The sequence below is a fragment of the Acinetobacter sp. AOR14_HL genome, from assembly GCF_027855175.1.
In the GTDB taxonomy this organism is placed as follows: domain Bacteria; phylum Pseudomonadota; class Gammaproteobacteria; order Pseudomonadales; family Moraxellaceae; genus Acinetobacter; species Acinetobacter calcoaceticus.
In genome coordinates, this window is record NZ_JAKTII010000013.1 from 1 (window position 1) to 57,061 (window position 57,061).

Sequence of the window (57,061 nt, forward strand, 5' to 3'; positions counted from 1 at the left end):
GAATAATGAGCTGGCGATGACTTACTCTCACATGGGAAACCCCACACTACCATCAGCGCTAAGAGGTTTCACTTCTGAGTTCGGGAAGGGATCAGGTGGTTCACTCTTGCTATGGTCGCCAGCACAACTGGTATGGATACTTACATTGGTCTTATTGGTTGCCGATGCGTTTTCCAAATCTTTACAGATGGGCTGATTGAGTCTTAATATTTTGTTCATTTTAGCTAAGCGTATAACTAAATCAAGTTGCTTTGCATATTAATGAATCGATTGATGCTTTATATACAACTGCTTGGGTGTTGTATAGTCAAGCCTCACGAGCAATTAGTATTGGTCAGCTTCACATATCACTATGCTTCCACATCCAACCTATCAACGTCCTAGTCTCGAACGGCTCTTTAGAGGACATAAAGTCCTAGGGAAATCTTATCTTGAGGTAGGCTTCCCGCTTAGATGCTTTCAGCGGTTATCCCTTCCGAACATAGCTACCCGGCGATGCGACTGGCGTCACAACCGGTACACCAGAGGTTCGTCCACTCTGGTCCTCTCGTACTAGGAGCAGATCCTCTCAAATTTCCAGCGCCCACGGTAGATAGGGACCGAACTGTCTCACGACGTTCTAAACCCAGCTCGCGTACCTCTTTAAATGGCGAACAGCCATACCCTTGGGACCTGCTTCAGCCCCAGGATGAGATGAGCCGACATCGAGGTGCCAAACACCGCCGTCGATATGAACTCTTGGGCGGTATCAGCCTGTTATCCCCAGAGTACCTTTTATCCGTTGAGCGATGGCCCTTCCATACAGAACCACCGGATCACTAAGACCTACTTTCGTACCTGCTCGACTTGTGGGTCTCGCAGTTAAGCGCGCTTTTGCCTTTATACTCTACGCGTGATTTCCGACCACGCTGAGCGCACCTTCGTACTCCTCCGTTACTCTTTAGGAGGAGACCGCCCCAGTCAAACTACCCACCAGACATGGTCCTCGCCCCGGATTACGGGGCAGAGTTAGAACCTCAACATTACCAGGGTGGTATTTCAAGGACGGCTCCATTGGAACTAGCGTTCCAACTTCAAAGCCTCCCACCTATCCTACACAAGTAAGGTCAAAGTTCAATGTCAAGCTGCAGTAAAGGTTCACGGGGTCTTTCCGTCTAGCCGCGGGTACACTGCATCTTCACAGCGATTTCGATTTCACTGAGCCTCTGCTGGAGACAGCGCCGCCATCATTATGCCATTCGTGCAGGTCGGAACTTACCCGACAAGGAATTTCGCTACCTTAGGACCGTTATAGTTACGGCCGCCGTTTACTGGGGCTTCGATCAAGAGCTTCGCTTACGCTAACCCCATCAATTAACCTTCCAGCACCGGGCAGGCATCACACCCTATACGTCCACTTTCGTGTTTGCAGAGTGCTATGTTTTTAATAAACAGTTGCAGCGGCCTGGTTTCTGTGGCTGTCATCAGCTCAGGAAGCAAGTTCCATCACCAACAACAGCGTACCTTCTCCCGAAGTTACGGTACCATTTTGCCTAGTTCCTTCAGCAGAGTTCTCTCAAGCGCCTTGGTCTACTCGACCTGACCACCTGTGTCGGTTTAGGGTACGATTCCTGTGTAACTGAAGCTTAGAGACTTTTCCTGGAAGCATGGTATCAGCCACTTCGCTGTACAAGTACAGCTTGCTATCAGATCTCAGCATAGAGCACCCCGGATTTGCCTAAGATGCATGCCTACTTCCTTTCACCTGGACAACCAACGCCAGGCTGACTTAACCTTCTCCGTCCTCTCATCGCATTACACAGAAGTATTGGAATATTAACCAATTTCCCATCGACTACGCCTTTCGGCCTCGCCTTAGGGGTCGACTCACCCAGCCCCGATTAACGTTGGACTGGAACCCTTGGTCTTTCGGCGAACGGGTTTTTCACCCGTTTTGTCGTTACTCACGTCAGCATTCGCACTTCTGATACCTCCAGCATACTTCTCAATACACCTTCATCGGCTTACAGAACGCTCCCCTACCACTTGACTTAAAAGTCAAATCCGCAGCTTCGGCACATAGTTTTAGCCCCGTTACATCTTCCGCGCAGGCCGACTCGACTAGTGAGCTATTACGCTTTCTTTAAAGGGTGGCTGCTTCTAAGCCAACCTCCTAGCTGTCTATGCCTTCCCACATCGTTTCCCACTTAACTATGATTTTGGGGCCTTAGCTGGCGGTCTGGATTGTTTTCCTCTTGACTACGGACGTTAGCACCCGCAGTCTGTCTCCCGGATAGTACTCATAGGTATTCGGAGTTTGCATCGGTTTGGTAAGTCGGGATGACCCCCTAGCCGAAACAGTGCTCTACCCCCTATGGTATTCGTCCGAGGCGCTACCTAAATAGCTTTCGGGGAGAACCAGCTATCACCAGGCTTGATTAGCCTTTCACCCCTATCCACAAGTCATCCCCTGGCTTTTCAACGACAGTGGGTTCGGTCCTCCAGTTAGTGTTACCCAACCTTCAACCTGCTCATGGATAGATCGCCTGGTTTCGGGTCTATACCCAGCAACTAAACGCCCTATTAAGACTCGATTTCTCTACGGCTCCCCTATACGGTTAACCTCGCTACTGAATATAAGTCGCTGACCCATTATACAAAAGGTACGCAGTCACCGAACAAGTCGGCTCCCACTGCTTGTATGCATGCGGTTTCAGGATCTATTTCACTCCCCTCACAGGGGTTCTTTTCGCCTTTCCCTCACGGTACTGGTTCACTATCGGTCAGTCAGGAGTATTTAGCCTTGGAGGATGGTCCCCCCATATTCAGACAAGGTTTCACGTGCCTCGCCCTACTCGTCATCATTATGTGTGCCCTTTCGTGTACGGGAATATCACCCTCTACGTTCGCACTTCCCAGAGCGTTCCACTAAAACACACATAACTTAATGGGCTGATCCCCGTTCGCTCGCCGCTACTAAGGGAATCTCAATTGATTTCTTTTCCTAAGGGTACTGAGATGTTTCACTTCCCCTCGTTCGCCTTGCAACACTATGTATTCATGTTGCAATACCTACCTTAAAGTAGGTGGGTTCCCCCATTCAGAAATCTCCGGATCAAAGGATATTTGCCGCCTCCCCGGAGCTTATCGCAGGCTATTACGTCTTTCATCGCCTCTGACTGCCAAGGCATCCACCACATGCACTTAATTACTTGACTATACAACCCCAAACAGTCGTTATTACCTACAAGGAGTAATAAGACATGATTAATGATTTCTCATCAATCTCTTACAGTTTGAAGTACTGTGTATTTAAACACTGTACAGCTTCAATCTAATTCATATACCAAAACGCTTGATTCAGTTAATTTGCTAGTTCTCAATTAATTCCAAGATCAGAATTACTTCTTCTCTTTTCATTATTGAGTGAACAATTTATTTCAGACTCAATTTTGCCAATCTGTTAATGAATAAACATGCCTTCGTCAGGTCATGCTTAATACCGTGATACTTAAATCACAGAAGTTAATAAACCAAGATCTTAATCTTTATTTACTAATTTCTGTAATCCGAACTTCTCTTAAGTTCTGGTGGAGACTAGGAGAGTCGAACTCCTGACCTCCTGCGTGCAAAGCAGGCGCTCTACCAACTAAGCTAAGTCCCCAGCTTACATCATCAGTTATGTATCTTCTTTTCTATAACTTCAACCAGTCAAAGTCATGGTGGGTCTGACAAGACTTGAACTTGTGACCCCACGCTTATCAAGCGTGTGCTCTAACCAACTGAGCTACAGACCCTCAGATACATCTATGAAGAACAACTTGTTGTGGATTCTTACCAATCGTCAATCTTTCGTTAAGGAGGTGATCCAGCCGCAGGTTCCCCTACGGCTACCTTGTTACGACTTCACCCCAGTCATCGGCCACACCGTGGTAAGCGTCCTCCTTGCGGTTAGACTACCTACTTCTGGTGCAACAAACTCCCATGGTGTGACGGGCGGTGTGTACAAGGCCCGGGAACGTATTCACCGCGGCATTCTGATCCGCGATTACTAGCGATTCCGACTTCATGGAGTCGAGTTGCAGACTCCAATCCGGACTACGATCGGCTTTTTGAGATTAGCATCCTATCGCTAGGTAGCAACCCTTTGTACCGACCATTGTAGCACGTGTGTAGCCCTGGCCGTAAGGGCCATGATGACTTGACGTCGTCCCCGCCTTCCTCCAGTTTGTCACTGGCAGTATCCTTAAAGTTCCCGACATTACTCGCTGGCAAATAAGGAAAAGGGTTGCGCTCGTTGCGGGACTTAACCCAACATCTCACGACACGAGCTGACGACAGCCATGCAGCACCTGTATATAAGTTCCCGAAGGCACCAATCCATCTCTGGAAAGTTCTTACTATGTCAAGGCCAGGTAAGGTTCTTCGCGTTGCATCGAATTAAACCACATGCTCCACCGCTTGTGCGGGCCCCCGTCAATTCATTTGAGTTTTAGTCTTGCGACCGTACTCCCCAGGCGGTCTACTTATCGCGTTAGCTGCGCCACTAAAGCCTCAAAGGCCCCAACGGCTAGTAGACATCGTTTACGGCATGGACTACCAGGGTATCTAATCCTGTTTGCTCCCCATGCTTTCGCACCTCAGCGTCAGTGTTAGGCCAGATGGCTGCCTTCGCCATCGGTATTCCTCCAGATCTCTACGCATTTCACCGCTACACCTGGAATTCTACCATCCTCTCCCACACTCTAGCTAACCAGTATCGAATGCAATTCCCAAGTTAAGCTCGGGGATTTCACATTTGACTTAATTAGCCGCCTACGCGCGCTTTACGCCCAGTAAATCCGATTAACGCTTGCACCCTCTGTATTACCGCGGCTGCTGGCACAGAGTTAGCCGGTGCTTATTCTGCGAGTAACGTCCACTATCTGAAGGTATTAACTTCAGTAGCCTCCTCCTCGCTTAAAGTGCTTTACAACCATAAGGCCTTCTTCACACACGCGGCATGGCTGGATCAGGCTTGCGCCCATTGTCCAATATTCCCCACTGCTGCCTCCCGTAGGAGTCTGGGCCGTGTCTCAGTCCCAGTGTGGCGGATCATCCTCTCAGACCCGCTACAGATCGTCGCCTTGGTAGGCCTTTACCCCACCAACTAGCTAATCCGACTTAGGCTCATCTATTAGCGCAAGGTCCGAAGATCCCCTGCTTTCTCCCGTAGGACGTATGCGGTATTAGCATTCCTTTCGAAATGTTGTCCCCCACTAATAGGCAGATTCCTAAGCATTACTCACCCGTCCGCCGCTAAGTGATAGTGCAAGCACCATCACTCCGCTCGACTTGCATGTGTTAAGCCTGCCGCCAGCGTTCAATCTGAGCCATGATCAAACTCTTCAGTTAAAAATCATTTTGCACCTTATTAAAGACAAGGTGCCAATTCTGGCTCATCAATTTTCTGACTTAAATTTCGCTCAAATAAACTTCGAGTAATTTAAACCAATCAATCAATGATAATATTTCGATCAATCAATCAGTAAAAATCCACACAAGTTGTTCTTCATAATCTCTTAATGATCTTTCTGCTCTTCGTCAGAGACAGAATTCAACGCAATACTAAGCTTTTCATCTTAACCCTGTAAGCTAAGATATTCTCATGTATCGCGTCGGGATGAGTGCATTATAGGGGAAAAAAAATGGTACGCAAGCACTTTTCTAAATATATGTGTTTGATCGATTCTTTTTCACCCAATCAAAGTTAAAAAAAACAAAAATATCAGTTTAAATAATTGATAATAAACAATAAATATTAAAATATTTTATTTCCATTCTTTTTTGATTTTCACTTCTATTATCTTAATAGGTTGTTTAGGAACGTTCTGATGCATTCCATCAGTGATTGTCGGTACTTTTACAATACGGTCAACCACATCCATTCCTTTAATCACTTTTCCGAAAACTGCATAACCAGCATTACCAGCAGAGCGATTTAGAAAACTATTATCTGCGACATTAATAAAGAACTGGCTAGTAGCAGAGTCAGGATTTGCGGTACGAGCCATGGCTAAGGTTCCGCGTGTGTTAGCAATCCCATTTCCAGCTTCATTTTTGATTGGTGCTCGAGTGGTCTTTTCCTGCATATTTGCAGTAAGCCCACCACCCTGTACCATGAAACCAGGAATTACGCGATGGAATATCGTATCTTTATAAAAGTTCGACTTTATATAGCTTTTAAAATTCTTGACGCTGATTGGGGCTTTCTCATCATAAAGTTGTATTTCTATGTTGCCTAAATTTGTTTGCATTTCAACTAAAGTGTCAGCCCAGACTGAATGACTACTTAAACCCAAGCAACATAGCATTAATAATTTTTTCATATCTTCCTACAGTAAAATGCAAAACTTAATAAAGGTTAAATTTAATCGTCTATATAAAAGAATTCTAGTGAGTATTTATTATCTTTTATTTAAAGCCTTATATTTTAGATTTGAGTATGAGTCCACGTTCCACGTGAAACATGGACCAAACTTTTATTTAGCTATTTTTATCCCAAAATTTTCTAAAGTTTTTACTGAACTCAATAGTGTAACGTTTGGCCTTTTTAGAAATAGGCGTCAGATTTATAAATCCATGCGTTTGATCTGAGTATTCTTCATAATGCATTTTGACGCCATTTTGGCGTAGCTTATAGCTATAGATTTTCCCTTCATCATGTAATACGTCATGCCCAGCAGTAATCACAAAAGCCGGTGGATTCTTCTTCAAGTTTCCATAGGTTGGAGAAATAATAGGATCATCTAATTCTACGTTATGCTGGGTTGCATAATATTGAGTGACATTATTGATATCTTTACCTGTCAAAACCAATCCTTCGTTATAGGCATAGAAGGATGGATGTCGGCTCTTGAAATCGACTGCAGGGTAAATAAGAAGTTGGGCCTGTGGAGCATACGGCTTATTTACTGATCGTTGAGCCACGACTGTACTAATGTTTCCACCTGCACTATCACCCGCTACCGCAATTCGACCTTTTAATATTTTTAATTGTCTACGATTTTGATATACCCAAGCCAAAGCATCTTCACAGGATTGGATTAAATGTTGAGGAGAAACCTCAGGCGCCAGAGGATAATCAATACTGAGTACTTGTACTTTTGCATATTTTGCCAATATACGACACGCCTCATCATGAGTATCTAATCCACCCACAACAAATCCCCCTCCATGATAGAAAACAAGAAGAGGTAATTTTTTATTAGGTGCTGGATGATAGTGTCTCGCGAAAACGGTTCCACTTTGAAGAGGTAAACGAATATCTTCTACGGAATCAATATCCGTTGATTTCTGGCGTATAGCCAGCATTTGCGTATCAAACTGCCTTCTGGATTCAATTGGATCTGGACCAATAAAACCAATACGCCCCTGCTTAATTTGTACAGCCATCAGACATTTAGTAAATGAGTCCAGATCTGGATATTGGTAAGAATACCCAAGAATTTTGGCAAGTGATTCTTGAGCTAATCGAGGTAACTTATCAAGAGCTCGAGCAGCGGGCCCTTGGCCCTTATCTAGCAATGTTTGAATTTTTTGATTAAATGCTGTCATGCCTATCTCCATGAATTCCTCTTATCCTTCATATTTTCTACAGAATTCTGTTGCTGTTTGACTATATTCGCATACAACTCATGTAATCAAGATACAAAGGTAAAAACTAAATTACGCTAATCTGATTTAAAGCAAATGTCATTAACAAATCTGTCGTTTCAAGCAGGAGTTTTTTGCCAATTATTGTTAACAGACAAAAAGAGGTAAGATTATGTCAACAAAACTAGTTGTTACTTTATTAGCAACCAGTCTCTTAACTGTAGGCTGTGTTGCTTATACGGATGACCCTTCTTATCGTGGTGGCTATGGTTACCATGATACTAATCGCTATGATCGTAATGATGGACGTCGATATAATGATTGGGAACGAAAACGCTGGGAAGAACGTCAAAGAATATATGAACAACAACGAAGAGTTGCTCGCGAACAAGATCGAAATCGTCATGAATGGGATAAAAGACGCCATGACGAGGATAAAAAACACCGTGATGACGATAAAAAACGCCACGAGTGGGATAAAAAACGAGTAGAAGATCGAGATCATAATCGTCGAGATTCTCGTCATGATGACTAAATTCATTACTATATAAAAAGCCCCAATAAGCTACGTCTTTTGGGGCTTTTTTGAGAATTCTAAACTCTCTTAATTATAGAGTAATGAGTAGCAGCTCACTTCATACATAAATCGGCATCTTAAATATATGACTCTATAATCTTTTAACTATTCTTATCACTAAGAATTACTGAGCTGTTGCAGAACCTGAAACAGAGCCTGATGCACCAGCATCAACTTGACCTGGTTGTGCTTGGCCAGAAACGCCAGCATCAACACCTACACCAGCTTGTACGCCAGATGGGCTAGCACTTGTTTGAGCAGAACCTGATGCGTTTAAACCAGCTTCAGATGCACAACCAACAGCTGTAAAAGCAACACCAGCAAGTACTACAGAGATAAGACCTAATTTTTTCATAATCGCTTTCCTTTCATTACGACAAACACTTAAATGCAAAGATCATCTTTGCGCTGCCTATAATTCACAATTTTTTTTTCTGGCGTGCGTATCATTGGTTGTCTTTTGTAGTAATCGAAGTACAAATTGTGCAATTTTTTATTAAATTCTCTTCCCTACTCTTAGCTCTATCTTTTATATAAAAGTAGCAACTTAAGCTTTTGTTTAATTTTATCAATTTCTAATTTTTATCTTAATCTTTTTCTCTGCTCAAAAAAATTCTCTTTATAGAAACACTATATAAGGTGCGTAGAATGTTACAGAGGTTTTTTTGATTAAAAATTCCTTTTCGCATTAAAAAAGCCGGGTATAGACCACGGCTTCTCTAAAAAATTATTATATTCCGATTTAAATTACGGCCATTGCATCTCGCCTTTTACAACTTTTGCACCTAGCTCTAAGCTATCCACACTTTTTAATGTTGGATATTGTTTTTGCATGAGCTGGCTCAATTCGCTAGCATTTTTACTTACTTTAGCCGCTTTCTCATAGCTCTTGAGATAGTCGATCGAAAAGTTAACCGCATCCAAACCTTGTGGAGCTCCCTCAACCATATGTGCTGGAACAACTGTTTGAGGCTGTAGTGCTTTAATGCTTTCTAAAGTTTGAATTACTTCATTGCGGTCTTTAACTTTTGGTGTATCTGCCATCCATAAATGAATACCTGAAGATACAGGGATACCACCTACTACTGCTTTTGAAGAAGGAATCCATAAATAAGTGAGTTCTTTCTTACCTTTAATTTCAATTGACTCATTCTCTAGTTTTAAAGTTTTAGCAGTGTAAGCTTGAGGCACAATAATTTGGCTAGGCGCATTTGCACCCATTTGTGGTCCCCAATACTTCACTTTAAGCGCTTGAGTATCTTGAATATGTTTAACAGTTTCCGGCGTTGCGATGATTTGTACATTTGGGAAGTACTGTTTAAATACATCTAAACCAAAGTAATAGTCCGGATCACCATAACTTACGAAAATTGTCTTTAGCGTTTTACCGCTATCGAGAATATCTGCAGCAATACGTAATGCTTCAGATTTTGAGAATTGCGCATTAACCAATAGAACTTCTTTATCGCCTTCAATTAAAGTAGAAGTCACCCCAAAATGTTCTGGTTTAGCCAGAAAACTTTGGATTTTTAGATCTTGTGCAAAAGTTGAGGAAGCCATCGTCAAAGCTGTAGCAGTTGCTAGGGCCGAAGCAGTTAATTTAAAAAATTTCATTATGTATTCTCCAATTTCATAAGGAATACTTTAAATTGCAATTTCTGTAAGGTAAATGCACTAAACTAAGATAAACTGTTGCATAAATTGTAATAATGATAAAGCATATGGACACATTAAAAGCCATACAAGTCTTTGTTTCTATTGCTCAGCATGGCAATTTAACCAAAGCCGCAGAACATCTTAATTATTCCCGTGCCATGGTTTCTCGCTATCTTGAACATCTAGAGCATACATTCTCAACTCGCCTATTTCAGCGGAATACTCGAAAAATATCTCTCACTCCAGCAGGTGAAAAAGCTCTACTCTACTGCGAAAATATTTTACAACAACAACAACTTTTACAAGAGCTAGCAGCACCCGAACAACATAACGGTACGATTCGTTTTACTTGTGGTTTATTTTTATTTCAATTAGGTGTTGGCGAATGTATTCGTCAATTTAAAAAGCAACATCCACATATTCAATTTGATGTATATCTTACTGAAAATACGATTGACTTGATTGATGCACAAGTCGATTTAGCTTTGCGTATAACGCAAAAAGTTGCAGATGGATTAATTGCGAGGCCAGTTTGTCAGATCGAATCGGTATTTTGTGCTCATCCAGACTATTTAAAACAGCACAGCCTCCTCTCTCACCCAAGACAACTTATTCAATATGAATGTTTAGCTCACCATAGCCAGCATCAATATTGGACTCTTTTTGATGAAGAGCAACAACCACAGAATTATCCTTTAAACGTTACCTTTAAAAGTAATGATGTAAATGCTGTTTATGATATGTGTCTACATGCTCAGGGTGTAGCTATGTTGCCTTCACTATTAGTTAAAAAAGATTTAAAAGAAAAACGACTCGTTCCTTTATTTAAAAACTTTTCAGCTCCGGAATTAAGTCTGTCAGTGGTATATGCATCTAGGCAGCATTTACCCAAAATAACTCAGGAATTTATTGCTTTTATGATCGAAAATTTAGATTTTTACTTAAAACCGCAAAATTAAAAGCTTTAAATTGTCGTGCACGCTTGAATTTTTAGGCAGTGCCCATACTTCATACCTATTAATGAATTACAGCATATGCATGGCAGTTCAGGTTTTACACAGTAAATACTGATGCCAAAAAGGACTGTACATGTTTAAAAACCCATTTAAACGGAGATCATCAATGGCTAATGAGCAAAATGAGCAAGCTCAAGACATTCAACACGAGCAAGCAGAGCAATCTAATGAGCAAACTCAGGCTGAAGGTGGAGAGCAAGCAAACGACGTTACCGTTGAATCTTTACAAGCGCAAATCACTAAATTAGAAGAAAGCCTTAAACTTGAAAAAGCACGTACAGCGAATGCTGTTTACGAAGCACAAAAAAGTGTAGAGCGTATTCAACGTGAGTCTGAGAAGCATAAGGAAACTGTGCTTGAAAAATTTGCAAAAGAATTGCTGGATTCTGTAGACAATCTAGAGCGTGCGATTCAAGCAGCGGGTGATGAAGAAACTCCTGTACTTGAGGGTATTAAGTTAACCTTGAAGTCACTATTAACTACACTGGAAAAATTTGGTGTTGTAGAAGCTGACACTCAAAATGGTTTCAACGCAGATTTACATCAAGCAGTGGGCATTGCCCCAGACGCTAAAGCGAATGAAATCGGTACCGTTTTACAAAAAGGCTATACCTTAAATGGTCGCTTATTGCGCCCTGCTATGGTTATGGTTGGTCAATAAATAAAAAATTGAGAGTTTTTAGATTTTTTTTCGCTAAAACGCTTGAAAAAAATAGATTCACTCTCATATCGGATAACAAGCAAAAACATTGCAAAAGAATTTTTGAGGAAAAAGTCACATGGCAAAAATTATTGGTATTGACTTAGGTACTACCAACTCATGCGTTGCTGTACTTGAAGGCGATAAAGTAAAAGTAATCGAAAACGCTGAAGGCACACGTACAACTCCATCGATCATTGCTTATAAAGATGGCGAGATCTTAGTGGGTCAAAGTGCTAAGCGTCAGGCAGTAACTAACCCGAAAAATACATTATTCGCTATTAAGCGTTTAATTGGTCGTCGTTATGAAGATCAAGCGGTACAAAAAGACATCGGCCTTGTACCTTATAAAATCATCAAAGCTGACAATGGTGATGCTTGGGTAGAAGTAAACGATAAAAAATTAGCGCCTCAACAGATCTCTGCTGAAATCTTGAAAAAGATGAAGAAAACTGCAGAAGACTATTTAGGTGAAACAGTTACAGAAGCAGTTATTACTGTTCCTGCTTACTTTAACGATGCTCAACGTCAAGCAACTAAAGATGCGGGTAAAATCGCTGGTTTAGACGTTAAACGTATCATTAACGAACCAACTGCTGCTGCACTTGCGTTCGGTATGGACAAAAAAGAAGGCGATCGTAAAATTGCTGTTTACGACTTAGGTGGTGGTACTTTTGACGTATCAATCATTGAAATCGCAGACCTTGATGGCGACCAACAAATCGAAGTGTTATCAACAAATGGTGATACTTTCCTTGGTGGTGAAGACTTTGATAACGCGTTAATTGAATTCTTGGTTGAAGAATTTAAGAAAGAACAAAGTGTGAACTTGAAAAATGACCCACTTGCGTTACAACGTTTGAAAGAAGCTGCTGAAAAAGCAAAAATCGAGCTTTCTTCATCAAATGCAACTGAAATCAACCTTCCATACATCACTGCTGATGCAACTGGTCCTAAACACTTAGTGATCAATGTAACACGTGCAAAACTTGAAGGTTTAGTTGCTGATTTAGTTGCTCGTACAATTGAGCCTTGCCGTATCGCGCTTAAAGATGCTGGTCTTTCGACTTCTGACATCTCTGACGTGATCTTGGTTGGTGGTCAGTCTCGTATGCCACTTGTACAACAAAAAGTACAAGAATTCTTTGGTAAAGAGCCACGTAAAGACGTGAACCCTGATGAAGCAGTTGCAATTGGTGCTGCGATTCAAGGTGCGGTATTGTCTGGTGACAAAACTGACGTTCTTTTATTAGACGTAACACCATTAACTTTAGGTATTGAAACAATGGGTGGTGTATTAACACCAATCATTGAGAAAAACACGACGATTCCTGCGAAGAAATCACAAGTGTTCTCTACTGCTGCTGACAACCAGCCTGCTGTAGACATTTCTGTTTACCAAGGTGAACGTAAGATGGCTCAACAAAACAAATTGTTGGGTAACTTCCAATTAGGCGACATTCCACCTGCTCCACGTGGTGTGCCACAAATTGAAGTATCTTTCGACATCAATGCTGATGGTATCTTGAAAGTATCTGCTAAAGATAAGAGCACTGGTAAAGAGCAATCAATCCAGATTAAAGCAAACTCAGGTTTGTCTGATGCTGAAATCGAAGCAATGATTAAAGATGCTGAAGCGAATGCTGAAGAAGATCGTAAGTTTGAAGAACTTGCAAAAGCTCGTAACGAAGCTGATGCATTAATTTCAAGCTCGAACAAAGCTGTAAAAGATCTTGGTGATAAAGTTACTGAAGATGAAAAAACAGCTGTAAGTACTGCGGTTTCTGAACTTGAAGCAGCAACAAAAGAAAATGATGTTGAAGATATCAAAGCTAAAACTGAGGCTTTACAAAACATCTTAATGCCTATCACTCAACGTGCTTATGAACAAGCACAGCAAGCTGGTGGTGCAGAAGGCTTTGATCCAAATGCATTCCAAGGTGGCGATGCAGGTCAACAAAAAGCAGATGATGGCGTTGTAGATGCTGAATTCACAGAAGTAAAAGATGACAAAAAATAATTTGTCGCTTTAAAAAAGACCGCGCGAAAGCGCGGTTTTTTTTAAGATAAATCCTGTTATTCTCAAGTATTGGATTTTTAAATTTTGCCTCAGATGATGAAATTGTACTCCATGCTGAATGAGATGCTTCAAGTAAGTATTTTCGGCGTGTAACTTCCTTCACATTTTATTTATCGGTAATCATTTTATTTCAGTATCTTAACTACTGCAGCTGTATACATTGTTGACAAGTAATTGCTAGGATTATGTACATTCAACTTTAGCCAATCAGACTACATCAATTTGATACAGATACAATATTATATATATAATCTAAAACATTAAAATATCACGCTATAAAAAATGAAAATCGAACCAATTATCACAAAAACCAAATTTAGATTAATGCTTATTTTTTCTCTACTCTTCGCCATTTTTAGTGCAACATTTGATGCCTATGATGAAACGTTTATCTCAATCAATGAGACGTTATCAATAGATCCCCAAAACTGGGAATTAGCCATTACTTGTCTTCTTTCAATTATTTTTTTGATCATATTCATTGGTTTGCTTCTATTCAAAGAATGGGCGAGGAAACTATATATTTATACTTTTTTCCCAATTTTACTCATTTATTTATTACCGAGTTACTATTGGACATTAATGTCTGGTCTAAGTGCTATTTTTTATGAGCTAGGCAATATTCTCTCTACACTAATTTGGGGCATTTTAGTTGTACCTAGCCTCTACCAACCTTTATTTAAAAAAGATGCTGAATTCACTGAAGTTAAAGATGACAAAAAATAATTTGTTTCTTTGATAAAAAAACCGCGCTTAGGCGCGGTTTTTTATTGGTTACAAAAAATAACAATAGCTTATTAAAGGAGATTTTTAATTATCTTAATGTCAAAAAGATCAATGATAAAAACTAATCTATTAATTATAAAAAAGATTTTATAAACTAAAAGACATTGTTACTTATTACATTAATTATTCCATTATTGCCAAGTCTAAAAACATCTTTTTAAATTTTTATAGCCAGATCACAAATTCTCCCACTCTCCTGCATTTTTTATCATTTTGACGAAATTAATTAAGTAGCTAACAATAAGATTTATTTATATTTTTTATTTTGCCATGAAAAAATTTCTATGGTGGGGACTTAGCTTGTGTTTATGCATAGGCTTACAAACGACGAGCTTTGCCCAAAATAATCTACCAATGGTTTCCTCTAATCAACCTTTAAAGTATCGAATTGCTTTTATTGATCCACGGTTTCAACTCACTAAAGAACAACTTATTGAAGTAAGCCAACAAGCTGCTGAAATCTGGCACAAAGAGACTGGAAAAACCTATTTTTCTTATAATTCAGAAGCACAGTTATCAATTAACTTAATTTATGATGATCATCAAATTATTAAAAGTGAACAACAAGAAAATTTAAATGCTCTTTTACAAAAGCAGGAACAATGGCGCATTAAAAATGAAGAGATTATTTTAAACAAACAAGAAATTGATCAGCTATCATCTGATTTGAACAAAAAAAAGATCAGTCTAAAAGCTGAATTTGAACACTATCAACGAGACGTAGCACACTTTAACCAAGGGGAACATCGATACTCTCTTGCCGACGAATTAAAAGAGCGGCAGAATCAAATCCAGCAAATATCTGGAAATTTGCAAAATGAATCAAATAATTTAAATTTTAGAATTCAACTGCTTAACAAAAAAATTAAAGAACTAAATCAAGAGCAAAGCGATTTAACAACTTTAATGACACAATTTAAGCTAGAACAAAAAGCCAGTATTCAGATCTTTCATAAAGGCTTATTCAGTCAAAACCAAATTCAAATTTACGGTTATGCTTCTTTAAATGATTTACGTTTGACCCTTGCTCATGAGTTTGGCCATGCTTTAGGACTAAAACATACTACTGATCCCAAATCTTTAATGTACCCCCGTTTAAAAGAGCAAGATATTCATAATTTCAAATTAACAGATTCAGATTTAGAGTTATTAGGCTCAATTTATAGTTCAATTAAGGAAAATCATTAAAGTTAAATAATTAAAAAAACTAAATAAAACCCAATACAATGAATTTAATCTAAATAAATAATTTTGCATTTGGTAAAAACTAATGAGACTAAAGTCGCATTTATTTATTTGAATTGTACATTTTTTGATTGATTTTTCATTTTATATTCTTATAATACGTTTTTTTTAAAATCTCCCCCTCTTCTATTATGCGTTTAACATCTTTGTTACTAGGCGTAGCCTTTGCTTTTTCTAATTTTCAGGCTAATGCTAATCTTGCCACTCCAGCTCATACTCAAATTCAGCAAAAAGCGGGTCAGCACCTGACTTATAAAGTTGCTGAAATTGATCCCCGTTTTGGTTTGAGCCAAGATCAATTGATTCAGATTAGCCAACAAGCTGCGGATATTTGGAAACAAGGTACTGGGCAGGATTATTTTACTTATGATCCAAATGCAAAGTTAGAAATTCGTCTAGTTTACGATAATGGTCAAAGTCGTTCTGAACAGCGTCAAAAAATTGCAGCTCAGTTCCAGCAAGAACAGCAACGTGTAATTGATGCCCAGCAACAAATTAAGCAATTGAAGCAAACCCTTGGTCAAACTCAATCTGACCTTGAAAATAAAAAGCAGATTTTGAATGGCAAATTGAAAAATCTTGACCAACTAATGATACAGCTTAACCAAGGTAAATTAGCACCTGAATATAGTGCTAAATCTTTGGCTAAAACCCAGAAAGATTTGCAAAAGCAAACTGTTGCTTTAAAGAAAGAAATTGCTGCATATAATGAGCAAGCTAAAGATTTAAATGTCAAAGTTACTCATTTTAATCAGATTAATAATGAGTTTAATAATTCATTAAACGAATTTAAGCAAAATGCTCAAGCTGATGTCTTTAAAAAAGGTATCTACAACGGCAAACAAATCGTGATTTATGAGTTTAAGTCTATTGATGATTTACGTTTAACGATTGCTCATGAGTTAGGACATGCGCTTGGTTTAAAACACAGTGATCAACCAAATGCATTGATGTACTCAGTTCGTAAAGATGGTGACAAAAAAATCACTGGTCTTACCGATGCTGATCGTGATCTATTGAGTGCTTTACCTCAATAATTAAGAACTTGATATAAAATGATGTATCTATTTCTAGATAGATACATCGAAATTCATATCAAAGTCATGTTATTGTGGTCATAAGAGCTAACGAAAATAGAATGGAGATCAAGATGAGTTACTATCATATCCTGATTGAAGTAAATGATCATATCAGCACAATTGAACAAACACGCGATATTGAACTGTTTGATATTATTGAAATCAAACCGTATCTTCATTCTATTCTAATCCCCTTTTTCAATGAGCATGAAATCGAGCTTGAAGATGAAAATATTGAATACAAAGATATTTTGCATCTTGAGGTGAAACAGACTCTGCTACCGATTGAACATTTAATTGAAGAAGAACAAAAGCAATTACCAAGTGATACAGATGTTACGATCACTGCGTATGAAATCTTTAATGATCGAGATTTAAGCCAAGATGTCACTTCAGTTATTTTTGATATATTGGAAGCGGTTAAATTAGATTAGCAATCTTATACAAGTACTTATAAAAAAGGTCTGCATGTGCAGACCTTTTTATTATTTTCAGTTTATTGCATCATTTTTTTGGCTTGTTCTTGACGGAATGCGCGTAAGATTTGTTGCCCTGCTCGTCCGCTTGGATTTAAACCTAAACGAGTTTGCTCCTGACGAATAGCCACACGGGTTTTATCCCCAATAAGACCATCAACCGCGCCAATATCGTAGCCGCGATTAATCAAAAACTGTTGGATTTCACGACGTTCTGCACGTGAAGTTCCTGGATCATCAGTTGGCCAAGATGTCGCAAAAGGACGAGCGCCTTTTAAACGATCAGATAGATGAGCAATTGCAAGACCATAACTTTCCGCAGCGTTATAACTATAAATAGCATCAAAATTCTTAAATACTAAGAATACTGGACCATTTACGCCTGCTGGTGCCATTAAACCTGCCGAAGTACTGCTAGATAAAGCCCCTTGAACAAGTGGAGAGCCGTCAATTCGAGTAACACCTCGCGCACTCCAGCTACTTAAAGCTTTCTTTGAGCGTCGCCCTTCTCCATCAATTGACATACCTTGAGGAACTTTTACTTCAAAACCCCATGGCATTCCTGCTTGCCAACCCGCTTTATTTAAGAAATTAGCCGTTGAAGCCAATGCATCAACTGTACTAGACACCAAGTCTCGACGACCATCTCCATCAAAGTCAACAGCTAACCGTTCATAAGTCGATGGCATAAATTGGGTATGACCAAATGCCCCAGCCCATGAACCTTTCAGTTGATCTTCGGTTAAGTCACCACGCTGTAAAATACGCATGGTGGCAAAAAATTCAGTACGGAAATAACTTTGTCGGCGACCTTCACAACTTAAAGTTCCGAGTGCTTGTAATAAAGGATATTTTCCAGAAATATCACCAAAATTACTTTCAACACCCCACACTGCCACAATTGTTTCTGGTGGTACGCCGTAGGTTTGAGAAGCACGATTTAAAACATCGCGATATTGCGCCAACTTTTGTTTTCCAAGCTCAACACGTTCTTCATCGACCAAGCCAGAAAGATAATCCCAAATAGGCGTCGAAAATTCTGGTTGATAATTTAATTTATCAATAACCGAATAATCTGGAGTTAAGTTTTGAGTATAACGATCATAGGTTGTACCAGAGACTCCAGCAGCAATCGCTTGAGAGCGTAAATTTGCCAAACAACTTTGGAAATTATTATTAGGCGTATAATTTTCGTTAGTCACTGTCGGAACAGTGGCACTGCTAGATATTGTGGAACCATTAATTACGAGCTCTGCTTGAGCCTGAGTCATTGCTAAAAATACAGAGCCAACAATACAAGAAAAACGTCGCATATTATCCCAGTTTCAATTTTTGAATTTAAATTTTTAAGTACCATACCATTATGAGTCTAAAATTTCAGAGAGAAAACGTAAATTTGAATTCATAATCTCTTCTTTAAATTCATTTCCCGTGTTTTAAATTCAAATTTTCCACTTTATTTTGAATTTAAAACTTCTGCGAAGTGCATCACTAGTTTTGAATTCAAAATAATAGCGTATAGTTTAAATTCAAAAACCTTATTTTAAATTTAAACTATAAAATATGTGTTTCTGTGGATAAACTTATCCACAACCAAGCAAAAACAGTACTATTTATTGATTCTTTTCTATATTTCGTCATTCTTTATGACACAGCAAATCCAATCACCGACAATCTGTATTTTTAAATTCAAAAGTTAACCCATGTTTTAAATTCAAACCAGCCACGTTATTTTGAATTCAAAAAACACAACCTCTACCGCATAGTATAAATCAAATCCTCTTTGTGGATAACTAACTTTAAATTCAAAACAATGTAAAAAACTTGTTTTCACTTTTTAAATTTAGAAACACCACCAATATTTAAATTCAAAAATTCACGTAAAAAGTTATCCACAAACCCAAATACTTATGATTTATTATTTTTTAAATTTAAAAGATAAAAAAAGCGATCCGAAGATCGCTTTTTTGCAAAATCAAAAGTACTTAGAGGGTCATATCTGCTGTTAGAGCGAGTGGTTCTGGCAAAATTTTCGCCAATTGACGGCATAACGTCGTCAATTCATTACTATCCACAGGCATTAAAGTGATATGGCCTAATTTACGGCCAGCACGTTCAGACTTGTTATAAAGATGTAGATGAGCACCATTTAAGGCAAGTACATCTTCAGTTTTAGGATGCTGACCAATAATATTGATCATGACCGTTGGACGAACAACGTCTGTTGAACCTAATGGAAGACCTGCAACAGCTCGAATATGGTTTTCAAACTGAGAACAGACAGCGCCTTCAATTGACCAGTGACCTGAGTTATGCACACGTGGTGCCATCTCATTTGCACACAAACCTTGTTCTGTCACAAACAGCTCTAGAGTCAACACACCAACATAGTTGAGGTGATTCAGCAAACGCGTAATGTAGTCTTGAGCAACAGGCTGTAAAGCTTCACTATTCGGTGCTGGAACAATTGAATGCGATAAAATGCCATTATGGTGGTGATTTTCAGCCAATGGCCAAGTTTTTACTTCACCATTTTGGCCGCGCACCGCAATAATTGAAACTTCGCGAGAGAATTTAACAAAGCTTTCGGCAACTAGACTTTTTGCAGGACCAAGTTCAGCCCACGCGGTGTCAATCTGGTCTTCTGAACGAAGTACAAACTGACCTTTACCATCATATCCACCAGTTGCAGTCTTAAGCACAATCGGTAAACCAAGCTCAGCAACAGCCTTTTTCAAACTTTCTAAGCTATCTACAGCACGATACGGCGCAACGGGAATAGTAAGTTCATCAAACAATGCTTTTTCTGACAAACGATTTTGCGCAGTCGCTAAAGCAACACGGGGAGGGTGCAATGCTTTGGTTTGTGTTAAAACATCAACATCTTCAACTGGTGTATTTTCAAACTCAAGACTGAAAACATCAGCACTTTCAATAAACTGTTTTAAACCTTGCTCATCTTGGCTAGAAAAGACTTGGCCTAAAACACCTGCTGGACAATCTGTATTTGCTTCAAAAAAAGTACACTGAATATTTAATGGTAAAGCCGCTTGAGCCATCATTCGGCCCAGTTGCCCACCACCAAAAATACCGATAGTTTTATCCATCTCAGCCTCTTACACCTGACCCGGAATATTTTTGCTTGCAACTTTATCAGTTTGCGCAGCACGGAAATCAGCAACATTTTTCGCGATTTCAGGACGAGTTAAACCTAAGATTTGTGCCGCCATAATTGCAGCATTCGTCGCACCTGCTGGACCAATCGCTAAAGTACCAACTGCAATACCAGCTGGCATTTGTACGATTGAAAGCAAAGAATCTACGCCATTTAAAATTGATGATTTCACTGGCACACCCAAAACAGGTAAATCAGTTTTTGCGGCACACATTCCAGGTAAATGCGCTGCACCACCAGCACCAGCAATAATCACTTGAATACCACGATCACGCGCAGTTTCTGCATATTCAAATAAACGATCTGGAGTACGATGAGCAGATACCACTTCCGCTTCAAATGGGACACCAAGCTGTTTAAGCATATTGGCTGTGTTTTCGAGAGTTGCCCAATCAGATTGAGAACCCATAATAATTCCAACGAGAGGTTGAGCGTCTTGTGCTGCGGCCGCATTCATTGCTAATGTTCCAGAGACAAAAGTAAAAGAAGATAAATCTCGACGAGAGCCAAGTTTTAAATGGTTCGGAAGCCCATTATTATAGACTGATTTTTCATCTCACGAAAATTTAACTGACCAGCTCTGCGAATATTTTTAATATCATGAAAAAATGTCATGGTTTAACAGTGAAATATTCTCAAATTTTATTAATATAGCGCGCTTAATCAACTCAATGCTTTTGACTATGAAGACCCAACGCCAAGAGATCAATAATTTTCTAAAATTCTAAAAAAAGCGTGTAAACACCCAGCAAGATAATCAGGTATTTAGAAAATAATAGCTTGTATAGAATCAATTATTCAATACAAGCTATTGCAAATTATTGGCTTCTAAATACGAAATAAACACAGCCAAATAGACATAACATCGCCCACAAGTAATCCAGTTTAAATGGCTGTTTAAACAAGAAAATCATAAACGGTACAAACACAATCAGCGTAACTACTTCCTGCGTGATTTTCATTTCACCGAGCAACCAGCCTTGTGCACTCAGCATACGAGTAGCAGGAATCATAAAACTGTATTCAAGCAAGGCAATAATCCAACCGAATAAAATCGCTTGCCAGAGTGGAGCATGGTGCAAAAATTTGAGGTGCCCATACCATGCAAGTGTCATAAAACAGTTAGAAATAATTAATAGCGTAAAAGCTAAAACCGTTGGGCTCAAAGGCACATCCCTCATCATCACGATGATTTAAGTATTATTAAAGATATAAAACATTATAAAAGATAAAACTGTAATTCAGCTTAAATACAAAAAATAAAGCTGTACTTTTATAAGGGCCTCAAACACATAGAACAACAACGATTTTTGACTATCTTTTCTAGTAGAGCCTTGCTATCGTTGCTGCCAAATTTATCAATAATGAACGCGCAGACACTTGACGTGCTGTGTATAGAAGCAGTGGAGAAGGCGAGCAATGCATCTGCATATCTTGGGTATTTGTGGCACTTTTATGGGCTCTTTAGCACTTTTAGCTCGTGATTTAGGGCATAAGGTAACCGGTTCCGATTCAAACGTTTACCCGCCAATGTCTACCCAGTTAGAAAACGCAGGTATTACCCTCATGCAAGGCTATGATCGTAGTCATTTGCAGCCTCATCCAGATTTAGTCATTGTCGGAAATGCCATGAAACGTGGTATTGATGCTGTGGAATATATGCTTAACGAAGGTCTGCCATATATTTCTGGTCCACAGTTCCTTGCTGACCACGTTTTACAAGGTAAACATGTACTTGGTGTAGCTGGTACTCACGGTAAGACAACAACAACGACCATGCTGGCTTGGGTACTTGATCAGGCGGGTTTAAACCCAGGCTTTTTAATTGGTGGTGTTCCACTTGGTTTTAGTGAAAGCGCTCGTTTAGGTGGCGGCAAATACTTCTGCGTTGAAGCCGATGAATATGACTCAGCTTTCTTTGATAAGCGCTCTAAGTTTGTTCACTATCACCCCAAAACGGCGATTTTAAACAACCTAGAATTCGACCATGCCGATATTTTTGATGACCTCGCGGCTATTCAAAAGCAATTTCATCATCTTGTTCGTACCATTCCAAGTGAAGGCCGTATTATTGCGCCAATTACTGAAACTCATATTGATGAAGTACTTGAAATGGGCTGCTGGACACCAGTCATTCGTACAAGTCTAGAAGCGAATGAAAAAGCTGCTTTGTCTGCCGAACTCATTTCAATTGATGGTAGCCATTTTAAAGTATTAGAAAATGGCAATATCGTTGGTGAAGTGAAATGGAGCATGACAGGGCAACATAGCGTAGCTAATGCTTTGGCAACGATTGCAGCCGCTCAGCATGTGGGTGTGGCGCTTGAACAAGCTTGTGAAGCTTTGTCTAACTTTGGCGGTGTGAAACGTCGTATGGAGTTACTCGGTACAGTTAATGGCATTGAGGTTTATGATGACTTTGCTCACCATCCAACTGCAATTGACACGACTTTAGATGGCGCACGTAAACGCTTAGGCGAACGCCGTTTATGGGCCATTATCGAACCACGTTCAAACACAATGCGTATGGGCAGTCATAAAGATGGCTTAGCACATTCAGCACGCTTAGCAGACGAAGTCATCTGGTATCAACCAGAAGGTTTAGATTGGGATTTACAACCGGTGATTGAAGCTGCTTCTAACCATGCTCAAGTTAGCCGTTCACTTGATGAAATTATTGAACGTATTGTCAATGAAGCAGGAGAGGGCGATGCTGTTGTGATTATGTCTAATGGTGGCTTTGGTGGATTACATCAAAAATTAATGAATGCATTAAAAGCAAAAGCTGCTTAACTTTTGCTTTTAACTATTCAATAAAAAAGCGGGTTTCAAATTGAAACCCGCTTTTTTATTCAGCCGTTTTAAACCTTCTCTGGCTCTATATTTTCTATAAATTTATTAGAAACCATTAAACGTAAACTATAGACAATACCCATCGCAAAAACGCTATATCCCACGTTATTACAAATAAACGGAATACATAAAATGATGAGAGCCGTAATAGGGTAAAACCATTTGCTGATTCCCGCTAAACATTCAAATTCATATAGTAGCCAAATGCAGGTGGTATACAGCACTACACTCACCGCAACGACTATTCCCATATATAAATCGGAAATATGGGCATGATGGGTTGTGACATCCACAGCAGCAGCAAGCGCAGCGCCCACCGTAGCAATACTCACAAAAACAAAGTAATGACCATACCCCCATACAAACGGGCGCACACCTTTCAAATGGTGATGCTGTTCACTACGGTCAAAATAAGCCCACCACATTGCGAACATAAGCATCAATCCACCGATCATTAAGAAAACGGCAGGAATATTAATAGATTGAGCAGTCAGCGCATCACGGATTGCATTAAAGCTACCAATAATTGATTCACCCAACACAATAATCGTAAGCAGGGCATAACGCTCTACAATATGATGTGGATGCCACGGCGTAGGTGAATATTTTTCTGCATAGTAGGGAACAAATAGCTCCATCGCAGCCAGAAATAAAAATAAAGGGGCCGAAAGTACATGGGTAAAATTGGCAACTAACCAACCAATCTGTACCAGTACAATCCCTATTGCATAACGATAAGCCGTAATACGCCGAGCAGGATCGTATTTTGCTGCACGTAACCACTGGGTCACTAATGCCATTCGCATGATGACATAACCGATGATCATTACGTCAAAATCCTGACTATGAAATACATCAGGAATGCCTGCTGCCATCACCAATGAACCTGCAATTTGCACAAAGGTGAGGCATCGATACAACGCATCGTCGTTATCGTAAGCCGAAGCAAACCATGAAAAATTCATCCATGCCCACCACAGCGCAAAAAATACCATCAAGTAGCTTGGTAACGCATGCCATAGATGATTTTCAATAATGGCGTGGTGTAACTGCTGACCTGCTGTTGCAATCGCGACCACAAAAATTAAATCGAACAATAATTCGAGGGGAGTCGCTGCTCTATGCGGCTGTTTTGGATCTCTTGGAGATAAAGGCCTCAAACTTAATTTTTTCTGTTTTTCTTGAGTAGTCATAAAATAACGTTCTCGAATAAAATGCCAACACGTTAGCACTTTAATATCAACGCTTAGATCACGCATTAAAAATTATCGTTCTAAGCTGTTTAATCTTTACTCACAAACAAACTATATTTCATTTTTGTGACAATTCTTTATCATAGCTCACGTTTTTGTTCTTGTTTGGAATATGAATGTCTTTAGAAACACTCAACCTTAGCTTATTCCATGTTATTAATGGGGCTCAGGATGCGAGTCAATTTATCATTCGTCTTGCTATCTTTTTTGCTAATGATCTCCTCTATATTCTTTTATTCATCCTTACATTTTTATGGTTCTATGGCGACCAAGATTTAAAAAATAGGGTTGTTAAATCTGTCTTTTTGACCTGCGTGTCGCTTTTAGTAGGTTATGTTATTTCTCTGTTTTACCATCACGCAAGACCGTTTGTGATGGGTGTTGGTACTACTTTTATCGAACATGCGCCCACGGCATCTTTTCCAAGTAATCATATGCTGATTTTTAGCACCATCGCTCTGTCTTATTTATTTGCTCAGCGTAAACTGATTGGAATAATTCTTCTATCCTTGTCATTTGTCGTGGCATGGTCACGTATTTATTTAGGTGTGCATTTCCCTTTAGATATGTTGGGCGCTTTTATTGTAGCGCTATTGGTAAATACAGCCGGATATTACTTCTGGAATGCTTATGGCATGCATTTAACAGCATTCTTTATTCACCTTTACCAAATTATATGCAAACCACTTTTAGATCGAGGTTTAATTAAATAACCTTTAGATCCTTTTTAGTGTTAAAAACCACGAAATTAAGTTCAGTTGCGTAATACTAAAAAATCTGCCATTCTATGTGTACTTGGATATGTTTTATCCAAAACAGAATTTAGTTTGACAAGGGGAGTAGCCTCCTCCAAACATAACAGCAATGTTATGTGTCAGATATCGTCAATACACTTTTATTAAAAAGTCGGTATCTGAGCATCATGAAATTCATGATGTAGGCAAGACCTTGATCATGTTGGCACAGATGTTTAATTCATCTGGCAACGGGTCAAGGTTTTTTTATGCCCAATTGCCGGATGTGGAGGTTTTATGGAATCGATCGGCAATTTATGGCTGTATGTAGCATTCTTTGGCATTGTCATTGTCATGCTCCTGATAGACTTTTTAGGCTTTAAGCAAAAGCAAGGTCAGGATGTTTCAATTAAGCAAGCTGCTTACTGGAGCGTGGCATGGGTGAGTGTCGCAGCCTTATTTGGTGGTGGTTTATGGCTTTACCTACAACAAACTGTTGGGGTGACCTTAGCAAATCAAAAGACCATGGAATACTTTGCTGGTTACTTACTTGAAAAGTCGCTCGCAATTGACAACGTTTTTGTCTGGTTAATGATTTTCGCAGCGTTTGCTATTCCTGCTGCATTACAACGTAAAATCCTTCTCTACGGCGTATTAGGCGCAATCGTACTGCGTACTCTCTTTATCTTTATTGGTGCATGGTTCGTTCAAGAATTCTCTTGGGTGCTTTATATCTTCGGTGCATTCTTGGTATACACAGGCTTTAAGTTCTTAAAAGGCCAAGATGAAGAAACCAATATTGAAGACATCAAGCTTTTAAAATGGTTACGTAACCACATGCGTATTACACCGCAGCTTGAAGGTGACAAATTCTTTGTACGTCAAAATGGCTTATTGTGGGCAACGCCGTTATTTCTAGTTTTGATTTTGGTTGAAGCTTCTGACGTGATTTTCGCGGTAGATTCTATCCCTGCTATTTTCGCGGTAACTAGCGATCCATTTATTGTTTTAACAGCGAACTTAATGGCAATTTTAGGTTTACGCGCAATGTTCTTCTTGCTTGCTGGCGCTGCGACCAAATTGCATTACTTACCATACGGCTTAGGCATTATCTTATTGTTCATTGGTGCAAAAATGTTGTTGCTTGATGTATTCCACATGCCAATCTGGATCTCGTTAAGCTTTATCGTCTTGGTGTTAGCAATTACTGCTTATCTATCCTTACGACACAACAAAAAGCAATTGCAGTCTTAATTCATCACAACAAGGCATCTACAAGCGAGATGCCTTGTGCTTTAAATTTTCAAAATAGACTGTACTTTAAAAAAACAGATTAATATTATATGCCAACTTAAAATTTATCTTTCCTAATCAGAAACATAATAGACAATATCTATTCGACATTGTATGTCGAACATACTTATTAAAATGTGTGGAGTCTCATGCGTTCTAAAAAAATTAATCTTGTCGTGGTGCCTTTATTACTCACGGCATGTAGCCATAATGATGGTCCTTTAGTACAAGATGTATATAACAACCAATATGACTGTGCTCGCGACTGGAATACTGAAACTTGTGAAGAAGAAAATAGCTCAAGTGGACATAGTTCTGGTTCAGGCCATTATTTAGGGCCTGCGTATTATCGAAATAACCGCGAAGTTTCTTATCACGGCAATACCTTACATCCTTATAGCAACTTGAGTGCTGGTCGCCCCATCATTTCAACCACGGCGAAAAGCTCGTCTTTTTCATCGCCAATTAGAGGGGGATTTGGTCGTAGCGGTTTTTCTTTCGGCGGCTAAGTCTTCAGGCATTAACATAAGATGAAAAGAAAAATCTTTACTCCACGCCCAGACTGGCAAGTGGAGCATCAAAATATTGGTTTTGATTACTTTAATTTACCTTCTCTCGATGGCTCAATTTACTGGTCTGAAGGAGTTGCTTACGAGTTTACCCTTAAGCAGATTGAACAACTTGAAGATGCAGCAAATGAACTGCATCAAATGTGTTTATCTGTTGTAGGAGAACTCATTCAACGGGGTGACTATCCTGCTTATTTTCAAATTCCAGAAGCAGCCCTAAGCCATATTGAAAGCTCATGGAAACAAAATGCACCAATGCTCTATGGTCGCTTTGATTTCGCCTACGATGGGCGAAATATCAAAATGCTGGAATACAATGCCGATACACCTACCGGCTTACTAGAAGCATCTGTAGCGCAGTGGCTGTGGATAGAAGAAGTCTCAGGCATTCCGAACCGAGACCAGTTCAATAGTATTCATGAAGACCTGATTAAACGCTGGAAGACGATTTTACCGCGCGGTAGTCGTGTGCATTTTGCTGCCTGTCAGGAAGCGGGACGAGAAGATTGGGGCAATTTAGAGTATTTGATGGATACAGCCTACCAAGCTCATCTACAAGTTTCCGAGCTTTCTATGGAAAACATAGGTTGGAACGGACAAAATTTTATTGATCTTAATAATCGCACCATTCAAAACCTGTTCAAGCTCTATCCATGGGAATGGATCTGGGAAGAAGCATTTTCTCAATATATCCACCCACAAACACAGTGGATTGAACCTTGTTGGAAAATGCTACTTTCAAATAAAGCAATTCTGGTTGAGCTTTGGAAACGTTACCCAAACCATCCTTTATTGGTCGAAACCCATACTTATGACCCACAGCAAACATTGGCTGGCAAATGGGTGAAAAAACCGATTTTGGCAAGGGAAGGGGCTAATATTCGGGTTTTACAAGATGGCCATGACCAAGGTGCAGCTTCTGGTAGTTTCCATTTTGATGACTATGACAAATACGGTTATGTCGTACAAAAATGGGGAGACACCCCATTATTTTCAGGACAACTCCCTACACTCGGATTATGGATGGTCGGTCATCAATGCGCAGGTATGTCCATTCGTGAAGATTGCTACGACATTATCGGTAATGATGCTCACTTTGCAGCGCACTACTTTGTTGAGTAATAAACGCCTAGATATGCATAAAAAAGCACTTTAAAAGTGCTTTTTTATTGTGCCCTCAACGCAGTCAATCAGTGCATAGCGAATAATGAACTTTAGTCTCTAAAGCTAAATTAGAACAAATATTCAAAAATATAATGACTTAATCTTATGTAATTTAATACTTTTATTCTTATTTCTTTAATTAAAAACCAATATTGGCAAGCTCTTTGCATCTCCTAAAAAGAAAAAAGCCTAGATTTTAAGGGCTCGTGAGAGCCCTAATTTTTTTAAGGAGTAATGCCATGAATGCTATCCCAACTTTAACGCCACTTGCTATGCCATGTAACAGCAGTTTTGATGCAAAAGATTGGGAAATTTTATCTACTCACTGGTATCCAGTTGCTCGTATTCAAGACGCCTCTACTGCACCCCAGCGAGTGACACTATTAGACGTGAATATGGCACTGTATAAAACAGAAAGTGGCGAAATTCATCTGGTCCGAGACATTTGCCCACATCGTGGTGTGCCTTTAACCAAAGGTTGGGTGGATGGTGAGGAGATTGTGTGTCCTTATCATGGTCTACGCTATAACACCGAAGGGAAATGTACCCAAATACCAGCTCAACCCGAACTAACCAAAATCTCTGATCGTTTTTCTCTGACCAAATTTCCGGTTGTTCAACGTTATGGCTTGGTTTGGACCAGTATTCATGGTCATGATGTTGCTCAAGCCAATATTCCAGTATTAGATACTTGGGATCAGACAGAGCATCAAGCAATTTTGCCACCATTTGTCGATATTGGCGGTTCTAGCGGACGTCAACTTGAAGGTTTTATCGATGTCGCTCATTTTGCATGGGTACATCACAATGCCTTTGCTAATCGCGATAATCCAATCGTCCCTAAATATCACACTGAACGTACCAACTACGGCTTAAAAACGGTCTATATCAGTAATGTCAGTAACTATCCGCATGAACTAAAACATCTCGAACCAGAAGGCTTTTTGTGGAAGCGCACCTTTGATGTCTATCCACCTTTTTCAGCCGTGCTTACGGTCGATTTTCCAGAAGGCGGTGTTTTAAAAATTTTGAACGCCTGTTGTCCTATCTCAAGTAATAAAACTCGTTTATTTGTTCCATTAACACGTAACTTTGATCAAACAGGCGATTTAGAAAACGTATATGCATTTAATGCTCAAATTTTTGCTGAAGACCAAGACATGGTCGAATCACAAAAGCCAGAAGAATTGCCGCTAGATTTAATGATGGAAGCTCATTTTGAAGCTGACCGTTCATCAACGACTTATCGTCGGATCTTGGCTGAATGGGGACTAAGTAAACGTTATACCGTTTAAATTTTGGTTAACTGGGGTACAATCAATCGAAAAAAGTGAAAATATAAAGGCTTTCCATGTCATTGATCGCAAATACCACCGTTGTGCGTGGTCGTTTTTTAGATATTCAGCAAACTGTCTCTGAGCCAACTGATATTCCAAATCAAGTACGTTATTTGGAAGATGGTGTATTGATTAGTGAACATGGAAAAATCAAATGGTTTGGTGCATGGGATGAAGCTCAACAGCATCTTCCTACTGGGATTGAAGTTCAACATTACCCAGAACAATTGATTGTACCCGGCTTTATTGATACCCATATCCACTTCCCGCAAACCGAAATGGTGGGAGCATACGGCGAACAACTTTTAAGCTGGCTCAATACCTATACATTTCCAACTGAAATCCAGTTTCAGGACAAAGCATATGCAAGTGAAATTGCCCAGTTCTTTGTTCAAGAACTCTTAAAACACGGTACAACCACCGCTCTCGTTTTCTGTACAGTTCACCCTGAGTCTGTTGATGCTTTATTTGAAGCCGCAGAACACGTTCAGATGCGTTTAATTGCCGGTAAGGTTCTCATGGACCGTCATGCACCTGAAGCGCTGTGTGACACGCCAGAAACGGCTTACAGCGACACAAAAGCACTCATTGAAAAATGGCATGGCAAGGGCCGTGCGCTGTATGCCATTACGCCACGATTTGCGCCAACTTCTACACCTGAGCAATTAGAAAGAGCAGGGCAGTTAAAGCAAGAATTTCCTGATGTTTATGTACATACACATTTAAGCGAAAACAAAGATGAAATTGCTTGGGTGAAATCTTTATTTCCGGAACAAACAGGCTATTTAGATGTTTATCAACATTATGGCCTGACTGGTAAGCGCTCCGTGTTTGCTCATTGCGTTCACCTAGAAGACGAAGAATGGCAATGCATGCATGATACACAATCCGCTATCGCATTTTGTCCAACGTCGAACCTGTTCTTAGGTAGTGGTTTATTTCCATTGAAAAAAACGTGGGAAAAACAAGTGAAAGTGGGCTTAGGTACAGATATCGGTGCTGGTACATCATTTAGTTTGCTGCAAACTGTTAACGAAGCTTATAAGGTTCAGCAATTACAAGGCGATAAACTTTCAGCTTTTGAAGCGCTCTATCATGCAACTTTAGGTGGGGCAAAAGCGCTTGACCTGCAAGATCAACTAGGAAACTTTAACATCGGTAAAGAAGCAGATTTTGTTGTCTTGAATCTTAAGCCAACAGCATTACAGCAACTGCGCCAGTCGAAATCCAAGTCTGTTGAAGATTCACTGTTTGCATTATTCACGTTAGGTGATGACCGAAATATTGAGGCGACTTATATTTATGGAAAACGTGCTTATCAAAAAGAAACAGCCTAAACAAAATCGTGCTGTTAAGTTTTTGTTATTATTTGGAATATGCGCACTAGCATTAAAGCGTGATCGACATATTGCTCAAAATGATAAAATTTCTAGCTTATCAAAGGGTGCATGAAGAGTCATTTTGCTTTAAAATTTTACCATTAACTCAGATTTTAGAGGTGTTGCAGGTCAACACCTTTTTTATTTTTTCTTTTATATCTTGTAGGAATCTGACATGACTGTTGCAATGAGCATCATGATTTCAACCGAAGAAATTCAAGCAAAAGTCAAAGAGCTCGGCGAGCAAATTAACGCTCACTATGCAAATAGTGACAAAGAGTTGGTCCTGATTGGGCTACTGCGTGGTTCTGTTATTTTCATGGCAGACTTATGCCGCACGATTACCAAACCGCATGAACTCGACTTTATGACAGTGTCTAGCTACGGCGGCGGTACAACGTCAAGTCGAGATGTTAAAATCTTAAAAGACCTTGATGGTGAAATTCGCGGTAAAGATGTGTTGGTAGTTGAAGATATTATTGACTCAGGTAATACCTTAAGCAAAGTTATGGAAATGTTGCAAACTCGAGATCCAAATTCAATTCAATTGTGCACATTGGTGAGTAAACCATCTCGCCGTGAAATTGATCTTGAAGTTAAATTTTTAGGTTTTGAAGTTGAAGATAAGTTTATTGTTGGTTACGGCTTAGACTACGACCAAAAATATCGCCACTTACCATTTATTGGTGAAATTGGTTTATAAATTTCAAAAAAATAGCACTGAAAAGTGCTATTTTTTTATATAACGTTTTAGTTTTGAACAAAAAAGACACAAAAAGTCGCAATCTGCTACAGACAAAACAGACAGCTCTACCGCACGATAGAATATGAAGCAAAATCATTAACTTCACCAAAAAAACAACTGGAGAACAAATATGTGGTCACTTATTGTTGCTATTGTGGTTGGTTTCTTTGCTGGTTTAATCGCTCGTGCCTTACACCCAGGTGATGATAAAGCAGGTTTTATCGTAACAACCCTCATCGGTATTGCAGGTTCACTTTTAGCTACCTATGGCGGAAGATTACTGGGGCTTTACGGAGAAAATTCAGTTGCTGGATTTATCGCATCCGTTATTGGTGCTGTGATTATTCTCTTTCTTTACAACTTGATTGCACGAAAAAGTTAATTACTTTCAGGCAATAAAAAAGCACCGAATGGTGCTTTTTTTAATTTGTTTTATAAACCTAACTCTTTCCAAACAGCTTGAATTTCTTCTGCAGAACGAGCACCTACCAGTTTAAAACCATTTGCAAAAATCAGGGTAGGAGTGCCATTAAAACCTAATCTCTTTCCAAGCTCTAAATTACGGTCAATTGGATTAGTACAGCTCGCAACTGTTGGTCTAACGCCTTGCTGAATCAGTTTTTTCCATGAATAGGATTGATTCGGTGCACACCATACTTGTCTAGAAACTACAATAGACTGAGGTTTTAAAGGATAAATAAACGTATAAATTGTCACATCTTTCAGCTTATCGAGTTCAGGTTCGAGCTGCTTACAATAAGGACAGTTGGGATCAGAAAATACTGCTAAAACATGCTGCCCACTACCTTTAACCGTTTTAATCGCATCTTTTAAAGGAAGTTGATTCCAGTCAATTGAGTTCTGTCCTAGAACTAGATCTTTGGTCAAATTCTTCTGATCTTTTAATCGAATCATAGAACCAACAAACATATGCTGACCATCTTCGCCCACATAGATGATTTGTTGATCCAGATTAGCGCTATATAGCCCAGGCATTTCGGTTTTCTGAATATTGCTAATTTTTAAATTAGGATATTGTTTTTTAATATTTTCTCTGACCGAGTCCACATTAGCGAAACTCAAACTCGCCGTTAAGCTAAATAATGCCAATATTCCTAATTTTTTAAGCATAAAACCAACTCATAGGTAGGAGAGAAGCTCATTTTAATCAGTTCAGATGATTAAAACAGAACTGCTTACCGAGTTATAACCAAAATCCCACTTAGTTATGCCAATGTTTCACGTGGAACATAAGCAGGTTTTAAATCGTTAATTTCTACCGAAATATGGACGATTTCATCATGAATCGATAAAGCATGACGGATCTGGTCTGCTGTTAAGGAAATATCATCAGTTTCGAGCGCCAAAATACAAGAAAACTTGCCTTTTGCGACTTTCCAGACATGAATATCTGTAATTTCGATGTGTTTAGGAAATTCAGCAATCACTTCACGAATTTCTTCAACCACAGGATGATCCATTTCTGCATCAAGAAGGGTTTTTCCTGTCTCTTTGATTAACCCAAGAGACCATTTTGCAACCAAAATAGCACCTAAAATTCCTAAAAGTGAATCTAAAAAGTCCCAGCCAAAATATTTACCCGCACAAAGCGCAATAATTGCAAAAACGGAGGTCACAGCATCTGCAACCACATGTAAAAATGCAGCTTTTTGGTTTAAATCGTGGTGGTGATCCCCATTTTCATGCTCGTGATGGTGATGGTGATGGTGATGGTGATGGTGATGGTGATGGTGATGGTGATGGTGATGGTGATGGTGACCATCATCATGAAGTAACCACGCACAAATCAAGTTAATTACTAAACCTAAAATTGCAATCGGAATAGCTTCATTATAAAAAATCTCAACCGGATTAAATAAACGCTGAACCGACTGAAATGCCATAAAAATAGCTACAACCATAAGCAAAATTGCGCTGCTATAACCCGCTAAAATCTCGATTTTCCAGGTTCCAAAGCTAAAACGGTGATCTTTGGAATAATGACGCGCCGCACGATAGGCAAAGTAGGCTAAACCGAGTGCCAACATGTGCGAACTCATATGCCAACCATCAGCTAATAATGCCATTGAGTTAAAGAACCACCCACCAAATACTTCTAACACCATCATGGACGCCGTTAAAATGGTTGCAATCAAAATACGTTTTTGTGCAAGTGGATTTCCTTCATCAAACTGATGTTGATGATGACGTGATACACTATAATCCTGCATAAAATTTAAACCCAATATACTCCCTACCAGTATATTGAATTATACAAGAGAACACAGATGAGTCACATTGGTCAGGATAAAAAAATACTTAATCGTGTAAAACGACTAAAAGGACAAATTAACAGTATTGAGCATGCCGTTGAACAGTCGGATCTTTCATGCATAGAAATACTGCAACAAGTTGCCGCAATTAAAGGTGCGATAAACGGTTTGATGAGTGAATTGATGGAGCAGCATTTACATCACCATGTGCTCAAAGAAGCACAAGTTGATCAGAATGAATTAGATGAGTTTTTAAAGGTTCTAAAAAGATACGGTTAACGAAGTGACTGAATGACACAACCATGTGCATCATTCAGAATTTTTTTAATTATTTTCCAATACAAAATGAACCAAAGATTTTGCCTAATAGGTCATCGGCGCTAAAGTCACCGGTAATTTCACCTAAAGCATTCTGAGCAAGACGTAATGATTCAGCAACGAGTTCACCTGCATTAAATACAACAAGTTGCTCATGTGCCTCTGATAGATAGAGCTGTGTGCGCTTCATTGCGTCTAAATGACGCGTTCTCGCAATAAAGGTGTCTTCCTCAGGATGAAAGCCTGCATGCGCTGTAATCGCCTCTACGAGGCCTTGAACACCCATCTCTTGTTTTGCAGAAACGGTAATATGACGGAATCCTTGAAAATCACTTATTTCAGCTAACTGACCAGTTAAATCGCATTTATTACCAATTAACATTAAACGACGCGGCTCAATATGTTCAGCAAAATATTCTTGAGCGAGTTTTAATGGATCATCACCTTGATTTAGGTCATAAACCAGCAATAACAAATCAGCTTGTTCAATTTCTTTAATTGCTCTGCGAATCCCTTCTTTTTCAACGATATCACCCGTTTCACGAAGGCCCGCAGTGTCTGTTAAGGTAATTGGTAGACCATTTAAGCTAATTTTTTCATGCAAAACATCACGAGTTGTACCGGCAATATCGGTCACAATTGCGCGCTCAACGCCAGCTAGCGCATTCAACAAGCTAGATTTACCCGCATTCGGCTTGCCGGCAATAACGACTTGTAAACCTTCACGTAGTAATTGACCTTGTCGTGCAGATGTTTGAACTGCATGTACTGACTGCTGAACATCTTCAAGTAAAGCTAAAATTTTGCCATCTGCCAAGAAATCGATTTCTTCTTCAGGAAAATCAATTGCGGCTTCCACATGTAACCGTAAATGGATTAGTTTTTCTAAAACCATATTAATTTTGGTCGAAAAAGCGCCTTGTAAAGAGCGAACCGCAGAACGTGCAGCAGCTTGCGATGTTGCATCAATCAAATCGGCAATTGCTTCTGCTTGAACCAAGTCCATCTTGCCATTTTCAAAAGCTCGCATGGAAAATTCACCCGCTTTTGCAGCGATTGCACCAAGCTCAAATAGACGGCCAAGCAAGGCATTTTGAATGACTGGACCGCCATGCCCTTGTAGCTCTACAACATCCTCACCTGTAAACGAATGAGGATTTGGAAAACATAGGACAATCCCTTCATCCATAATGCTTCCATCAGCATCATAAAACTTACGAAAACCAGCCATACGTGCTTCAGGCAAGTTTTTTTGTGTCAGGTTTTGAGCAATTTCATAAGCCTTAGGTCCCGATAGGCGAATCACGCCCACACCACCACGCCCTGGTGGCGTTGCAATTGCGGCAATCGTGGTTTGACTTTGCATATTATTCACCTAAAAACCTAAAATCCAGCCAAAGAAAAATCCGCCTAAGATTACCATCTTAAGCGGATTTATTCAGCAAAAGTTCAACGATTAAGATGCTGATTCGGTCTTACTTAAACGACTTTTCTCAACGCTCTTATTAATAAACGACTGCTGTAAAATAGTAATACTGTTGTTCACAATCCAGTACAACACGAGACCTGCAGGGAAGAACAGCATAAATACCGTGAACATAATCGGCATAATGCGGAACACTTTTGCCTGCATTGGGTCAGCTGGTTGTGGGTTCAACATTTGCTGTGCAAACATGGTAGCACCCATGATTAACGGCAAGATGAACCAAGGATCCATTGCTGACAAGTCTTGAATCCAGCCTAACCATGGTGCATGACGTAATTCCACACTTTCCATGAGTACCCAGTACAAGGCAAGGAAAATTGGCATTTGTAGCAACAATGGTAAACAACCTGAAAGCGGATTCACTTGTTCACGTTTGTATAAAGCCATCATTTCTTGCGAGAAGCGCATACGGTCTTCACCGAACTCTTCTTTCATGCGTTGCATTTCTGGTGCAATCACACGCATTTTCGCCATAGAACGATAACTTTTTGAAGATAAAGGCCACAAAATCATCTTCACCATAACGGTAAGTAAGATGATTGACCATCCCCAGTTGCCCACAATGCTATGGAAGAATTGAAGACCTAAGAACAATAACTTGGCAATCGGCCATAACCAGCCATAATCAACAGTCTGATTCAAACCAACCGCTAAATCTTTTAATTCAGCTTGAACTTTAGGACCTGAATAAAGTTTTGCGTCCACTTCCATTGAAGTGCCTGCTGGAACATTAATCACTGGTGAGGTAAAACCAATGATATTCATATGATCAGCAGATTGACGAGATTCAAGTTTAGCTACATAAGGCTGACCATTCGCTTGAGTCAGTTTAAGATTCCCAGGAATCCAAGCACTTACAAAATAATGCTGAACAATCGCAACCCATCCACCTTTCGCTTCAGTGCTTACTTTTTCTTCTGAGAAATTAGCAAACTTCAGCTTATTGTAATGTGACTCAGGCGTCCCCCAAGCTCCACCTAAGAAAGTTCCTAGAGTGAAAATACCTTGAGAAGATTTACCAGGATCGTCAGAGTTATCACGCTTTAATTGTCCAAACATCTGACCTTGCCAGCTTTGTTGGCTACGGTTAATCACCTGATGTCTTACAACAATTGGATATTGCCCTTGGGTGAAAGTAAAAGTTTTAATAATTTCAACGCCTTCAGGTGTCTTAAATACCATTGGAACGTTTAAAACTTTTTCAGATTGACCCTTTTGATCCTGCACACCCTTAGCATCAGCCAAAGTATATGATGTTTTTTCAACAGCATATAATGGACGACCACCACGACTGCTATCTGGTCCATTCAAACCAATTAAGCCAGATTGAGCAACATATGTACGCTTAGAATCATTTTCAAGCATAACAAATGGCTGATCGCTGTCTTTGCTTTTGTCGTGTGAGAGTAATTCAATACGAACAATATCACCACCTTTTGGATTGATCCAAATATGGTAAAGGTCAGTTTGTACTGAAATAAGCTGTTGATTCACAGGTGCAGTTGCATCTGTGGTTTGTGACTGCGCAATATTTGCTTGTGGCACATCGGAAGCCACTGTTGCATTTTTAGCATTTGGCAAATCAGCAGATACTTCATGTGAACTTACAGCCGCCGCTTGTTTTTGCGGTGCAGTTGCAGCATTTCCATAATCTTTTTGCCAAGCCAAAATGAGCAAATATGCGGTGACAAACATGGCCCCGAGAATTGCAAACCTGGCCCATTGTTGCATATCTATTACCCCAAATGGTTAGAGAGATTTTGCTTCAGTAAACGATCACGAAAGGGTACAGCAACATGATGCGTTTGAGAATCTATTTGATGAAACGAAATAAAACGAATTGCTTTTGGCGGTACCGGATCATATCCAGATCCTCCCCACGGGTGACAACGACAAATCCGTTTAGAAGATAGCCAAACGCCTTTTATCGCACCATGAGTTTGCAATGCTTCTATCGCATATTGGGAACAAGTCGGGATATAACGACAACGGGGTCCAAGAAGCGGACTAATCGCAATTTGATACAGTCGAATCAACCAACGTAGAAAACGAACCATTGGCTATCTCTTAATTCTGCGAGGTTGTGCCAACTTTAGAATGTTTTTTTGCTAAGCGCTGTAATTTTTGCCAAGCAAAATCTAATTGTTGATATAGCTCAGCATTCGTAATCGTTTCTATACCAACTTTTGGCATTACCACAATATCTATGTCTGATCCAAAATTCGGCTGATGTAGACGAAAGCTCTCACGAGCAAGACGTTTTATTCGATTTCTTTCATGTGCACGGCGCACTTTTTTCTTAGCAACAACAATACCCAAACGGCTATTAGGCTGTTCGGTTAATTTTGCAAGAAATAAAAAATGGGGTTGATGCACTTTAAAAAGCGCACCATCGAATACACTTTTATAATCTGCAGCACAGCGTATTCGCACATCTGTGCTAAAATTGTAAAGTGTCATCACACCCAAGTCTGGTCAGCGTAACAGTAATTAAACAGTTAAGCTATGACGACCTTTTGCACGACGACGAGCTAATACTTGACGACCAGCTTTAGTTGCCATACGAGCGCGGAAGCCATGAACGCGTTTACGCTTTAATTCAGATGGCTGGAAAGTACGTTTCATATCGAAACTCCCAAAAATGATCTTTCTATAAAGGTCCGCGATTTTATTGTGCAATGTTTACGCTGTCAATGAAAAACCAAGAAAGTTTTGTATTTAACCCAAATTTTTAATCTCTCTACTTCTTTTTTATGATTTTCATAATTCAGTGCAATATATAGTTTTCAAAGTTATACACAAAGTAATTGTCTATTTTTATTAGAGCTTTTATTATATACACACCTTATATACATACTTATCAACAAAACAAGATATCATCTTGGCTTTGATTTGCTGCGTTTGAATTTAAATTCATATTTTGTAGTTATCCACAAAAGATCACACCCCTATTAAATAAATTCAAATTTTAAAATTTATATTTATTCTTATTAGGAGCTGCTTTTTCTGTGGATTTCGCACTTTTAAATTTAAAAAACATGTGCTTGGGTTGTTGATAACTCTGTTTCTATTATATTTATGGATTGTGGATAAGTTTGTGTGATAATTTATCCACAGGTTGTGCAAAAAGTTATACACAAGTGGTTTTGAATTTAAATTTATTCGCAAGAGATTTCTTTTTAGGCAAAATCAGTCGAATTCGTCATGACAGATGTGGATAACTTGGTTAGAATGGCGACCCCTTCTCATCAGGAAGGGTTAATCTTTAGATTATTTGAATTTAAAACGCAGAAATAGGGGATACACATGCTTTGGACAGACTGCTTAACTCGCTTGCGACAAGAGCTCTCTGATAACGTCTTTGCGATGTGGATTCGCCCATTAGTTGCTGAAGAAGTAGAAGGGATACTACGTCTCTATGCTCCTAACCCTTATTGGACGCGTTACATTCAAGAGAACCATTTAGAATTAATTTCTATATTGGCTGAGCAGTTGTCAGAAGGGCGTGTTCGTCAGGTTGAGATTTTAGTTGATTCTCGTCCTGGGAGTATTTTGTCATCTGCTGAACAACCAGCAACCACTACGGCTGCTTTGCAATCTGCGCCACCACAAAGTATTAAAGTAAAAAAAGAGCCCGAGTCTGTTTCTAGTCCTCATACCAATAGTGTGGTCAACCCTAAAACAGCGAAGAAGAAGCTACTAAACCCTCAGTTTACTTTTTCTTTATTTGTTGAAGGCCGTTCGAACCAGATGGCTGCTGAAACATGTAGAAAAGTATTAACTCAATTAGGTGCTTCACAGCATAACCCTTTGTTTTTATATGGTCCCACAGGGCTAGGTAAGACTCACTTAATGCAGGCAGTTGGCAATGCTTTACTACAAGCCAAACCTAACGCCCGTGTGATGTATATGACTTCTGAGAGTTTTGTTCAGGATTTTGTGAGTTCTTTACAAAAAGGCAAAGTAGAAGAGTTTAAGAAAAACTGCCGTTCTTTAGATTTATTATTGGTTGATGATATTCATCTCTTAGCAGGTAAAGAGGCGAGTTTAGTTGAATTCTTCTATACATTTAATGCTTTACTTGATGAATCTAAACAAATTATTTTAACTTCAGACCGTTATCCAAAAGAGTTAACAGAGTTAGATCCGCGTTTGGTTTCCCGTTTTTCTTGGGGACTTTCAGTAGGTGTTGAACCGCCAGATATTGAAACTCGTATCGAAATTTTATTAAAGAAAGCGGAAAATAGCGGCGTTGATTTACCTCGAAATTGTGCATTATTTATTGCACAACAAGTTGTTGCGAACGTGCGTGAACTTGAAGGGGCACTTAATAAAGTCGTTGCAATTTCCCGTTTTAAAGGTGCACCAATCGATCTTGATGTGGTTCGTGAGTCTTTAAAAGATGTGTTGGCGATCCGTGCACGAACAATTAGTGTAGAAAATATCCAGCGTGTGGTTAGTGAATATTTCCGTATCCCATTAAAAGAATTAGTGGGGCCAAAACGTACACGAATTTATGCTCGACCACGTCAGTTGGCAATGGGACTTGCTCGTGAGTTGACCGGTGATAGTTTTCCAGAAATTGGAATGGCTTTTGGTGGACGCGATCACAGTACAGTGATGCATGCTTGTGAAAAAGTAGCAAGTCTGCGAGAAGAAGATCCAATTTTTGACGAAGATTATAAAAATCTACTGCGTCTACTTCAGAGTTGATGAAATGATAAGACCTTGTTGCAAAGTCTACGTAAGTGCAGCATAGTACACAGCTAAAAAATGAAATATTTGCTCCAAGTTGCTAGAGGAATGAATCGTGCGTTTGAAAATCGCTAAAGAAAGTTTACTCAATGTTTTATCGCATGTTGTCGGTGCGGTAGAACGTCGTCATACATTGAATATTCTTTCAAACGTCAAAATTCAGACTAATGCTCAGGCGCTCACCATTACTGGTTCTGATCTAGAAGTCGAGCTGGTTGCGAGCACTGTTTTATCAGAAGGGGCATGCCTTGAAGCAGGGGAAACAACCGTCCCTGCTCGTAAGTTAATGGAAATTTGTAAATCATTGCCTACAGCTGCATTAATTGATTTACAAATTACTGAAGATCAAAGATGTATTTTAAAGTCTGGTAATAGCCGTTTTGTATTAGGGACTTTACCCGCAGAAGATTATCCATTATTGACGACTGAAAATAGTCAGGGTACTCAAGTACAAGTAACCCAACGTGAGTTAAAGCGTTTATTTGAAAAAACTGCTTTTGCAATGGCTGTACAAGATGTACGTTTCTATTTAACGGGTACTTTATTGGAAATTGATGAAAATCAATTACGTGCAGTAACAACAGATGGTCACCGTTTAGCACTTTGTGAAATTACAGCGTCTTCTACATCAGCTCAATTGGTGCAGGCTATTGTACCTCGTAAAGCTGTTGGTGAATTACAGCGTTTACTGAGTATTGAAGATGAACAATTAACTTTGTTGATTGGTCGTGAATTGTTAAATGTAACCATCAATACGCCAAGTCGTGATAAGGAACAGGGCAATATTACTGTTCGTTTTACTACAAAATTGATTGATGGAAAATTCCCTGATTATCGTCGTGTAATTCCACGTGGTGGCGATAAGCATGTATTAATTAGCCACGATGTATTTAAGCAATCATTACAACGTGTCGCAATTTTGAGTAATGAAAAGTTGCGTGGTGTTTTCTTGAATTTTAATCAGGATTCTTTACAGCTTCGTGCGAATAACCCTGAGCAAGATGAGGCTATTGAAGATTTAGCTATTCAATATCAAAATATACCGCTCGAAATGTCATTTAATGCGCAATATTTACTTGAAGTATTGGGTGTACTTGATGGCGATGACGTAAATATGAGTATGAGTGAGGCGAATCAGTCTGTTTTGGTTCAAGACCCAGCACATACTGATCAAACTTATGTAGTTATGCCGATGCGTGTATAGTCTGGCTATCTAATATGCATCTTACGCGCTTAAATATTGAACGTGTGCGTAATTTAAAAACGGTTGCACTCCAAGGGTTGCAACCGTTTAATATATTTTATGGCGCTAATGGTTCAGGAAAAACCTCAATTCTGGAAGCAATTCATTTGCTTGCAACAGGGAGGTCGTTCCGCACTCATATTCCTAAAAATTATATTCAGTATGCGGCCGAAGATGCGATTGTCTTTGCACAGTCTAGTACTGAGAAAATTGGCATGCAAAAGTTGGCTTCTGGTGAGCAGTTGATGAAAGTCAATGGCGACACCGTGGCTACCCAAGGCCAACTTGCTAAATTACTTCCTTTGCAGCATCTTGATCCACAAAGTACAGACATTATTGACCATGGTGCAAAACCACGACGCCAACTTTTAGATTGGCTGATGTTCCACGTGGAACCTGAGTTTTATTTTGCGTGGCAATACTATTCGCGTGCATTAAAACAACGTAATACTTTACTTAAAACCCGAAGAAATTTGTCTTTGGCTGATTTAGAGCCTTGGAACAAAATGCTGAGTGACTATGGCGAAATTTTGCACTCTCAGCGCTTGGGTATTGTGGAACAATGGAATATCTTTTTTCAAAATGATTTGAGTCAATTACTCCCTGATCTTGAAATTGAACTGGAATACAGTCCAGGTTTTCATACCGAGCAGGGACTCATGCAAGACCTGCTTAATCAACACCAAAAAGACATCGAACGACGTTATACCGAATATGGTCCACATCGCGCAGATTTGCGCTTAAAAACGCCTTATGGACATGCTGATGTGGTTTTATCAAGAGGTCAGAAAAAACTGCTGATTATTGCCTTAAAACTGTCACAAATTGCAATGTTGCATGCGAGTAATAAGGAAACTGTGGTATTATTAGATGATCTGACAGCAGAATTAGACTTAACCGCACAACAACGTTTAATTGAACGATTAAGCCAACTTGGTAGCCAGGTTTTTATGACAACTTTAGATCATGCATCGGTAAAAAAACATTTACATGATTTGTCTATTTCATATCAATTATTCAATGTTGAATCCGGTCAAGTTAGTCTTGCTTCACCATAATTTTTTGATGTTACCCATCTTTGAATAAACCTATATTTGCTAGGGAGAAACCATGAGTTCAGAGTCTCAATCAGCCTCTCAAACAGAACAAACCAATGAAAAGGCTTATGATTCCTCTAGTATTAAAGTATTACGTGGATTAGATGCAGTTCGTAAACGTCCGGGTATGTATATTGGGGATACAGACGACGGTACCGGTTTACACCATATGGTATTCGAGGTAGTCGATAACGCAATCGATGAAGCTTTAGCTGGGCATTGTGATGAAATTATTGTCACTATTCATGAAGATGAATCGGTGAGTGTTTCTGATAATGGTCGTGGTATTCCAACAGATATTCACCCTGAAGAAGGTGTTTCTGCAGCGGAAGTAATTCTTACCATTCTGCACGCAGGCGGTAAGTTTGATGACAACAGTTATAAGGTTTCAGGTGGTTTACACGGTGTAGGTGTTTCTGTAGTAAACGCACTTTCGAGTAAATTACATTTAATGATTTCTCGTGCTGGTCAAGTGCATGAGCAAGAATATCAACACGGTGATCCGCAATATCCATTACGTGTGATTGGTGAGACGGATAAGAGTGGTACAACAGTACGTTTTTGGCCAAGTGAATTAACATTTACCCAAACCATTTTTAACGTAGAAATTCTAGCACGCCGTTTACGTGAGCTTTCATTCTTAAACGCGGGCGTACGTATTGTATTACGCGATGAACGTATTAACCTTGAACATGTATATGACTACGAAGGTGGATTATCTGAGTTTGTAAAATACATTAACGAAGGTAAAACTCATCTAAATGAGATTTTCCATTTTACTGCGGATACAGATAACGGTATTGGTGTAGAAGTAGCCTTGCAGTGGAATGAAAGTTATCAAGAAAACGTTCGTTGTTTTACCAATAACATTCCTCAAAAAGATGGTGGTAGCCATTTAGCTGGTTTCCGTGCAGCTTTGACGCGTGGTTTAAACCAATATCTTGAAAATGAAAATATTCTCAAGAAAGAAAAAGTCAATGTAACGGGCGACGATGCACGTGAAGGTTTAACCGCTATTATTTCGGTAAAAGTACCTGATCCAAAATTTTCATCTCAAACCAAAGAAAAACTGGTATCGAGTGAAGTAAAACCTGCTGTTGAGCAAGCAATGAACAAAGAGTTCTCTGCTTACTTACTTGAAAACCCGCAAGCTGCAAAGTCAATTGCTGGTAAGATTATTGATGCTGCACGTGCGCGTGATGCTGCACGTAAAGCGCGTGAAATGACGCGTCGTAAGAGCGCACTTGATATTGCAGGTTTACCAGGCAAGTTGGCAGATTGTCAGGAAAAAGATCCAGCACTTTCTGAATTATATCTTGTCGAGGGTGACTCTGCGGGCGGTAGTGCCAAGCAAGGCCGTAACCGTAAAATGCAGGCTATTTTGCCGTTGAAAGGTAAAATCCTGAACGTTGAACGTGCACGCTTTGACAAAATGATTTCTAGTCAGGAAGTGGGTACTTTAATTACTGCTCTCGGCTGTGGTATTGGCCGTGAAGAATATAATCCTGACAAGCTGCGTTATCATAAAATCATTATCATGACCGATGCCGACGTTGATGGTTCGCATATTCGAACTTTGTTGTTAACGTTCTTCTTCCGTCAAATGCCAGAATTGGTTGAGCGTGGGTATATCTATATTGCACAGCCACCTTTATACAAATTGAAAAAAGGTAAGCAGGAACAATACATCAAAGATAATGATGCATTGGAAAATTATTTAATTTCAAATGCGATTGATGAGCTATCTTTGCATACCAATGCTGAAGCACCATCAATTACAGGTGAAGCACTTGCTAAAGTCATTCAGGATTATCAAGTTTCGCAAAAGAGCTTACAGCGCTTAACGTTACGTTATCCAGCTAGCTTACTAGATGCTTTACTTGAAATAGAAGCATTCAAGAGCGATCAAAATCATGATGAAGCTTATGTACAACAATGGGCTGATCAAGTAAAAGAGATCATTACAAGATTACAGCCAAGTTTACGTCCGGAAATTACGCTAGAGTCATTTGAGCGTGAAAATGCTCAGGGTGAAAAATCTGCGCATTATTGGCCGCGTATTACTGTATATGTTCATAACTTGCCACACGCATATTTGCTTGATGCAGGTTTATTGAACTCAGCTGAGTATGCTCGTTTGCTGAAAAACTCGAAGAGTTGGTTCAGTTTGCTGGAAGATGGTGCTTATTTACAAAAAGGTGATCGCCGTATTCAAGTGGCTAACTTCCATCAAGTTTGGCAGCATATTTTGCAAGATTCCCGCCGCGGTATGATGATCCAACGCTATAAAGGTCTTGGTGAGATGAATGCTGAGCAGCTTTGGGAAACGACAATGGACCCTGAAAACCGTCATATGTTACAGGTAACCATTGACGATGCGATTGAAGCAGATCGTATGTTCTCTTGTTTAATGGGTGATGATGTGGAACCACGTCGTGCATTCATTGAAGAGAATGCTTTAAATGCTGATATTGATGCTTAATTCATAACATGATTCTAAATCAGTCTAAGGAGAGAAGATGATGGGTCAGAAATTGTTAGCTAGCTTATTAATCTCATGTGTTTTTTTAGGAAGCTCTGCTGTTTGGGCGGCTGATTTAGAAACGAATATGAAAACTTTAGCTAAGAGCACTAAAGCATTTGCTGAAGCGAAAGATGCTGCTAATGCGAAACAACAGCTTGTTGTAATGCGTGAAGCAGCAGTTTCTTCTAAGCAATCTTTGCCTCATAAACTTGAAGGCTTGCCATCAGAAAGTGAAAAGGTAAAAGAGTACCAAGCTGGTTTAGATCAGCTTGTTGCCGAGATTGATAAAGTAACAGCATTGGTTGAGCACGGACAGTTAGATCAAGCAAAAACTGAAGCAATGAATTTAGTAAAAATTCGAAATGAAAATCATAAAAAATTTAGATAATCTTTTTTATGATGATTTAATAAAAGGCTTTGTTTAATTTTAGACAAAGTCTTTTGTTTTATAAGAAAAATAAATTTGTAAACTGCTATTCTCTTGGATACTCATTTATTACAAGAGAATATAATTTTGAAAAACACACAAAAACTTTTATACATTGTAATCTTATTTTTTAATTGCTTATTTCAACTGCATGCTGCCACAGCACCCACTTTTTACGGAAAATTAGTATTTCATCGTTATAGTGATTATGACGCATGGGACAGTAAGCTTTATCTTTATAATCTCACAACGCAGCAAACCACATTACTGGGCACAAACTGGAAAATTGACCACATGATGAATGGTCATTTTTCTCCAGATGGAAAATGGCTCACTTTTATGGGAGTTAATTCGGGACAGCATTATGGAGATGCATGGGATGTTTATGCTTGGAGAGTTGGAAGCACGGAATTACCAATCAATTTAACCCAAGGGAATAACAAGCGGGATGAAGATCCTAAATTTATAGATAATCAGCGTATTATTTTTAAGCAAAATGGCGATTTAAAAATCGTTAAAATGACTGATCGCACGATTACTTCTGTCACTCAAAATGGTTGGGATATCGAAGAGTCAATGCCTTATCCAATGGTCAATACTACGCAAATCTTATATGCCAAAGGTGCAAGTAGTAATTCTAGAATTTTTAGTATTGATCAGTCGGGTGCATATGATACACAGTTAACCAATATTGCCTCATATTATCCAGTATGGTGGAAGGGAAGCCAGTTTTTATATGTGCGTTGGTATAGCTCAACAAATGCTCATGATCAGATCTATGTTTATGATACGGCCACCAAACAAACCACCCGTTTGCCTTTTAATAGTACAGACGTAAATACATCAGATCCGGCCCCTTTAGATCAGCGGTATATGGTGGTTTCTTTAGCGGGGCAGACAGGAAGCCGTGGCGGTTATGATTTATATATTGCAGATAGTTTATCAAGCAATGTTTGGCCTTTGCCAATCAATACCAATTTGAATGAATTAGGGGCTTTTTATACCCCTTATTAATTAATAAAAAAGCCGATTAAGAAATCGGCTTTTTTATTTTGAAAAATAGATTAATCAAAAGAGGCTTCCATCTCTTCTAATTCCATCATGAGCTCTAAAAGCTGTTCTTCATATTGCTCAAGTTTAGCTTTCAGCTCAGTCTGTTCATTCATAAGCTTGAGTAGATCATCCTTACGTGCTGCATCATATAAAGATGTATCTGCTAAAGACTCTTCAATTTTGGCAAGTTGTGGTTGAAGTTTCTCAATTTGAGACTCAATTTTTTCGATATTTTTACGAATAGGTCTGGTTTGTTCACGACGGCGAGCTGCTTCTTTACGCTGTGCTTCTTTATCGACTTTAGTGGGAGTAGGAGCGGCAGAGGAAGAATTATTCTGTGCTACAGCAGTCTGAGCATTGATGAGTTGCTGACGTGCTTCACGTAGCCATTTTGCATAATCCTGTAAATCACCTTCAAACTCTGTACATTTGCCGCCGTGTACCAAAAGAAGCTCGTCACAAACACTTGCAATGAGTTGACGTTCGTGGGAAACCAATACGACAGCGCCTTCAAAATCTTGTAATGCCATGCTCAATGCATGACGCATATCAAGATCTAAATGGTTCGTCGGTTCATCCAGAATCAAAACGTTTGGACGCTGCCATACAATCAGTGCGAGGGCCAAACGAGCGCGCTCTCCACCAGAAAAGGTTTCACATGGAGTATCCATGCGTTCACCACTAAAGCCAAAACTACCTAAAAAAGAACGTAAGGTCGCTTCACTAATTTGTTTACCTGCTAAACGGGCAATTTGTAACATTGGAGTAGCATGGCCATCTAAAGCATCCATTTGGTGCTGTGCAAAGTAACCAATATTAAGTAACTCTGATGCCTTGCGTTCACCAGCTAAGAGCGGTAAATCACCCACTAAGGTCTTAATTAAGGTCGATTTACCTGCGCCGTTCATACCAAGTAAACCAATACGAGAGGTTGGTGTAATTTGTAATCTGATTTTTTCGGCGATTTGTTTATCGCCATAACCAATGCTGGCATTGTCTAAAGTCAGTAACGGCGAACTCATTTTGGTTGGTTCACGGAAACTGAACGTAAAAGGTGTATCAATATGAGCTGGAGCGAGCTCTTGCATGCGCTCAAGTTGTTTAATTCGACTTTGTGCCTGACGAGCTTTAGTCGCTTTTGCTTTAAAACGATCAATAAATTTTTGTAGGTGAGCACGTGTTTCTTGTTGCTTCTCAAAAGCTTGTTGCTGCTGAGCAAGACGTTCACTACGCGTGGTTTCAAATGTAGAGTAATTTCCGGTGTAAAGCGTTAGTTCCTGATTTTCAATATGCAGAATATGATCTGTAATCGCATCTAAAAAGTCGCGGTCATGCGAAATTAGAATGAGTGTACCTTCATAGGCTTTAAGCCAATCTTCTAACCACAAAATTGCATCTAAGTCTAAGTGGTTTGTTGGTTCGTCTAGTAATAATAAATCTGAACGGCTCATTAGGGTACGCGCCAAATTTAAACGCATACGCCATCCCCCAGAGAAACTCTCAACGTTTAAACGCAATTGATTTTCTAGAAAACCAAGACCAGCCATAAGCTGAGCTGCTTTAGATGGCGCTGAGTAACCATGAATTTCATCAAAGCGGCCATGCAATTTAGCTAATTCAAAGTCACTCAGTTGATCTGGTTGAGCAAGCTTATTTTGAATATCCCAAAACTCTTCATCACCTGAGAGAACAAAATCAATTGCAGGCATGTCTAGTGCTTTTATTTCTTGCGCCATATGCGCCACGACCCAACCTGAAGGACGAGTAAGTGAACCTTCATCTGCGCCTAAGCTACCCAGTAAAGCTGCAAATAAGGTTGATTTACCAGCACCATTGACCCCAGTCAGACCAATTTTCCAACCTGGGTGTAATTGCATAGACGCTTTTTGAAATAGAATACGTCCACCGCGGCGTAAAGAAACTTGGTCAAATTGAATCATCTTATTGTATCGAGGTGAGTGAGGAATGCCGTATTTTAAAGAGAACTGCCGATGAAAACAAAACTTTCCGGATTTTAGTTAGAAGCGGACAACAATTGTATACATCGAAATATTCTAGGTTCAGCTATTCATCCGAAATGTCTTCAATATTGAACAAGATAGAACACTTTTTTAAAAAAATGACTAAAATAAAAACAGTTTAAAGTTTGGTTGATTAATGAGCTACTAATAAAACTAGACTAGGGAAAGTCAAATGAAAAAAAGATTGGGGATAATTAGTGCAGTATTTTGCTGTGCTATGGGAACAGCACATGCGGGACAAAATGTGTGTGTATTTGATTTATTAGGGAAGTCAGGTGAATCTTATAAAATGATGGAAGAGTGGGCGCTTGCAGCAAAAGACTGGCAAGCTGATATCACCTTAATTCCATTTCAAGATGAAGCTCTGGTGGACCGTAGACTTCGTGAAGGCAAATGTGATGCTGCTTATATGACCTCCATGCGGGCACGAAACTATAATAAATTTGCAGGTTCTATCGATGCGATTGGTGGGGTAACCAGTAATGCTATTGCGCAAAAAGCGATTAGCTACGTTTTAGATAAGCGTAATAAACATCGCATGGTGACTGCTCAGAATGGAACAAATTATGAGGTTGTCGGTATTGTTCAGATTGGTCTGGCATATTTATTTGTAAGAGACAAAAATCTGAATTCCATTGAAAAAGTTCGCGGTAAAAAATTCGCTATTTTGCATTATGACCTTGCTCAAAAAATTATGGTAGAAAGTGTAGGTGCGCAGCCTATTCCTTCTGAAATTAATGATTTTGTGAAAAAGTTTAATAGTGGACAAGTCGATGCAATTGCTGCGCCTGCTTATGCTTATAAACCACTAGAGATTGGCAAAGGTATAGGCACTAAAGGGGCCATGTTTAATTTTCCAGTGGTGAATGTTACTGGAGATTTAATTGCGAGAACTGATAAGTTGCCTACAGATTTTGGCATAAAATCACGTGATTGGTTTATACAAAAATTACCTCAAAACTTTGCCATGATAAAGCAGTTAGAAATGGGCGTACCGTCAAAAATTAAAATGAATTTTTCAGCAGAAGATAAAACCAAATATCAAAAACTTTTGCGAGAGGGGCGTCTCAACTTAACCAAACAGGGTGTATATGATGCGACCATGATGAGTGTACTTAAGCGTGCTCGCTGTACAGTCGAACGGACAAATTTTGAATGTACGCTTAATGGAGAGTAGATTATTTTTTCATCACAAAAACCCTACATATATTTCCATACTGAATATGGGTATGAAAATTGTGAATATAAAAAGTAACTTACGGAAACGTAGAGATTTTTATCACTAATAAATAATTTAAATTGAACAAACAATGGTTCAATTAGATAAAAAAATTGAGTAAATGCTCTATTTTTTTCTAAAAAACATGATTAATATCTGTCTTTGAAAGGAAACTTCAAACAAAAAATCTGTTCCGTGGAAGGATGAAGAAAATGAAAAAAATCGTACTTGCTATGGCTGCCGCTTCTGTTGTTGGTTTTTCTGCTTCAGCGCAAGCAGCGAGTACCGTGTGTGTATTCGACCTCTTAGGAAAAGCAGGCGACTCATATAAAATGATGGAAGAATGGGCTCTAGCTGCAAAAGGCTGGGGTACTGAAATTAACTTAGTACCTCGTCAGGACGAGGCTGTTGCTGATAATGATTTTAAAGCTGGTAAATGTGATGCTGTAGCAATGACAGCAATGCGTGCACGCCAATATAACAAATTCGCAGGATCTATCGACTCACTTGGCGGTGTTCCAAATAACCAAATCGCTCAACGTGCAATTACCTATGTATTAGATGCGCGTAATGCAGCAAAAATGACCACTAATATGGGTGGTAAAAAATACGAAGTAGCTGGTATTTCTCCGCTAGGTTCAGCATTCATTTTCGTGCGTGACAAAAACATCAACTCTGTTGAAAAAGCTGCGGGTAAAAAATTCGCTGTACTTGGCTATGACGATGCACAAAAAATTATGGTGCAGCGTGTAGGTGCTCAAGCAGTTCTTTCTGATATTTCAAACTTTGCTGCGAAATTTAATAATGGCCAAGTAGATATGGTAGGTGCGCCTGCTTATGCTTACAAACCATTAGAATTAAATAAAGGTTTGGGTGCAAACGGTGTAATGTGGAACTTCCCTGTATTACACGTTACAGCTGATCTAGTATTACGTTCTGATAAATTCCCAGCTGGTTTTGGTCAAAAATCTCGTGACTGGTTTGTTAAACAGTTGCCTAAGAACTTTGCAATGATCAACCGTTTAGAAGCTCAGATTCCTGGCAAATACAAAATGAATTTAAGTGCAGAAGATAAACTTAAATATCAAAAAATGTTGCGTGATGGCCGTATGGACTTAACTAAACGCGGTGTTTACGATGCAGGAATGATGTCTGTATTGAAAAAAGCACGTTGTTCTGTAGACAAGGCTAACTTTGAATGTTCAATGCCTGGTGAATAATCTTAATTTCTCTAAAAAAGCCTAGACTTAGTTCTAGGCTTTTTGTTTTGTATATGCTGTCAATTCTGCCATTGTGGATAACTAGAAAGACGTTAAGCTAAATTTAGATAAAAACTTCATAAGGAAACATGAAGGTATAAAAATGGATCAAGGACTTCTGTGATTAAAATAATTGCTAATAGATAGGTCAATCGCTATCTATTTTTCATGGAAATAAAATCATAAAAGCAAAATGGATCCGTAAAAATATCTTCAACATGATTTTTTATATGAAGCCTATCCGACTCATACCATTTCGGTGTGAAATTTCTTGGTATCGAAAAACAAAAACTCCACAAGGAAAGGAAAAAGAATATGCAATTTTCCAAAATGCTATTACTTGCGATGGGACTGACCACAGTTTCTTTTGCAGCTCAGGCTAAACAAACAGTATGTGTTTTTGACTTCGTTGGTAAAAATGGTGATGTCTATGCGCTGATGAAGGATTATCAACTTGCAGCAAAAAACTGGGGAGCTGATATCGAACTGAAAGTAAACCAGAATGAAGCCGTTATTGCTGAAGATTTTAAAGCAGGCAAATGTGATGGCATTAGTGTGTCAGGTATGCGTGGTCGCCAATTTAACTCGTTTACAGGGTCATTAGACGCAATTGGTGCCATTCCTGACCTCAAGCTTGCTGTAAAGGTAATGCAGGGTTTAGCGAGTCCGACTTTTAGTAAATATATGGTTAACGGCCGCTATGAAGTTGTAGGTGTTATTCCAGTTGGCGATGCTTATCTTTTAGTAAATGATCGCAGCATCAATACAGTAGCGAAAGCTGCAGGTAAAAAAATTGCAGTTCTTGACTATGATGAAGCTCAAAAAATTATGGTTCAGCAGGTAGGCGCGCAAGCTGTTAGTGCCGATATAACGAATTTCGGTGCTAAATTTAATAACCATCAGGTAGACATTATTGGTGCGCCAGCGGCGGCCTTTAAACCTTTGGAATTACAAAAAGGTTTAGGAACAAAAGGGGCGATCGTAAACTATCCGATCTTACAGGTGACAGGAAATATTATTATCCGTCCTGATAAGTTCCCAGCAGGTTTTGGTCAGAAATCTAGAGAGTGGGTTTCGGGTCAGTTACCACGTGCCTTTACGATCTTGGGTAAAATGAAAGCTGATATTCCACAAAAATACTGGATGGATGTTCCACCAGCAGATAAACCGGGTTACCAAAAGCTCATGCGTGAGTCACGAATTAGCCTTACACAACGTGGTGTATACGATAAACGTATGATGAAACTATTATGGCAATTCCGTTGTAAGCAAGATGCTAAAAACTTCGAATGTGGCTTACAAGACGAGAATTACAAATAATCTTGATAAAAATACTCAAGATTCGCTTTAAACTTCGAAGACAGACCCTATATTGATTATGCTATACTCAATATAGGGTCTTTTTTATTTTGAAAGGCACAGCAAAATCCGAGGAACAATCATCATGAATGCCCAAGCTCTAGTTTTGACAGATAATGCTGCCAATAAGGTACGCCAACTCCGTGATAGTGAAGGGAATGACGATCTCATGTTACGTGTGTATGTAACGGGAGGCGGATGTTCAGGGTTTTCATATGGCTTTAATTTTGCTGAAAGCGTAAATGAAGATGATGCAGAATTTGTTAATGGCGATGTAAAAATGCTTGTTGATTCACTCAGCTATCAGTATTTAATTGGCTCAGTGGTTGATTATGTAGAAGGCCTTGAAGGTTCACGTTTTATCATTCAAAACCCGAATGCAACAACAACATGTGGTTGTGGTTCTTCATTCTCGATTTAAAAAGAATTTTAAAATTTAAAAACCTCTCTATCTTGAGAGGTTTTTTTATTGATCAGATCATTACTTTTCACGGATAGATTCTAAAAAGTATTGCACAAGTTCAGGTGCATTCTGATATGGAATCCAATGCGAAGCATCCATAAAAACTGCACGATAACTATTTTTAAAATAACTTGAGTTTAACTTGGCACTTTTTTCTGTAACGGCAATATCATGTTTACCCCAAATAAAAAGAGTAGGGACATTTATTGTTTTAAACGGATTTTGAGGCTTGTCCCAAAAAAAGCCACGATACCAATTTAACGCCGTACTTAATCTATTTTCCTTTATAAACTCGATCTCGAATGTTTCAATTTGCTGCTCGGTCATGCCAGATGACTGAAGAAATTTACGACCTAATTTAGGCAACTTTTTAAATAAAACTTCAGGAAGAAGAGGCAGCTGAAAAATTGCAAAATAATAAGATTTAAAAAGTTGTTTGCTGCTTAAGCAGGCTTTTAAAAAAGCAGCTTGATGTGGTACAGAAACTAAAGTGAGATGTTGAATACATTGTGGATACTTCATTGCAACGCCCGACGCGATTGCAGATCCCCAGTCGTGCCCTATTAAATAGACTGGTTGACCCAATTGCTTAATAAAAATTGCAACGTCTTCCACCAGTTCACTCAATGAATATTGAAATCGGCTTTGAGGCCTAGCATTTAAACTATAACCCCGTTGATGAATTGCAAGTGTTCTAAATTGATGCTGATGCAATAATTCCGAGGTTTGCTCCCAACTATGAGCAGTTTCTGGAAAACCATGCAATAAAACAACGAGTGGGCCATCAATAGGGCCTGAATCAATCACATCGAATGTCCAGTCGCCACGGGTGTACTGATGGATACGTTTGGTCAGATCCATGATGAAAGTGCCTCAAATTATTTTTGTTGGCACTTATCATGAGTTTTTATGCTCATTTAAATAACAGCATTTCGGGTCAGTAAATGTGCTATGAGGTCGAATCTGACCAATCAAATCGATATGAAGCTTTATACCGCCGTGATCGTACCTAGAATTCTGAAATCTGAAGCACCTGTTACTGCTGGTAAATTACCACTTAAACCGTTTACAAAACGCATTGCTAACCATGCAAATGCTGTAGCCTCGACCCAAGTAGGGGAGATTCCTAAAACATCTGTAGGTTGAACTGACCAATTATGCTTACGTAAACGCCAACGTAATTGCTCTAATAAATAAGAGTTATAAGCACCACCACCACAAACATATACTTCACCTGTTTCCATCTCTGAGCGATAAATCGCTTTTTGAATAGCACGCACAGTAAGCTTTAATAAGGTTGCTTGGACGTTTTCAGGTGTGTCTTCTAACTCATCATAAGTTAAATCATTTCGCCAATCGATTAACTGATCATCTAACCAGTCAATATTGAAATCTTCACGTCCTGTACTTTTCGGTGGTTCTTTAGAAAAATATTCATGTGCATGAAGGCGATCGAGTAAAGAGCGGATAGGGTGCCCATAAGCTGCCCAATCACCATTTTCATCATATGGATGACCTGTATGACGATGACACCACGCATCCATCAAAATATTTGCAGGACCTGTATCAAAACCAAATACGCCGTCTGCATTGTTGGCAGGCAGCATACTCACATTAGCAATACCACCCAGATTTAAAATCACACGATGAATACTTGGATGTTGAAATAATGCTTGATGGAAAGCAGGCACTAATGGTGCACCTTGACCGCCTGCTGCCATATCTCTACGACGGAAATCTGAAACAACTGGAATTTGAGTGATTTCGGTAATGATATTGGGATCGCCAATTTGTAGCGTAAACCCATGTTCTGGACGGTGACGAATTGTCTGCCCATGCGAACCAATCGCTTTAATTTGACTACGATCTAATTGATGTTTTTCAATTAAAGTATTAATCCCGTGACCAATCATTTGGGCCAGAGCAACATCAGCTTTACCCATGCGGTCAATTTCATTGTCATCAGGTAAAGTTAATGCCATAAGCTCATCACGTAACTCGGGTTCAAATGGAACTGTAAGAGTGGCATGAAGCTGTAGTGGCTCAAATGAAGCCGCAACAATATCCACACCATCCATACTAGTGCCAGTCATTACGCCGATATAGATTGCGCTCATATGCAACTTCCCCTGCAAGACGCTGAAAAAATGTTAGTATATCGCACAAATTGAATAACTGATGTGTTTAGGTTTTGTGATGTCAAATTTCTTGCCCGCCGAAGAACAGCTTGCCCTCATCCAACGAGGCACGCACGAAATTATTTCAGAAGAAGATTTACTGAAAAAGCTCAAAGAGAACCGTCCCCTTAAAATTAAAGCTGGTTTTGACCCTACAGCACCAGATTTACATTTAGGACATACTGTTCTTATTAATAAATTAAAAACGTTCCAAGATTTGGGGCATGAAGTGACCTTCTTGATTGGTGACTATACTGCCATGATTGGTGACCCAACTGGTAAAAGCGCAACCCGTCCGCCGTTGTCACGCGAACAAGTAGAAGCCAACGCTAAAACTTATCAAGAACAAGTTTTCAAAATATTAGATCCGAATAAAACAAAAGTACGTTTTAACTCAGAATGGTTTAATCAAAAATCTGCTGCTGACCTTATTCAGTTGGCAAGCCAACAAACCGTATCTCGCATGTTAGAACGTGACGACTTTACAAAGCGTTATAGCAACCATCAGCCGATTGCAATCCACGAGTTTTTATATCCTTTAGTTCAAGGCTATGACTCTATTGCACTTGAAGCTGACGTAGAGTTAGGTGGTACAGACCAGACCTTTAACTTACTTATGGGTCGTACTTTACAAAGTCGTTATGGCCAAGAATCACAAGTGTGTATCACTGTACCGATTCTAGAAGGTTTAGATGGCGTAAATAAAATGTCTAAATCTTTGGGTAACTATATTGGTGTATTTGATACACCAGGGGCAATGTACCAAAAAGTTTTATCAATGCCTGATTCTCTAATTGAACGCTATTTCGATTTACTCAGCTTTAAATCTCTAGATGAGATCAAAACTTTATTAGATGAAATTGCTGCTGGTCGTAATCCGCAAGAAGTAAAACGTATTCTTGCACTTGAACTAGTTGAACGTTTCCATGATGCAGAAGCTGCAGCTAATGCACATAAAAGTGCTGGTAACCTTATTACAGAAGGTGAAGTACCCGAAGACACACCAGAGGTGACTATTTCACTTGGTGAGTTTGGTGGAGAAATCTTTATTGCTACGATTCTACGTTTAGCTGGCCTAAATCCGAATGCAGCTGCTGCAAAAGATGCTGTAGCTCGCGGAGCAGTAAAAGTTGACTGGAATGCTGTTGATGCAAGTTTCTCTGTAAAAGAAAACGGTACTTTCATTATTCAGTCAGGTAAGAAAGCAATTGCTCGTGTAACGTTCACTGACTAAGAAAGTTGTGTAGTGATAAAAAGCAGGAGTAATCCTGCTTTTTTTATTTAAGGATCATAAAAACAATTCAGCGTTCCACGTGGAACAATCTAAAGATCAGTAATTCAGTAATAATAAAAGAAGTAAATTAAAAATAAGAAGAAATATAGAGTGGGGTAGAGTATTTGCTCTATTATTTCTTTGGAATCTTTGGAATCTTTGGAATCTTTGGAATCTTTGGAATCTTTGGAATCTTTGGAATCTTTGGAATCTTTGGAATCTTTGGAATCTTTGGAATCTTTGGAATCTTTGGAATCTTTGGAATCTTTGGAATCTTTGGAATCTTTTGAATCTTTGGAATCTTTGGAATCTTTGGAATCTTTGGAATCTTTGGAATCTTTGGAATCTTTGGAATCTTTGGAATCTTTGGAATCTTTGGAATC

47 protein-coding genes, 2 tRNA genes, 3 rRNA genes and 2 pseudogenes are annotated in these 57,061 nt (G+C 39.2%); 29 read left to right on the top strand and 25 right to left on the bottom strand.

Translation table 11 applies throughout. From position 1 onward, the window contains the following. Nucleotides 1-8: 8 nt before the first annotated feature. The 7 genes from rrf to MKL38_RS14030 all read right to left on the bottom strand — a co-directional run bounded on the left by rrf (nt 9) and on the right by MKL38_RS14030 (nt 7,575). Nucleotides 9-123 (bottom strand): 5S ribosomal RNA (rrf, locus tag MKL38_RS14000). A gap of 180 nt (nt 124-303) precedes the next feature. Further along, nucleotides 304-3,197: ribosomal RNA gene (locus tag MKL38_RS14005) — 23S ribosomal RNA — on the bottom strand. 370 nt (nt 3,198-3,567) lie between these two features. Then, nucleotides 3,568-3,643: transfer RNA gene (locus MKL38_RS14010), tRNA-Ala, on the bottom strand. A gap of 56 nt (nt 3,644-3,699) precedes the next feature. Further along, a tRNA-Ile gene (locus MKL38_RS14015) sits at nt 3,700-3,776 on the bottom strand. A gap of 59 nt (nt 3,777-3,835) precedes the next feature. Then, nucleotides 3,836-5,373, bottom strand: a 16S ribosomal RNA gene (locus MKL38_RS14020). Together the 16S, 23S and 5S rRNA genes with 2 tRNA genes alongside form the textbook arrangement of a ribosomal RNA operon. A gap of 416 nt (nt 5,374-5,789) precedes the next feature. Further along, nucleotides 5,790-6,347 (bottom strand): peptidylprolyl isomerase, encoded by a 558-nt coding sequence (locus MKL38_RS14025; RefSeq protein ID WP_270903553.1) that lies wholly within the window; start codon nt 6,345-6,347, stop codon nt 5,790-5,792. Nucleotides 6,348-6,504: 157 nt separating this feature from the next. After that, nucleotides 6,505-7,575: an alpha/beta hydrolase gene (locus tag MKL38_RS14030; RefSeq protein WP_270903554.1), complete on the bottom strand. Its 1,071-nt coding sequence runs from the start codon at nt 7,573-7,575 to the stop codon at nt 6,505-6,507. A gap of 211 nt (nt 7,576-7,786) precedes the next feature. Here MKL38_RS14030 and MKL38_RS14035 point away from each other — a divergent pair, with 211 nt between their 5' ends. Then, nucleotides 7,787-8,149: a hypothetical protein gene (locus MKL38_RS14035; protein WP_270903555.1), complete on the top strand. Its 363-nt coding sequence runs from the start codon at nt 7,787-7,789 to the stop codon at nt 8,147-8,149. Nucleotides 8,150-8,315: 166 nt separating this feature from the next. On the opposite strand, the gene MKL38_RS14040 is transcribed toward MKL38_RS14035, so the two are convergent. Together MKL38_RS14040 and MKL38_RS14045 are read right to left on the bottom strand one after the other, a co-directional pair. Then, nucleotides 8,316-8,546 carry a hypothetical protein gene (locus MKL38_RS14040; RefSeq protein ID WP_000733015.1) on the bottom strand — a complete coding sequence of 77 codons (231 nt, stop codon included), beginning with the start codon at nt 8,544-8,546 and terminating at the stop codon, nt 8,316-8,318. A gap of 392 nt (nt 8,547-8,938) precedes the next feature. Beyond that, entirely contained in the window at nt 8,939-9,805 is an 867-nt protein-coding gene (locus MKL38_RS14045; protein WP_005037716.1) for an MBL fold metallo-hydrolase, read from the bottom strand. Between the two features lie 107 nt (nt 9,806-9,912). On the opposite strand from MKL38_RS14045, the pseudogene MKL38_RS14050 reads away from it, so the two are divergent. The 7 genes and pseudogenes from MKL38_RS14050 (at nt 9,913) to MKL38_RS14080 (ending at nt 17,187) form a co-directional block, all read left to right on the top strand. After that, nucleotides 9,913-10,841 (top strand): annotated as a pseudogene (locus tag MKL38_RS14050) (LysR family transcriptional regulator). Nucleotides 10,842-10,969: 128 nt separating this feature from the next. Then, on the top strand, nt 10,970-11,524 hold the full coding sequence (grpE, locus tag MKL38_RS14055) for a nucleotide exchange factor GrpE (protein WP_003656003.1): 555 nt from the start codon (nt 10,970-10,972) through the stop codon (nt 11,522-11,524). A 118-nt stretch (nt 11,525-11,642) separates the two neighbouring features. Beyond that, on the top strand, nt 11,643-13,583 hold the full coding sequence (dnaK, locus tag MKL38_RS14060) for a molecular chaperone DnaK (protein ID WP_017387642.1): 1,941 nt from the start codon (nt 11,643-11,645) through the stop codon (nt 13,581-13,583). Nucleotides 13,584-13,925: 342 nt separating this feature from the next. Continuing rightward, on the top strand, nt 13,926-14,369 hold the full coding sequence (locus MKL38_RS14065; RefSeq protein ID WP_005037720.1) for a hypothetical protein: 444 nt from the start codon (nt 13,926-13,928) through the stop codon (nt 14,367-14,369). 330 nt (nt 14,370-14,699) lie between these two features. Continuing rightward, on the top strand, nt 14,700-15,617 hold the full coding sequence (locus MKL38_RS14070) for a matrixin family metalloprotease (protein WP_270903557.1): 918 nt from the start codon (nt 14,700-14,702) through the stop codon (nt 15,615-15,617). A gap of 112 nt (nt 15,618-15,729) precedes the next feature. Then, nucleotides 15,730-16,711 (top strand): annotated as a pseudogene (locus tag MKL38_RS14075) (M57 family metalloprotease). A 101-nt stretch (nt 16,712-16,812) separates the two neighbouring features. Further along, entirely contained in the window at nt 16,813-17,187 is a 375-nt protein-coding gene (locus tag MKL38_RS14080; RefSeq protein WP_003656007.1) for a hypothetical protein, read from the top strand. 62 nt (nt 17,188-17,249) lie between these two features. On the opposite strand, the gene MKL38_RS14085 is transcribed toward MKL38_RS14080, so the two are convergent. The 4 genes from MKL38_RS14085 to MKL38_RS14100 all read right to left on the bottom strand — a co-directional run bounded on the left by MKL38_RS14085 (nt 17,250) and on the right by MKL38_RS14100 (nt 21,585). After that, on the bottom strand, nt 17,250-18,542 hold the full coding sequence (locus tag MKL38_RS14085) for a lytic murein transglycosylase (RefSeq protein ID WP_270903559.1): 1,293 nt from the start codon (nt 18,540-18,542) through the stop codon (nt 17,250-17,252). A 672-nt stretch (nt 18,543-19,214) separates the two neighbouring features. Continuing rightward, the gene (locus MKL38_RS14090) at nt 19,215-20,336 is read right to left on the bottom strand and encodes a 5-(carboxyamino)imidazole ribonucleotide synthase (RefSeq protein WP_017387700.1); all 1,122 of its coding nucleotides are present in this window, start codon (nt 20,334-20,336) and stop codon (nt 19,215-19,217) included. 9 nt (nt 20,337-20,345) lie between these two features. Continuing rightward, nucleotides 20,346-20,861, bottom strand: coding sequence for a 5-(carboxyamino)imidazole ribonucleotide mutase (gene purE, locus MKL38_RS14095; protein WP_002115451.1), 516 nt, complete (start codon nt 20,859-20,861; stop codon nt 20,346-20,348). A gap of 361 nt (nt 20,862-21,222) precedes the next feature. After that, a complete protein-coding gene (locus tag MKL38_RS14100; protein WP_080547845.1) occupies nt 21,223-21,585 on the bottom strand; it encodes a DMT family protein in 363 nt (120 codons plus the stop codon). 238 nt (nt 21,586-21,823) lie between these two features. On the opposite strand from MKL38_RS14100, the gene mpl reads away from it, so the two are divergent. Beyond that, nucleotides 21,824-23,197 (top strand): UDP-N-acetylmuramate:L-alanyl-gamma-D-glutamyl-meso-diaminopimelate ligase, encoded by a 1,374-nt coding sequence (gene mpl, locus MKL38_RS14105; RefSeq protein ID WP_270903560.1) that lies wholly within the window; start codon nt 21,824-21,826, stop codon nt 23,195-23,197. 68 nt (nt 23,198-23,265) lie between these two features. Here the strand turns inward: mpl and MKL38_RS14110 are convergent, their stop codons facing one another. Then, nucleotides 23,266-24,516: a low temperature requirement protein A gene (locus tag MKL38_RS14110; RefSeq protein ID WP_270903561.1), complete on the bottom strand. Its 1,251-nt coding sequence runs from the start codon at nt 24,514-24,516 to the stop codon at nt 23,266-23,268. A 110-nt stretch (nt 24,517-24,626) separates the two neighbouring features. Between MKL38_RS14110 and MKL38_RS14115 the strand changes: the two genes are divergently transcribed. The 8 genes from MKL38_RS14115 to MKL38_RS14150 all read left to right on the top strand — a co-directional run bounded on the left by MKL38_RS14115 (nt 24,627) and on the right by MKL38_RS14150 (nt 32,113). Continuing rightward, nucleotides 24,627-25,223: an undecaprenyl-diphosphatase gene (locus MKL38_RS14115; RefSeq protein ID WP_017391203.1), complete on the top strand. Its 597-nt coding sequence runs from the start codon at nt 24,627-24,629 to the stop codon at nt 25,221-25,223. 318 nt (nt 25,224-25,541) lie between these two features. Further along, the gene (locus MKL38_RS14120; RefSeq protein ID WP_270903562.1) at nt 25,542-26,498 is read left to right on the top strand and encodes a TerC family protein; all 957 of its coding nucleotides are present in this window, start codon (nt 25,542-25,544) and stop codon (nt 26,496-26,498) included. A 188-nt stretch (nt 26,499-26,686) separates the two neighbouring features. Further along, complete coding sequence (locus tag MKL38_RS14125) at nt 26,687-27,046, top strand: hypothetical protein (protein ID WP_056484376.1); 360 nt, start codon at nt 26,687-26,689, stop codon at nt 27,044-27,046. Between the two features lie 21 nt (nt 27,047-27,067). Then, nucleotides 27,068-28,228, top strand: coding sequence for a glutathionylspermidine synthase family protein (locus MKL38_RS14130; RefSeq protein ID WP_270903563.1), 1,161 nt, complete (start codon nt 27,068-27,070; stop codon nt 28,226-28,228). Nucleotides 28,229-28,509: 281 nt separating this feature from the next. Beyond that, nucleotides 28,510-29,565 carry an aromatic ring-hydroxylating oxygenase subunit alpha gene (locus MKL38_RS14135; RefSeq protein ID WP_270903564.1) on the top strand — a complete coding sequence of 352 codons (1,056 nt, stop codon included), beginning with the start codon at nt 28,510-28,512 and terminating at the stop codon, nt 29,563-29,565. Between the two features lie 56 nt (nt 29,566-29,621). Beyond that, nucleotides 29,622-30,944: a guanine deaminase gene (gene guaD, locus MKL38_RS14140; RefSeq protein WP_270903565.1), complete on the top strand. Its 1,323-nt coding sequence runs from the start codon at nt 29,622-29,624 to the stop codon at nt 30,942-30,944. Nucleotides 30,945-31,161: 217 nt separating this feature from the next. Beyond that, complete coding sequence (hpt, locus tag MKL38_RS14145; RefSeq protein WP_004640259.1) at nt 31,162-31,689, top strand: hypoxanthine phosphoribosyltransferase; 528 nt, start codon at nt 31,162-31,164, stop codon at nt 31,687-31,689. 172 nt (nt 31,690-31,861) lie between these two features. Beyond that, entirely contained in the window at nt 31,862-32,113 is a 252-nt protein-coding gene (locus MKL38_RS14150; protein WP_004640258.1) for a GlsB/YeaQ/YmgE family stress response membrane protein, read from the top strand. Between the two features lie 50 nt (nt 32,114-32,163). On the opposite strand, the gene MKL38_RS14155 is transcribed toward MKL38_RS14150, so the two are convergent. Beyond that, entirely contained in the window at nt 32,164-32,862 is a 699-nt protein-coding gene (locus MKL38_RS14155) for a DsbC family protein (RefSeq protein ID WP_270903566.1), read from the bottom strand. Between the two features lie 95 nt (nt 32,863-32,957). Continuing rightward, a complete protein-coding gene (gene dmeF, locus MKL38_RS14160; protein ID WP_270903567.1) occupies nt 32,958-33,962 on the bottom strand; it encodes a CDF family Co(II)/Ni(II) efflux transporter DmeF in 1,005 nt (334 codons plus the stop codon). 57 nt (nt 33,963-34,019) lie between these two features. Between dmeF and MKL38_RS14165 the strand changes: the two genes are divergently transcribed. After that, a complete protein-coding gene (locus tag MKL38_RS14165) occupies nt 34,020-34,283 on the top strand; it encodes a metal/formaldehyde-sensitive transcriptional repressor (RefSeq protein ID WP_003656024.1) in 264 nt (87 codons plus the stop codon). A 49-nt stretch (nt 34,284-34,332) separates the two neighbouring features. Here the strand turns inward: MKL38_RS14165 and mnmE are convergent, their stop codons facing one another. The 5 genes from mnmE to rpmH form a co-directional block, all read right to left on the bottom strand. Continuing rightward, entirely contained in the window at nt 34,333-35,688 is a 1,356-nt protein-coding gene (mnmE, locus tag MKL38_RS14170; RefSeq protein ID WP_270903568.1) for a tRNA uridine-5-carboxymethylaminomethyl(34) synthesis GTPase MnmE, read from the bottom strand. 90 nt (nt 35,689-35,778) lie between these two features. Further along, nucleotides 35,779-37,539 (bottom strand): membrane protein insertase YidC, encoded by a 1,761-nt coding sequence (yidC, locus tag MKL38_RS14175; protein ID WP_005037757.1) that lies wholly within the window; start codon nt 37,537-37,539, stop codon nt 35,779-35,781. Between the two features lie 5 nt (nt 37,540-37,544). After that, nucleotides 37,545-37,865: a membrane protein insertion efficiency factor YidD gene (gene yidD, locus MKL38_RS14180; RefSeq protein WP_003656027.1), complete on the bottom strand. Its 321-nt coding sequence runs from the start codon at nt 37,863-37,865 to the stop codon at nt 37,545-37,547. A gap of 10 nt (nt 37,866-37,875) precedes the next feature. Further along, nucleotides 37,876-38,268: a ribonuclease P protein component gene (gene rnpA, locus MKL38_RS14185; RefSeq protein WP_004640245.1), complete on the bottom strand. Its 393-nt coding sequence runs from the start codon at nt 38,266-38,268 to the stop codon at nt 37,876-37,878. Between the two features lie 30 nt (nt 38,269-38,298). Further along, nucleotides 38,299-38,433 (bottom strand): 50S ribosomal protein L34, encoded by a 135-nt coding sequence (rpmH, locus tag MKL38_RS14190; RefSeq protein WP_000831329.1) that lies wholly within the window; start codon nt 38,431-38,433, stop codon nt 38,299-38,301. Between the two features lie 681 nt (nt 38,434-39,114). Here rpmH and dnaA point away from each other — a divergent pair. The 6 genes from dnaA to MKL38_RS14220 all read left to right on the top strand — a co-directional run bounded on the left by dnaA (nt 39,115) and on the right by MKL38_RS14220 (nt 46,868). Then, nucleotides 39,115-40,521: a chromosomal replication initiator protein DnaA gene (gene dnaA / locus MKL38_RS14195; RefSeq protein WP_004640242.1), complete on the top strand. Its 1,407-nt coding sequence runs from the start codon at nt 39,115-39,117 to the stop codon at nt 40,519-40,521. 97 nt (nt 40,522-40,618) lie between these two features. Next, on the top strand, nt 40,619-41,767 hold the full coding sequence (gene dnaN / locus MKL38_RS14200) for a DNA polymerase III subunit beta (RefSeq protein ID WP_005045339.1): 1,149 nt from the start codon (nt 40,619-40,621) through the stop codon (nt 41,765-41,767). Between the two features lie 14 nt (nt 41,768-41,781). Continuing rightward, nucleotides 41,782-42,864, top strand: coding sequence for a DNA replication/repair protein RecF (recF, locus tag MKL38_RS14205; RefSeq protein ID WP_005037760.1), 1,083 nt, complete (start codon nt 41,782-41,784; stop codon nt 42,862-42,864). 52 nt (nt 42,865-42,916) lie between these two features. Further along, nucleotides 42,917-45,385: a DNA topoisomerase (ATP-hydrolyzing) subunit B gene (gene gyrB, locus MKL38_RS14210; protein WP_017391214.1), complete on the top strand. Its 2,469-nt coding sequence runs from the start codon at nt 42,917-42,919 to the stop codon at nt 45,383-45,385. 37 nt (nt 45,386-45,422) lie between these two features. Continuing rightward, nucleotides 45,423-45,815 carry a cytochrome b562 gene (gene cybC / locus MKL38_RS14215; RefSeq protein WP_017391215.1) on the top strand — a complete coding sequence of 131 codons (393 nt, stop codon included), beginning with the start codon at nt 45,423-45,425 and terminating at the stop codon, nt 45,813-45,815. 126 nt (nt 45,816-45,941) lie between these two features. Beyond that, a complete protein-coding gene (locus MKL38_RS14220; RefSeq protein WP_270903569.1) occupies nt 45,942-46,868 on the top strand; it encodes a hypothetical protein in 927 nt (308 codons plus the stop codon). A gap of 50 nt (nt 46,869-46,918) precedes the next feature. Here MKL38_RS14220 and MKL38_RS14225 read toward each other — a convergent pair whose 3' ends face one another. Then, entirely contained in the window at nt 46,919-48,847 is a 1,929-nt protein-coding gene (locus tag MKL38_RS14225) for an ATP-binding cassette domain-containing protein (RefSeq protein WP_270903570.1), read from the bottom strand. A gap of 253 nt (nt 48,848-49,100) precedes the next feature. On the opposite strand from MKL38_RS14225, the gene MKL38_RS14230 reads away from it, so the two are divergent. The 4 genes from MKL38_RS14230 to erpA all read left to right on the top strand — a co-directional run bounded on the left by MKL38_RS14230 (nt 49,101) and on the right by erpA (nt 53,186). After that, nucleotides 49,101-50,105 (top strand): putative solute-binding protein, encoded by a 1,005-nt coding sequence (locus tag MKL38_RS14230; protein WP_270903571.1) that lies wholly within the window; start codon nt 49,101-49,103, stop codon nt 50,103-50,105. A gap of 254 nt (nt 50,106-50,359) precedes the next feature. After that, on the top strand, nt 50,360-51,367 hold the full coding sequence (locus MKL38_RS14235; protein ID WP_003656045.1) for a putative solute-binding protein: 1,008 nt from the start codon (nt 50,360-50,362) through the stop codon (nt 51,365-51,367). Between the two features lie 354 nt (nt 51,368-51,721). Continuing rightward, on the top strand, nt 51,722-52,726 hold the full coding sequence (locus tag MKL38_RS14240; RefSeq protein WP_045437800.1) for a putative solute-binding protein: 1,005 nt from the start codon (nt 51,722-51,724) through the stop codon (nt 52,724-52,726). Between the two features lie 124 nt (nt 52,727-52,850). After that, a complete protein-coding gene (erpA, locus tag MKL38_RS14245) occupies nt 52,851-53,186 on the top strand; it encodes an iron-sulfur cluster insertion protein ErpA (RefSeq protein WP_003656048.1) in 336 nt (111 codons plus the stop codon). A gap of 60 nt (nt 53,187-53,246) precedes the next feature. Here erpA and MKL38_RS14250 read toward each other — a convergent pair whose 3' ends face one another. Beyond that, a complete protein-coding gene (locus MKL38_RS14250) occupies nt 53,247-54,089 on the bottom strand; it encodes an alpha/beta fold hydrolase (RefSeq protein ID WP_270903572.1) in 843 nt (280 codons plus the stop codon). 128 nt (nt 54,090-54,217) lie between these two features. Next, nucleotides 54,218-55,345, bottom strand: a complete 1,128-nt coding sequence (locus MKL38_RS14255; RefSeq protein WP_270903573.1) for an anhydro-N-acetylmuramic acid kinase — start codon at nt 55,343-55,345, stop codon at nt 54,218-54,220. Between the two features lie 61 nt (nt 55,346-55,406). Here MKL38_RS14255 and tyrS point away from each other — a divergent pair, with 61 nt between their 5' ends. After that, nucleotides 55,407-56,639 carry a tyrosine--tRNA ligase gene (gene tyrS / locus MKL38_RS14260; RefSeq protein WP_270903574.1) on the top strand — a complete coding sequence of 411 codons (1,233 nt, stop codon included), beginning with the start codon at nt 55,407-55,409 and terminating at the stop codon, nt 56,637-56,639. 172 nt (nt 56,640-56,811) lie between these two features. Here tyrS and MKL38_RS14265 read toward each other — a convergent pair. Continuing rightward, a partial coding sequence (locus tag MKL38_RS14265) for a hypothetical protein (protein ID WP_270903575.1) occupies nt 56,812-57,061 on the bottom strand: 250 nt, incomplete at its 5' end.

Coding starts and splice junctions, on each gene's coding strand:
- MKL38_RS14250 (WP_270903572.1), bottom strand. CDS start 54,089: ATGGATCTGACCAAACGTATCCATCAGTACACCCGTGGCGACTGGACA.
- MKL38_RS14065 (WP_005037720.1), top strand. CDS start 13,926: ATGAAAATCGAACCAATTATCACAAAAACCAAATTTAGATTAATGCTT.
- MKL38_RS14090 (WP_017387700.1), bottom strand. CDS start 20,336: ATGGATAAAACTATCGGTATTTTTGGTGGTGGGCAACTGGGCCGAATG.
- mpl (WP_270903560.1), top strand. CDS start 21,824: ATGCATCTGCATATCTTGGGTATTTGTGGCACTTTTATGGGCTCTTTA.
- dnaK (WP_017387642.1), top strand. CDS start 11,643: ATGGCAAAAATTATTGGTATTGACTTAGGTACTACCAACTCATGCGTT.
- grpE (WP_003656003.1), top strand. CDS start 10,970: ATGGCTAATGAGCAAAATGAGCAAGCTCAAGACATTCAACACGAGCAA.
- hpt (WP_004640259.1), top strand. CDS start 31,162: ATGACTGTTGCAATGAGCATCATGATTTCAACCGAAGAAATTCAAGCA.
- MKL38_RS14100 (WP_080547845.1), bottom strand. CDS start 21,585: ATGAGGGATGTGCCTTTGAGCCCAACGGTTTTAGCTTTTACGCTATTA.
- cybC (WP_017391215.1), top strand. CDS start 45,423: ATGATGGGTCAGAAATTGTTAGCTAGCTTATTAATCTCATGTGTTTTT.
- MKL38_RS14045 (WP_005037716.1), bottom strand. CDS start 9,805: ATGAAATTTTTTAAATTAACTGCTTCGGCCCTAGCAACTGCTACAGCT.
- MKL38_RS14035 (WP_270903555.1), top strand. CDS start 7,787: ATGTCAACAAAACTAGTTGTTACTTTATTAGCAACCAGTCTCTTAACT.
- MKL38_RS14030 (WP_270903554.1), bottom strand. CDS start 7,575: ATGACAGCATTTAATCAAAAAATTCAAACATTGCTAGATAAGGGCCAA.
- MKL38_RS14150 (WP_004640258.1), top strand. CDS start 31,862: ATGTGGTCACTTATTGTTGCTATTGTGGTTGGTTTCTTTGCTGGTTTA.
- purE (WP_002115451.1), bottom strand. CDS start 20,861: ATGAATGCGGCCGCAGCACAAGACGCTCAACCTCTCGTTGGAATTATT.
- MKL38_RS14110 (WP_270903561.1), bottom strand. CDS start 24,516: ATGCGTGATCTAAGCGTTGATATTAAAGTGCTAACGTGTTGGCATTTT.
- dmeF (WP_270903567.1), bottom strand. CDS start 33,962: ATGCAGGATTATAGTGTATCACGTCATCATCAACATCAGTTTGATGAA.
- MKL38_RS14025 (WP_270903553.1), bottom strand. CDS start 6,347: ATGAAAAAATTATTAATGCTATGTTGCTTGGGTTTAAGTAGTCATTCA.
- MKL38_RS14225 (WP_270903570.1), bottom strand. CDS start 48,847: ATGATTCAATTTGACCAAGTTTCTTTACGCCGCGGTGGACGTATTCTA.
- MKL38_RS14240 (WP_045437800.1), top strand. CDS start 51,722: ATGCAATTTTCCAAAATGCTATTACTTGCGATGGGACTGACCACAGTT.
- MKL38_RS14125 (WP_056484376.1), top strand. CDS start 26,687: ATGCGTTCTAAAAAAATTAATCTTGTCGTGGTGCCTTTATTACTCACG.
- mnmE (WP_270903568.1), bottom strand. CDS start 35,688: ATGCAAAGTCAAACCACGATTGCCGCAATTGCAACGCCACCAGGGCGT.
- MKL38_RS14235 (WP_003656045.1), top strand. CDS start 50,360: ATGAAAAAAATCGTACTTGCTATGGCTGCCGCTTCTGTTGTTGGTTTT.
- MKL38_RS14255 (WP_270903573.1), bottom strand. CDS start 55,345: ATGAGCGCAATCTATATCGGCGTAATGACTGGCACTAGTATGGATGGT.
- MKL38_RS14155 (WP_270903566.1), bottom strand. CDS start 32,862: ATGCTTAAAAAATTAGGAATATTGGCATTATTTAGCTTAACGGCGAGT.
- rpmH (WP_000831329.1), bottom strand. CDS start 38,433: ATGAAACGTACTTTCCAGCCATCTGAATTAAAGCGTAAACGCGTTCAT.
- MKL38_RS14080 (WP_003656007.1), top strand. CDS start 16,813: ATGGAGATCAAGATGAGTTACTATCATATCCTGATTGAAGTAAATGAT.
- tyrS (WP_270903574.1), top strand. CDS start 55,407: ATGTGTTTAGGTTTTGTGATGTCAAATTTCTTGCCCGCCGAAGAACAG.
- yidC (WP_005037757.1), bottom strand. CDS start 37,539: ATGCAACAATGGGCCAGGTTTGCAATTCTCGGGGCCATGTTTGTCACC.
- recF (WP_005037760.1), top strand. CDS start 41,782: ATGCATCTTACGCGCTTAAATATTGAACGTGTGCGTAATTTAAAAACG.
- yidD (WP_003656027.1), bottom strand. CDS start 37,865: ATGGTTCGTTTTCTACGTTGGTTGATTCGACTGTATCAAATTGCGATT.
- MKL38_RS14230 (WP_270903571.1), top strand. CDS start 49,101: ATGAAAAAAAGATTGGGGATAATTAGTGCAGTATTTTGCTGTGCTATG.
- MKL38_RS14120 (WP_270903562.1), top strand. CDS start 25,542: ATGGAATCGATCGGCAATTTATGGCTGTATGTAGCATTCTTTGGCATT.
- MKL38_RS14115 (WP_017391203.1), top strand. CDS start 24,627: ATGTCTTTAGAAACACTCAACCTTAGCTTATTCCATGTTATTAATGGG.
- MKL38_RS14085 (WP_270903559.1), bottom strand. CDS start 18,542: ATGCGACGTTTTTCTTGTATTGTTGGCTCTGTATTTTTAGCAATGACT.
- guaD (WP_270903565.1), top strand. CDS start 29,622: ATGTCATTGATCGCAAATACCACCGTTGTGCGTGGTCGTTTTTTAGAT.
- dnaA (WP_004640242.1), top strand. CDS start 39,115: ATGCTTTGGACAGACTGCTTAACTCGCTTGCGACAAGAGCTCTCTGAT.
- MKL38_RS14165 (WP_003656024.1), top strand. CDS start 34,020: ATGAGTCACATTGGTCAGGATAAAAAAATACTTAATCGTGTAAAACGA.
- erpA (WP_003656048.1), top strand. CDS start 52,851: ATGAATGCCCAAGCTCTAGTTTTGACAGATAATGCTGCCAATAAGGTA.
- MKL38_RS14070 (WP_270903557.1), top strand. CDS start 14,700: ATGAAAAAATTTCTATGGTGGGGACTTAGCTTGTGTTTATGCATAGGC.
- MKL38_RS14040 (WP_000733015.1), bottom strand. CDS start 8,546: ATGAAAAAATTAGGTCTTATCTCTGTAGTACTTGCTGGTGTTGCTTTT.
- MKL38_RS14135 (WP_270903564.1), top strand. CDS start 28,510: ATGAATGCTATCCCAACTTTAACGCCACTTGCTATGCCATGTAACAGC.
- gyrB (WP_017391214.1), top strand. CDS start 42,917: ATGAGTTCAGAGTCTCAATCAGCCTCTCAAACAGAACAAACCAATGAA.
- rnpA (WP_004640245.1), bottom strand. CDS start 38,268: ATGACACTTTACAATTTTAGCACAGATGTGCGAATACGCTGTGCTGCA.
- MKL38_RS14130 (WP_270903563.1), top strand. CDS start 27,068: ATGAAAAGAAAAATCTTTACTCCACGCCCAGACTGGCAAGTGGAGCAT.